This is a genomic window from Flavobacterium sp. (genome assembly GCF_027533505.1).
Classification (GTDB): Bacteria; Bacteroidota; Bacteroidia; order Flavobacteriales; family Flavobacteriaceae; genus Flavobacterium.
In genome coordinates this window covers 1-57,671 of sequence record NZ_JAPZUB010000027.1, presented here as the reverse complement: position 1 = coordinate 57,671, position 57,671 = coordinate 1, and the positions used below count along the sequence as shown (strand labels likewise).

The window sequence follows — 57,671 nt, the reverse complement described above, 5'->3', positions numbered from 1 at the left end:
TTTTGAACAAGCCAAACAGTTTACCGCGGCTACAGAAGTGAGTTGTCTAGCAGTCACCAAATTGGACGGAACTGCCAAAGGAGGCGTTGTTATTGGGATCTCCGATCAGTTTCAAATTCCGGTTAAGTATATCGGAGTAGGTGAGGGAATCAATGATTTACAAGTGTTCAATAAATACGAATTTGTAGATAGTTTTTTCGCGTAATATGAAGAAAGTCATTTATTGGTATCGTAATGTACCTTTTCTAATTCTGATCCTCTTGAGCTTTGGTATTGGACTCATGTCCAAACTCGTGGAAGGACATTTTACCGATATTGCTATGGGCATGCAGCTTATCGCTTTCTTTTTCCTGCTATCCGGTTTGATTCGTTTTTTCGATCGCGTTCTCTTTAAAACCAAATAAAAAATGCGCCTAAAAAAGCGCATTTATTTTTGTCCATAACGTATCATCAAAATCCGATAAAGCCATATTCACCGCATCTGCAGCCTCTCCCATTCGTATCACCACCATCTTCTTACTCGGAACCACATAGATCTTTTGATCGTTTTTCCCCAAAGCACAATACATATCTGCAGGGCCGTTGGGAATGATTGGACCGTTAAATTGAAATTGAGTTTGCGGCAATCGATAGGTCGATTTTCCATTTAACCACCACATATACCCATAGGCTTGGTTTAAATTTTGGGACGTATTGACGGCCTCATTAAAAAATGCCTCATTGATAACCTGTACGCCATTCCATTTTCCTTTATTCAAAGCCAAAAGTCCAAACCGAGCCATATTTCGCGTCGTACTCCAATACACACTTAAATCATCACCACTGGCTATCCAAGCGCCACCGGTCATTCCAATACGATCCCGAAGTTTGGTGTTAAAATACGTACTCCACGATTGACCACTCGCAGCAGCAACCACATCTTGCAATTTTACATACACATTGTGATAGGCCCAACGCGTTCCTGCATCGGCAACATACACCAAATTAGACGGATTTACACTGTCGCCCATGCTGTCATCCAAGCCCGAATTCATCGACAACAAGTTTTTGCACGTAATCAAGTTCTCTTTGGCCAAAGGAGCGCTCGTCCAACCGGTTCCCAAATAATCAGATACTTTATTATTAATGTTGATCAGCCCCTCTTGCTGCGCAATTCCAGTTACGGCTGCCGTCAATGTTTTTCCCGCACTCGCCCAATACCAAGGTGTTGTAGCACTATGTCCGTTCAAATAGTACTCCATGACAATGCGACCATTGACCAAAATCATAAACGATTTGGTGTTTTTTAACGTCAAATAATCGACCAAAGGTTGTACTGCGGCTTGATTCCAACCCAAAGCAGCTACCGATTGCGTTTCCCAGGTAGTACTTCCATCGCTTGGGGGAAAATACATGGTTTCCTCGGGTGGCGTTTGCGTGGGATTGTCCGAATCCGAGCACGAAACGGTAAATAACAAACTGCTTAAAAGCAACGAAATGTAGGCTATTTTTGTCATGATCAACGATTTTTTAGGTTAGAGTATTTTTGGCGAAAAAGGTTTAATCAAAGGTATTAGAAAATGGTATAAAATCGATACCTTTAGATTTTTAGAATAACTATGAAAAAAAGCTTACTATTAGGGATTATTGGCGTGTTTATGGCTGCATGTTCCGCTCCCATTCCCGAAAAAGATTTGGTTAAATTAAATGGCTATTGGGAAATTACCAAAGCCGAACATCCCGAAGGAGAACCGATTGACTACAAAGCGAGCACCACAGTCGATTACCTTCAAATCAAAGGCAAATCGGGTTTTCGTCAAAAAGTGATGCCGCAACTCGACGGAACATTTCGCACCAATACGTTGCAAGAAAAAATTACACTTAAGGACTCCAATGCCACTTGGTACCTGCATTATCAAACCGATTATGGGCGTTGGAAAGAGGCCTTAGTCAAACTCACCGACTCGGTGCTTGTGCTTAAAAACGACGAAAATATCGAATACCGTTACAAAAAATTCAAACCCTTTTCGCGAAAGTAACCATGAAACGTCAAAGTAATGAAAATTCACTTGCCGAAGTGTTAAAAGCCTTCGTACAAACGCATAAGCTGGAGGCGGGACTCGATCGCGTCGATGCCGAGCATGTATGGCGCACCCTTTTGGGCAACGGAGTGAATAGCTACACTCGCGAGGTCGTTCTCAAAGGCAGTACGCTCTATGTTACACTTTCCTCCGCCGTATTACGCGAAGAATTAAGCCACGGCAAGCAAAAAATTATCACCATGCTCAACGAAGCCTTAGGCAAAGAATGTATCAAAGAATTGGTGCTTCGCTAAGATAAGGAGCATCAACCGCATCGACATATCAACCCCTTTCCTGCTATCCGCTTTATCTCCCGTAAGGTCGGGAGGATGCCGTGTTACCTGACCGCCAATAGGTAGTTCTGGGCTAAAACGAACCCAAGTATTTTAAAACAAAAAAGCCGATGATTGTTCATCGGCTTTGTTTTGTAAGGTATTTTGAATTAAAACTGCTCTCTTCCTGCGAAGTGGAAAGCCCCTTCAATAGCTGCATTCTCATCCGAGTCCGAACCGTGAACGGCGTTCTCCCCGATAGAGGTAGCATATTTTTTACGGATCGTTCCCTCAGCAGCCTCCGCTGGATTGGTTGCTCCAATCAAAGTTCGGAAATCTTCCACCGCATTGTCTTTTTCTAAAATTGCTGCCACAATCGGACCGCGTGTCATGAATTCTACCAATTCCCCAAAGAACGGACGCTCTTTGTGAATGGCATAGAATTGTTGCGCATCGGCTACCGTCAATTGCGTTAACTTCATCGCTACGATTCTGAATCCACCTTCAGTAATCATATTTAAAATCCCACCGATGTGGCCTTTTTCAACCGCATCCGGCTTAATCATGGTAAATGTTCTCGTACCTGCCATTGTGTAAGTATTAATTTTCGGGTGCAAAAGTAGTGTTTTGATTCAGAAATCGGAAATCATTTCACCATAAAATAAAAAATCCCCAACAGTTGCCCATTGGAGATTTTTCTAACGTAACTCACTATTTAATTTTTGATTGCTTTCAATGTTTGTGTTCCTTGTGCGCTTACCATTTTAAGTACATACATTCCCGGAGCCAAATGAGCGGCTTCCACCGAAAAAGAGGGAGCATTCGGACGGTATTGCCCCACTTGTTTACCGCTTAAATCCAGTATTTCCACTACGTCCACTACTGTATTGCCTTCCACATGCCAAGCCGTTGCAGTAGGATTGGACGATAATAGAAAACGAGGCGTTGCAAACGTCGGTTGACTCAATAGGTCGGTAAAACTATAGGCTCCCGTCAACGGTTCAAACTGAACCAAATACGTACTAGCTGTCGAAATATTGATGTCGTTTCCATTATTGGTCGCGGTACCAATTGGGAAATCATTACCTCCCCAATTGACATCCCAAGTATTATTTTTACGGAATTTTACTGCGCCAGTCGTTAAGGCCACTTGCAAGGAATAATTAAATCCATCGGTAGTATTCATAGCAACATCCGTTGTCCATCCGTTCAGGGCCGAACCCAAAATTCCAATTAGAGGAAATTCGAAATTGTATTGCCCCGTGGTGCGGTTAAATGTAACATACCATTCTCTTCCCGTTACCGGAATAGTTGGTCCCGAAGCTACCGCCACCCCCGAAGGAAAAGCAGTGCTACCGAAGGTTAGGTTGTTATTGCCATTCAAACGGAAATAGGCATTACCCGAGGTAAAGACAAAGTTAGATAAGGTATAGTTCACTTCGTCATTTGTAGCCATAGCAACTCCCGGACCTCCAAAGCCCAATTGCGCATCAACAGCCGGTCCCCACAACTCCACCAAAGGAGCCGTTGTATTGCCTGCAAACGAATAAGCTCCAGTTAATCGGTTGAAGGTAACATTATACGTTCCTGCTAGGGTAGGAATATCTTGTCCGTTGGGCGCCCCGTTTCCATTCGGAAAAGTTGAACCACCCCAGTTATTAGCCCAGCTAAAATCTTGACGAAACTTGACCGCTCCCGTGCTAACCACCAAATCATTGATCGTATAAATAATATTGTCGGTACTTGACAACGTAATTTCGGGTCCATTGGTTGGAGGCCATCCGTTGACTCCCGTTCCCACTATTGAAATGGTTTGTGCAGAAGCACTCATTGCAGTTAAAAGCAACGTTGAAAAAAGTAGTTTTAGTTTCATCTAGGTTTTGTTAAAATTTTTAACAAAACTAAAGTAAAATGCTGATTTACAAAATCTAAAAGTTGGACTTTACCAACGATAACGTTGTAGTGTTTATAAATTAATCCCAAACCATCACACTAAAGTAGGGATGGAGTGGATCGAGTTCTGCATATAACCGAGTCATCCATTCGGGACCGAACGATAGATAGAAGGAACTAAAATTGACGGTGCGTTCTTGCAATCCTCGATGGGGGAACAATTCCAATTGCAAAGCCTCAACAGCATTGAGGTGAACTTCATGTTTCTTTTTTTCGGCGCGTAATAATTTTTTTTCAAGATGTTCCAAGCCTTTGAGTTGCTTGTGGGTTTGTGCTTTTACTGCGCCCAAAAAGGAAGGGTCGGTTTGAACGGCCAGTTTCTCTAATGCCGCAAACTGTTCCTGCAACACGTTTTTTTGTGCCGTAAAGTCGTAATGTACGGTTTGAATTTTTTGGACCATACGGGTGCGGAGATCCGAAGCGCTGAGAAACAAATCGGCAAAAGCAACATCCAGTTTCGCTGCTTTTTTGGCTTGTTTCGCCGTGGCATGAAGCACGGAATTACGTAAAATCAACATGGGAAAGGGAACCTCAAATTGCTGGAATTGCTTTTTTAATTGCAACCAATACGCAATTTCACCCCCGCCGCCTATATACGCCAAATTAGGCAATACAATTTCTTGATAAAGCGGACGGAGCAATACATTCGGACTCAAACAATCGGGTTGCTCTTGGCAGTGACGTTTGAAATCGTCGAGTGCATACCGAATACCGCTGTCGTGACGAACAATCCAATCTCCCTCACGCGTAAGTCGCTCTCGAATGCCCGTTTCTAAATAAAACAAATTGAGTTCCCTCGGATTTACTTGTGCTTTGTATGAGGACATTTGCTCGCGTGTTTCCTGGGTGGCTTGATGCGTGATTTGTTCTTGGATTTCACGCAAAGCAAAGGGTAAAAAGGCTGTTTTCCCCCAGGTTTGATCGCCATCAAAAATGAGCAATCCCTCCTGATCAAAGAGTTGATGAACCAAATAACGTGTCGCTTCAGCCAAAGTGCGACCCTCAGCATACGAGGTATGAAATAGTGTTTTCAAAAATTGTCCACGCTCACCCTCGGGAAAGGAGGTGTTAATTCTATTTCGAACCTCTTCAAAAGAGGCGTCAAGTACAAAACGCCCCACGGCGCCTTGTTGCGTAGAATTCCAAGTTATTTTTTCATCGCCCCATCGAAACGATTGAATTTCCTCAAAATCATGGTCTTCAGTAGCCATCCAATAGACAGGCACAAACCGATAGTGGGGATATGTTTTTTGTAAGCTTTTACAAAGATTAATGACGGAAATGATTTTATACCAAAAGAATACGGGACCTGTAAACAAGTTCAATTGGTGTCCTGTGGTAATGGTAAATGTTGTCGGTTCATGCAGGGCATTCAAATGCGCTTCTGAAGCTTCCGAAAGTTTAAATCCTTTGTATTGCCGACGCCATTCGGTGACTAAACCTTCACGCTGCGCTGTACTGTAATGTGCGGCTTTTTCTTGGCATTGTGCTTCAAAATGCGAAAGGCTTGGAAAGCGATGGTATAACGGTTGTACCGATGCCTTTTGATCCAAATAATCCCGAATAAGTTCAGAAAATTGGGGCAATTCACGGTAGTCGATACAATCGGTGGGCATGAGTTAATTTTTGTCAAATGTAAAGAATTTTAAAAATAGCCTTCTTTTCAAATTCCTAATTGTGCGTTAAATTCTATTTTTGTAGAAAATCCGAATCCTTGGCTACACTGCTTTTAATCACTCCTCCCTTCACACAACTCAATACGCCCTATCCTGCGACGGCGTACTTGAAAGGGTTTTTGAATACCCGTTCGATTCCCTCGTTTCAAATGGATTTGGGACTTGAAGTGGTGTTGGATTTGTTTTCCCCCAAGGGATTAGAAGCCATTTTTGAAGCCTCAAAGGGGCAAGAAACAAAGTCTGAAAATGCGCAACGGATTTTCCAGATGCGCTCAGTGTATGTACAAACCATCGCCGCTGTAGTTGGTTTTTTGCAAGGCAAGCAACCCAATTTAGCACGCCAGATTTGTTCCGGAAATTTTTTGCCCGAAGCTTCCCGTTTTTCGCAATTAGACGATTTAGAATGGGCCTTTGGTGCCATGGGATTGCAGGATAAGGCCAAACATTTGGCGACCCTATATCTGGAAGATTTATCCGATTTTATTGTGGAATGCGTCGATTCCAATTTTGGTTTTTCACGTTATGCAGAACGTTTGGGGCGTAGTGCCAACAGTTTTGATTTACTCTACCAAGCGCTGCAACAAGCACCAACCTTTGTTGATCAATTTACGTTACAACGCTTAGCTGCGGCCATGCACCGAGAGCAACCTGCATTGGTCTGTTTTTCGGTACCATTTCCTGGCAATTTGTATAGTGCCTTTCGCTGTGCCCAATGGATAAAGTCCAATTTCCCCAACACGAAAGTTGCTATGGGGGGTGGCTTTCCCAACACGGAGTTACGCCAACTGACCGATTCGCGTGTTTTCGATTTTTTTGATTTCATTACCCTCGACGATGGTGAGCGTCCGATTGAACTTTTATACGCTAATCTTCAGCTTCCCGAGGCACAACAAGTGTGGAAACGAACCTACCTTCGTGAAGCTGGTGAAGTGGTGTATAAAAATGAGGCAAAAATTCCGGACTACAGACAAACAGCAGTGGGAACTCCTGACTATTCCGATCTATTGTTGACGGAGTATCTTTCGGTGATTGAAATTGCCAATCCTATGCATAGTTTGTGGAGTGATGGACGATGGAATAAACTAACCATGGCGCACGGTTGCTATTGGGGCAAATGTACTTTTTGCGATATTTCACTCGATTATATCAAAGTCTACGAACCCATTCATGCCCGAATGTTGGTCGATCGAATGGAAACGTTAATTGCACAAACGGGCGAATCGGGGTTTCATTTTGTAGACGAAGCCGCGCCTCCTGCGTTGATGCGCGAAGTGGCACTTGAGATTTTACGCCGCAATTTGGTGGTGACCTGGTGGACCAATATTCGGTTTGAAAAGAGTTTTACCCGCGACCTCTGTTTGTTGCTTAAAGCATCAGGCTGTATTGCGGTTTCTGGGGGTCTCGAAGTCGCCTCCGATCGGTTGTTGGCGCTCATTCAAAAAGGCGTCACGGTAGCGCAAGTGGCACGAGTGACCCGAAATTTTACCGAAAGTGGCATCATGGTTCATGCGTATTTGATGTATGGATATCCGACGCAAACGGTGCAAGAAACTATTGATAGTCTCGAAATGGTACGTCAATTATTTTCTTTAGGGATTGTACAATCGGGGTTTTGGCATCAATTTGCACTAACAGCTCATAGTCCCATTGGATTAGACCCCGAGGCTTATGGTATCATTCCTGAAAAGCAACCCATATCTTTTGCGCACAACGATATCGAATTTACCGATCAAACGGGTATAAAACACGATCGTTTTAGCTATGGATTGCGAAAATCGTTGTTCAACTATATGCACGGACTTTGTCTCGACGATCCGTTGCAAAATTGGTTTGATTTTAAAATTCCACACCCCAAAGTGGCCCCCGATTTTATTGTATCGGCGCTTGATGACGAGCGAATTCTCTTACCTAAAGCATCGGCTAAAATAATTTGGGGGGGACTTCAACCGGAATGTTCATTTTTTCAAAAACAAAAAAAAGGAAAAACGTGGTCCATGATGCATGTTCGTGTTCACGCACTTCATGGAGTTGTCGAAACCGTCTTGCCCGAAGCAGAAGGGCGGTGGTTGATCGACCAAATCACACGACTAACACCAAGCCATCCGCAACAAACCTGGGGAGTATTGAAAGAATCGTTTGAAATGGAATTTGAAGATTTTGCCCTGTTTTGGACTTCCAAAGCAGTTTTACCCTTACGAGAAATGTTGTGGGTATTGTAGAATTTTTACCGTTATTTACAGTAGGGAAAAAACCTTTTCACATGTTTTACGTAAATAGTAGTAGTCGAACATTTGTTTTGTTCGAACATTTTTACTTATCTTTAAACAAAAAATAAAACTATGAAAAAAATTACTCTTTTACTGTTTTGCCTTGGCGCTTTTCATGCCTTTGGGCAACAAAAAGCTACCGGTGTAGTGAATCTCTCGACCAATGTGCGCGCCAATTTTTTATTGGACAATAACACATCCACAGTAACGTTAACAATGATTGGGCCTAACGATCGTTGGTTTGGATTGCAATTTGGATCCTTTACCAGCACTCAAGGAATGGCCGTGGGACAAGATTTGGTGTACTGGAACAATACTTCAAATGTGGTTGACGCGCGATTCAATGGGGAAGGTTTTTCGCCCATAACAGATATTACCAACAATTGGACTTTGGTTTCGAATACCAACAATACACCCGCTGCAGGTTTACGTACCATTGTATGTACCCGTCCCTTGAGCACAGGGGATAGCAGTGACTTTACCTTTAATTTTAACGATACAACCCTTGACATCGCTTGGGCTAGAAGCAGTACTGCCAACTATACAATGAATAATCATGGTGGAGCCAACCGCGGGTATGCGATCGACACCCCATTTACCAACTTAAGTACACAAGAAATCGCTCCAGTGGCCGTGAGTGTATATCCTAACCCATCACGCGGAATGGTAACTGTTAGTGCTACTTGGGGAATTGAAACGGTAAGTGTATACGCGCTTTCAGGGCAGTTAATTCGTACGCTTTCGTATTCCAATGCTGAAAATGCAAAAGAAGTCAAGGTAGAGTGACTAGCTGTTGGTTCCTATCTCTTGGAAATCCAAGGGGAAGGCCAAAAAGCTTGGAAAAAAATTATTGTCGAGTAAATGAAAAAATCCCTAAAAATAGGACTAATAGGCTTACTTTTAGTAGGTGTCGCGGGTTACTTCGGATATCGTTATGTTTATCACTCTGAACGAAGGGATGTTCAAAAAGAAACCGCTGTATTTACACTAAAAGCGCTAGACTTGCATCAAGCTTTTGTGGCTAATACCGAAAAAGCGAATGCCACCTATTTGGAAAAAGCCACTGAAGTTTCGGGGACTGTAACTGCAGTAGAGGGTACTCAACTTTTATTGGATAAAAAGGTAGTTTGTATTAGTCAAGCGCCATTATCAGTCCAAGTGGGGGCCATAATTACCGTAAAAGGACGTGTCATCGGATATGATGATTTTCTCGATGAAATAAAAATGGATCAATGTACTTTAATTCCTTAACTATGAAAAAAATAGTAGCCTTAGCGTGGATTGCAATGGGTTGTTACACGACAACGGTGCAGGCGCAAGACGATTTACTAAACGAACTCAATCAAGATCAAAATAAGAAAGAAACCGTTAGCGCAGCATTTAAGGGGCAACAAATTTGTACCATGCAGTCGACCAAAATGGCGGCAAAAGGGGAATGGTATTTTTTGGTAGCCCACCGGTTTGGGGATTTGACCAATGGTTTTGATAACTTTTTTGGATTGGATAACGCCCTTACAAAATTAGGTGGTTTGTATGGTGCAACGGAGTGGCTTACCTTAGGTTTTTCGCGTCATACCCTTGGAAAAACCTATGAACTGTCGGGCAAATACCGACTCATGGCCCAAGAGGTAGATGGTTTTCCAGTGACTATAGTTGGATACCATACCATGGATATTAATTCGCAGTTGGAAAAGGAAGAGTATCCTGAATTAACAGGAACGGATCGTTTTGCTTTTTCCAATCAGCTATTGATTTCTCGCAAGTTTTCAGAGAATTTTTCCTTACAACTTACTCCAATGTACATTCATAAAAACTTATACGACCCGCTATTGGAAGAAAAAAGTCAGTTTTTAATGGCTTTGGGCGGACGTTACAAGTTTTCAAAACGCTGTAGCTTTAACTGGGAATATGCCCAACGTTTCAATACCGTTTCCAATGACCCATATCAAAATCCGCTTACCGTAGGCGTTGATATCGAAACGGGTGGACACGTATTTCAGCTGGTGCTTTCCAACAGCCAAGCGATGAATGATGTGAGCTATTTTACCACAGCGACTGGAGATTTTAATCGAGGAATTTTCTTCGGATTCAACTTATACCGTGTATTTTAATTGCATTTGCTATGAAAACGAATTATTTTAAATTGTCCCTAATCGGATTGTTGTTTCTGGGACTGATAGGGTTACAATATGCTTGCGAATCGTCTACATTTGAGGAGGCCTCAGGTATCGTTGCCAACCCTTCTTACAACAAAAATGTCAAACCAATTATGGAAAATAATTGTACGGGTTGCCATAACGGAGTAGACGAGTTTTCGTTGTTGACCTATGAAGAAGTTAAGGACAATACCCAAAATGGTACATTATTGTGCCGAATTAAAGGTACAGCTTGTGGCGAAATCATGCCTCCTACGGGAAAAATGAATACCACACGAATCGCAATTATCGAAAACTGGGCGGCCAACAACTACCCGTTGGATTAATATAAATGGATATGAAAAAGAATTTATTGTGTTTGATATTCATGCTCAGCGGGATGCTTCACGCCCAAAAAATGATCACACGAACGGGGGTTGTTAAGTTTGATGCCACCGTACCAGGCGCTACCGATCAAGTGGCGGCTACCAACAATGCCGTATCGGCGCTCTTGGATAAAAATAGCGGTGATTTAGCGATTCAAGTGATGATTAAGTCTTTTCGTTTTAAAATTCCGTTGATGGAAGAACATTTCAACGAGAATTATATGGACAGCGATAAGTTGCCCAAAGCCACTTTTAAAGGAAAAATCGTAGGTTTTCAACCTCAAAACGGCACCTATGATGTAGAAGGTGATTTAACCATTCATGGGGTGACACAGAAAGTGAAAACCAAAATGACATTGAAAGTCGAAGGTGGAAAAATTCATTTGGACGGTACGTTTATGGTAAAGCTCAAGGATTACGATTTAACGGTTCCCGCTTTGGCCAAGAAAACCTTGGCAGAAACGGCCAAACTTACCGTTGATTTAACCCTAGAAAACAAAGCTTAATAAAGCTAAATTACAGTAGTGAGACGAACTTCGGTTCGTCTTTTTTTTTGACCTATATGTAATTACCAAATTAATTGATTTTTGTCATGGCGCAATCGATTTCGATTCCCTAAATTTACAATCCTAAAACAACAGCGCTATGCAAAAATCCTATACCCTTTCTGTGCACACTGGGGCAACATTTGACTTTGACGAAAATGCGTTGCAGCACCTCGATGCCGTGGCTACAGGACCCCACTCGTTTCATGTTTTAAAAGACAATCAATCCTACAAGGCTGAAATCATAGCAGCCGATTTTGTCGCCAAAAAATATACGATTAAGGTCAATAACAATACCTATGAAGTATCCATTGCCGATGGATTAGATCAATTGATTAGCCGCATGGGGATTGAGCGGGGACGCCATAAAGTGGTCAATGCCATCAAAGCCCCGATGCCCGGTTTGATTTTGGAAATCAATGTAGCGGTTGGCGATGAAGTTCAAGAAAACGACCCGTTGTTGATTTTGGAAGCCATGAAAATGGAAAACAGCTTTCTATCCCCACGAGAGGGTAAAATTAAATCTATTGCGGTGGTCAAAGGACAAGCGGTGGATAAAGGGCAACTTTTAATTGAATTTGAATCATGAAAAAAATAACCAAACTCTTAGTAGCTAACCGAGGAGAAATTGCCATTCGGGTCATGAAAACGGCCAAAAAAATGGGGATAAAAACAGTAGCTGTGTTTTCTGAAGCCGATCGCAATGCCCTCCATGTAAAGTTTGCGGATGAAGCGGTCTGTATCGGACCCGCACCCTCTGCACAATCGTATTTGAAAGGCGATAAAATTATAGAAGTAGCGCAATCCTTGGGTGTAGATGCGATTCACCCGGGTTACGGATTTTTGAGTGAAAATGCTTCGTTTTCATCCTTATGTGCAAAACACGGAATTATTTTCATTGGTCCTGAACCCAAAGCTATCGAAATGATGGGAAGTAAGTTGGCCGCCAAAGAAGCGGTAATGCACTATGATATTCCGATGGTTCCTGGCGTCGACCATGCTATTATCGATGTGGAAGAAGCAAAAAAAACCGCTAAGGAAGTGGGCTTTCCGATTTTAATAAAAGCCTCTGCCGGTGGTGGAGGTAAAGGAATGCGTATTGTAGAACGCGAGGAGGATTTTGAGTCCCAAATGGAACGCGCCATCAGTGAGGCCACTTCAGCCTTTGGTGACGGATCCGTTTTTATTGAAAAATATGTGTCCAAACCCCGTCATATCGAAATCCAAGTGATGGCCGATAGCCACGGTAATGTGGTGTATGTGTTCGAACGGGAATGCTCGGTGCAACGCCGCCATCAAAAAGTGGTAGAAGAAGCACCATCCGCCATACTCACTCCCGAAAAACGCAAAGAGATGGGAGAGGCCGCTGTAAAAGTGGCCAAAGCCTGTGACTATTTAGGAGCGGGAACCGTTGAGTTTTTGATGGACGAACATCTGAATTTCTATTTCTTGGAAATGAATACCCGCTTGCAAGTGGAGCATCCCGTCACGGAGATGATTTCGGGATTGGATTTGGTCGAATGGCAAATTCGTGTGGCGCGCGGTGAAGCTTTACCCATGAAGCAAGAAGACTTGCAAATTCACGGACATGCGATGGAATTGCGTGTCTATGCCGAAGATCCGATGAATGATTTCTTACCTAATGTGGGGAATCTCGAGGTGTATCGCTTACCCGAAGGCGAAGGAATTCGTGTAGATAACGGTATAGCCGAAGGAATGGATGTGCCCATTTATTACGATCCGATGTTGTCCAAGTTGGTAACTTATGGTAAAACCCGTGAGGAATCCATTGAAAAAATGATCGAAGCGATTGATAATTATATCGTAAAAGGAGTAGCCACAACTTTGCCTTTTGGAAAATTTGTAATGCAACACGAAGCGTTCCGTTCGGGTGAGTTTGATACGGGCTTTGTGAAAAAGTATTACGATGCTGAAAAGTTGAAAGCGCAATTGGATACCGAAGCCGAAATTGCAGCTTCTTTGGCCTTGCAAAATTATTTAAACGATAAAAAAATCCTACGCGTACCCAACGCTTAGCAACGAAATCATGGAAGATAAAATACAACTATTAAATGAGAAAATCGCCTTGGCCAAACTGGGTGGAGGTGCAAATCGAATTGCCAAACAACACGAAAAGAAACGGTTAACCGCTCGTGAGCGCGTGGAGTATTTGTTGGACGAAGGTTCGTTTGAAGAAATCGGAATGTTGGTGACTCACCGTACCACCGAATTTGGTATGGACAAAGAGGTCTATTATGGCGATGGTGTAGTTACCGGTTATGGAACCATCAACGGCCGGTTGGTATATGTGTTTGCTCAAGATTTCACTGTTTTCGGGGGATCACTTTCTGAGACCCATGCAGAAAAAATCTGTAAAGTCATGGATTTAGCCATGCGTAACGGTGCTCCCATGATTGGACTAAATGATTCTGGGGGTGCCCGTATTCAAGAAGGTGTACGCTCCTTAGGGGGTTATGCCGATATTTTTCACCGTAATGTACAAGCCAGTGGGGTGATTCCACAAATCTCTGCGATTATGGGACCTTGTGCAGGCGGTGCCGTATATTCACCAGCGATTACCGATTTTACCATTATGGTCGAAAACAACAGTTATATGTTTGTGACGGGTCCGAATGTGGTGAAAACGGTAACCAATGAAGAAGTAACTTCAGAAGAGTTGGGGGGAGCAAGTACGCATTCCACCAAATCAGGGGTAGCGCATTTAACCTCTCCCAATGGGGTGGAATGTTTGGAAGATATTAAACGTCTTTTGAGTTATATTCCCCAGAATAATAAGGAGAAAACACCAAAGTTGCCCTATACATTGGGCGAGGAGTTGCGCGAAAAATTGGATACTATTGTTCCTGAAAATGCCAACAAACCGTATGATATGCATGAGGTAATCGATGGACTTATTGATGAGGATTCCTTTTTTGAAATCCACAAAGACTATGCAGAGAATATCGTGGTCGGATTTGCGCGTTTGGCAGGACGTAGTATCGGAATTGTGGCCAATAACCCCATGTATTTAGCCGGTTGTTTGGACGTGAAGAGTTCGATCAAAGCGGCTCGTTTCACCCGTTTTTGCGATTGTTTCAACATACCTTTATTGGTGTTGGTTGATGTTCCCGGATTCTTACCTGGAACGGACCAAGAGTGGAATGGGATCATTGTCCATGGCGCTAAATTATTGTATGCTTTGAGTGAGGCGACGGTACCCAAAGTGACTGTCATTACTCGAAAAGCCTATGGAGGTGCTTATGATGTGATGAACTCCAAACACATTGGTGCCGATATGAATTTTGCATGGCCGGGCGCAGAAATTGCGGTTATGGGTGCCAAAGGAGCGTCGGAAATTATTTTCAAAAAAGAAATTAGTGAAGCCGCCGATCCCGCAGCAAAGTTGTTGGAAAAAGAAGCGGAATATGCCGAATTGTTTGCCAACCCTTATACGGCTGCGCAACGCGGCTTTGTGGATGAGGTGATTCTGCCCCGCGACACCCGCCGAAAACTGATCAAAGCGTTTGCGATGCTGGAAAACAAAGAAGTTCCAGTTCCGAACCGAAAACATGGAAACATCCCGTTATAAAAGAAAAACCTGCCCGTAGCGCAGGTTTTTTTTGCAATGGTTATTGATAATAAAGTGAAATCGATAATATAAATTCCATGTTATAGGTGTGAATTAAAGGTTATCATTGATTCCTTATTTCTTTTTTAACTCTCTCATCCAAAAATCAATTAAGAATCACGCAATACTTTTGATAAACTTATCTTTACTCATTTACTCAATTAGTTACTATTACTTTTTGTAATTTAGTGAAAAATAGTAACCATGAAAACTTTTGCTTGTTTTTTTAGCCTCATTTTTAATTCACTGCTATGGGGTCAGTTTCCAAATCCTGGTCGAGAGAGTTTTGAGTCGTTCTCAATATCCCCTGCGGGATTGGCGAGTCAGTGGACCTTGATGACGGGTTCGTTAACTAATCCTTGGTTAAGTTTTAATACCAATCAATCCACTACAGCCGATTGGACAGTATCGGGTATACCTTCTACATTTGGTGTTATGAGTCTGGGCAGTCGGTGTGCATCAATAGATTCCCATCCTTTGACAGTCGGGTTCTCAGAGGCTTCCTATTTAATCACGCCGTATGCTCTTATTCCCAATAATGCGCAGTTGCAGTTTAAGTTGGGCGCCAAATTATTGGGAACCCATGCGTCATCAATTAAGGTGAAAATTAGCCTAACGAGTGCCCCCAATGGTGGATCTACCTCTGATCCTACCGCCTATACAACTACATTAGCTACCTATGATGATAGTACATTACAAGCTATGGGAGCTATGAATTTTTATGATTTTCAAGTCGATTTAAGCATGTATGCGGGACAGTCGATTAGTATTGCTTTCGTACGTGAATTTACCCAGTCTTCCCCCACCACAACAGGAAATGGATATTGCCTTGATGATGTTCGCATTACAACCAATACGTGCCAAGAGCCTACATTGATGTATTTTTCACAAATTACGGGTAACACAATGATGGTTAATTGGTCTGAAATTGGCAATGCGATGCAGTGGGAAATTCATGCGGCACCTTGTGGTACACCTCCTCCTGCCGCAAGTACAGCAGGAGTAGTCACTAATTCACAATCTTATGTTTTATCAGGTTTAACACCTTCAGCTTGTTATGATGTCTATGTTCGTTCGCTTTGTCCCAACGGGGGTACAACCGCATGGGTAGGGTTGCCTAGTATTGTGACACCCCTAACTCCAGGCATTTCGTTTTGTGGAAGTTTGTTTACGGATAATGGCGGTGTAAATGGAAATTATGCTAACAATACCGATCAAACATTTACCATTTGTCCTCCCGTAGGGGGTCAGATAGTCGGTATATCATTTTCCCAGTTTAATACAGAAGCGGGGCAAGATATTTTTTCTGTTTTTAACGGTCTTGGCATAACGTCCCCTTTAATCGGCCAATTCTCTGGAAACACGTTACCTCCCACCATTTTTTCAACCGATATTTCGGGATGTTTGACCATTCGCTTTCAATCCAATGGAATTGTGAATAGCGAAGGTTATGTTATCACGTTACTTTGTGCACAAGGAGCAAGTTTTAAGTTGGTTCCCTTCGTAGATACCAATGCCGATGGGATCAAAAACGCTTCTGAAATTAATTTTGAAAGTGGGAATTTTATGTATTCACGCAACAATGGCAGTCCATTACCCGTGATTTTTAATTATGGTAATTTCAATTTTTATGATTTTAATACTGCCAATACCTATTCGTTTAGCCATCAGGTTAATCCAGAATACGCTTCATTTTTGAGTTCTACTACAACGTACACCAATCAAACAGCAAGTACTCCCACCAATACCTTATTTTTTCCGATAACAATTACACAGCCTTTCAGTGATGTCAGCGTAACTTTACATCCAATAACCCTTCCGAGGCCCGGATTTGCGTACAAGCTCATGCTCACCCTCACTAATCATGGGCTCAATCCTCTTTCAGGAATGCTGGTTTTTACCAAGCCATCGGGTGTTGTGTCGCTCTCTACGAACAGCTTAACTTCTTGGATAACTTCGCAAGGTTTTACAGAGTCGTTTACGAATCTCGCTCCTAATTCACAAATGGAAATTGAGATAACTATGATCATGGATGTTTTACCCAATGTCACACTGGGACAAATCGTATCGAGTTTTACTACTTTAAATGTTAATGGGGTTGATGATGTTTTGCAAAACAACACAGCTGAATTTAGTACTTCATTGGTAGGAGCTTACGATCCTAATTATGTGGTAGAGCATCATGGTCCAGAAATCCTCTATAGCTCATTTGCCCCAGATGATTATCTAGAATATACCCTTCATTTTCAGAATGAGGGGAACTTTTATGCCGAAAATGTTCGCGTTGTCGACGAGTTGAGTCCGTTGTTAAATGCTCAATCCGTTCAATTTCTTCAATCGAGCCACCCTTGTCAATTGAAACGTAATGGTTCACGGTTAGAATTTGAATTCAATCAGATATTTTTACAAGCTAAATCAGTCAATGAAGAGGCTAGTAAAGGGTATGTCGTTTTTAAGGTAAAACCACAGCCAGGTTATCAAGTGGGCACTCAAATTCCCAATGGAGCGGCTATATATTTTGATTTTAATCCACCCATTTATACCAATGTTTTTCAAACCTTGTTTGTAAATGCGTTAAATACAAATACGTTTTCTATGGCTTCCCTGGTGCTTTACCCGAATCCAACAAGTGATGTACTTTACATAGAAGTACCTTCTGGAGCCGCTATTAAGGCAAAAGTTGAATTGTGTGATTCCCTCGGAAAAGTGGTCTATCAGACCAATATGGAGGGTGCCCAAATGGCACTTCCTATACAATCCTTGGCCAAGGGAGTCTATTTTATTCGCATTCAATCGGCAGCGGGTAGTTTGATGAAAAAAGTGATAAAATGGTAGGAAAAAGTGTGAAGAAGCATATAGAAAAAGCAGTATAAAAAGAAAAGAGCAAAGTTCAAATTAACAGACTGTGCTCTTTTTTTATTTTACATCTTTGGCGTAAACCATAATTGCTCCAGCTAATTTATCATGGATCATACGACCCTCTTTATTGGTAAAATTTGTGATAACAGAAATCCAACCCAAAATTACTTTAAGTGTAAAACGACAAAGTGCCGTTAAAAAGTTGATTTTTTCGGTGGTATAATCGAATCCAAGAATGGATATCCCAACAAGTGCTTGTCCGATAGTTCCGCCGCGTATACTGACAAAAATTGGCTCATAAAGTATACAATAAATAAACAAGCTTTCAGTTCGGAACTTGGATTCGGAAGCAATTGAAGTAAGTCACCAGTAATAATAAGTAAACTAATAAGGATTACTCCATCGATCATGGCTGCTTTAGTGCGTTCTTGTGATTGCGGATACATGGTTATGAAGTATAGTTAAATTTAAATCCGATACCATGTAAGTTTTCAATTGTAATTCCCTCTTGTCGCGCAAAGATTTTGCGTAAGCGGGAAATGAAAACATCTAAACTCCGTCCCATAAAGTAATCGTCTTCGCCCCACAAGGCTTTTAGGATTTCTTCACGTTTAAGGACTTGATTTTTATGGTCTAAAAAAAGTTTGAGCAAATCCGATTCCCGTTGCGTCAGTGAGATGGTTTCTGTATCATTAAATATGCGATAATTGGCGGCATCAAATTGATAGGTTCCTACGGTGTAAAATGGACTCGGAGGGGGTGCCACTTTTTTATGAGAACGACGTAAAAAAATATCGATTTTCAACATTAATTCCTCAATACTAAAGGGTTTTACCAAATAGTCATCGGCACCAATTTTAAGTCCCCGAATGCGATCTTCCTTTAACGTTTTGGCAGAAAGAAAAATAATGGGAATTTCTTGATTCTTTTTTCGAATGGCCGCTGCCAATTCAAAACCATCCATTTTGGGCATCATGATGTCTAAGATGCACAAATCGTATTCGTTCGAATAAAAACCCTCTAATGCTGAAGTCCCGTCGGCAAAATGGTCTACAGCATAGAAATTTTCAAGATGATCTTTTGTTAGAAACGCAATGGTTTCATCATCTTCCGCATAGAGAATTTTGAAGTTATGCATAGTGTTTTTTTGGAATTTGAATCGTTATCGTCAGTCCGTGTTCTTTGTTGTTTTGAGCGCTAATCTTCCATTGGTGTTGGATGCAAATTTTTTTTACATAAAACAATCCCAAACCAAATCCATTTACTTCATTGCTTTTTTGGTCTGCAACGCGATAAAATTTATCAAAGATTAAATTTAAATTTTTGGGCGCTACACCAATGCCATTATCCCTAAATTGCAAACGTAATCCGTGACGGTTTTCGTCAACTTGAATTTGTATTGTCGGGTGTAAGTTGCAGTATTTAACAGAATTATCCAACAAATTATAAATGATGTTGGAAAAATGAAACCGATCAGCTTCAAGCGTGTAATCATGTTCGGCTTCAATTGTCACAGTGACCTTTTCGTTTTTTAATTTAATGGTTTCAGCGGCTTCTTGTAACAATGGGAGTAAGGCCAATTTCTCGGGTTGGAGGGCTAGAGGGGATTCATCGCTTTTGGCAATATTCAACACCTTTTCGATATGGTGATTTAGTTTTTTACTTTGATTGATGATGATTTCGGTGTAGTCGTGTAATTTTTTTTGCTCGCGAATCACCTCTTGTTTATTGAGGTAACTGGAAGCTAATAGGATAGAGGAGAGGGGGGTTTTGAATTCGTGGGTCATGTTGTTGATGAAGTCCCGTTGCAATTCGGAATATTTTTTTTGTTGGATAATGGTGTAAATGGAGTACACATAGACCAAGAGTACAATCATTAAGGCGAAGGATAATACAAACCAAAACCGTAGCGAGCTTAATAAATACGACGTTTCGTTGGGAAACCGCACGGCAAAATAATAAACGAGATTTTTGTGTTTTGGAAAATACACATTATGGGTACTCGGTTTTTTATCGCTCATCGCTACGTAATTGCCATACACCATTTCATCGCTATTGCAGTTGTACATGGCATATTCAAAGTCGGTTGTGATGTTCATTTTGGCGAACTCTGTTTTCAGATAATATTCCAAAATATCGGGCTGAAAATCATTTTCAACATTCACTATGTAGTAGTCATTGGCTACTTTCTCTACGGGATTGTTGGGCGGTAATTCGCTGTCTTTACCTTCATAGAGTTTTTTGACTACTTCCAATAGCGCAATGTGGGTTTTTTGGGTGAATTTTTTTTCCTCCAAGCTAAAGGCTTCCCGTGTCCAAAGCAACTGAGCAATCAGAATGCCTAAGGTAGCAATCATGCCTAGAACAATGACGATATTGAGTTTTTTGGTCTTCAAAAGCGAAATATTGAATCTCAAAATTACTTAAAAAATGGGTGGATAGCGACTGTTAACAAGTCATTAACAAAGATTCGATAGCGGTTAACAACCCACAATCGGAATTGGATTTACATTTGTAGCATAGAAATTAGAAAACTTACTTTAATTATAAAACCAAAAATTCATTTCGTATGAAAACAGTAAAAATTACTTTAGCGGCTTTAGCCTTCGGATTGATGTCATTCACGACAGCAACCGTAATTGATCAACCCACTACCGTTTCGGCCAAAGAGGCTTCTCCAGTTGTATGGAAATCAGAAACTGTTGATGTAGGTGAGATACCTCAAGGAACTCCCAAGACTATCGAGTTCTCATTTAAAAATACGGGGACAAAGTCGGTGTTGATTACCAATGTAAAACCTTCTTGTGGATGTACAGCAGCCGATTATACTAAAGAGGCCGTAGCACCTGGGAAAACAGGGTATGTAAAAGCGACTTACAATGCTGCAGCAGCAGGAGCATTTGCGAAAACCATCACGGTAACTACCAATGCTGAAGAAACGCCAAAAGTGTTGACTTTTAAAGGAACTGTGGTTGCAAAATCATAAGTTTTCGATATAAAGGTGATTAAGAAGAACGAAAAACTCCTGAGGGGACTCAGGAGTTTTTTATTTTAAGAGCGGGTTTTCATAGCTTCCATCCTTTTCTGACGGTCTGCTATGATTTCTTTAAACTTTTTCTTTTGTTCTTCATTCAGAAAGTTCATCACATTACGTTCAGCCGTTTCATTAATAGCGCTAATTTCGCTCAGCTTTTCATCCTGTGCCATGTTTTCTTTTTTCATGATGGCATTGATTTTTTTGGAGCTGGCATCAAATTCTTTTTGAACAATAATCACTTGTAATTCGTCCAGTTTTAAATCAGTTTTCAATTTATCTACTGTTTTTTGTACCGATTCTAACCGTTCTTTTTCAAGTTGTTCCGGCGTCTTTTCACGGGCCATAGGTGGTTGCATTCCCATACCAGAACGCCCCATGCCGCCCATACCGTTATTCATCATACCCATTTGTGCCCAACCCGTAAGCGACAAGGTGCAGCAAAATAGCAAAGCGATTTTTTTCATAATAACTTCGTTTTCGTAAAGATACAAATTATATCGGTTCTCCGTAAAGGTCAAATTCACTGGCATCAAAAATACGTACCATAGCAAATTCACCTGTTTTTAAATAGTGTTGTGAGGCGTCTATTAATACTTCATTGTCTACATCGGGACTATCAAATTCTGTGCGTCCAACGAAATAGTTGCCTTCTTTTCGATCGATAACACAACGAAATGTTTGACCGATTTTTTCTTGATTTAACTCAAAAGATACTTGCGATTGAATATCCATGATTTCTTGTTGCCGCGCTAATTTAATAGCTTCAGGAACATCATCCTCAAGCGCATACGCTCCTGTATTTTCTTCGTGGGAATAGGTAAAACAACCCAAACGCTCAAAGCGCATTTCGCGAACCCAATCTTTCAATATTTGAAAATCATCCTCCGTTTCACCGGGATAACCCACAATCAAAGTGGTACGAATAGCGATACCGGGAACGGCCTTCCGAAATTCTTTTAATAATTTTGTCGTTTTTTCTTGCGTAGTCCCGCGTTTCATCGACTTTAAGATGGCGTCGGAAATATGTTGCAAAGGAATATCGATGTAATTGCAAATTTTTGGTTCCCGACGCATGACTTCCAATACATCCATGGGAAATCCTGAGGGAAAGGCATAATGCAAGCGAATCCATTCAATACCTTCAACATTCACTAAGGCTTCCAAAAGTTCGGCTAAGTTTCTTTTCTTGTATAAATCCAATCCGTAATAGGTGAGGTCTTGGGCAATTAAAATCAATTCTTTCACGCCATTTTTAGCCAATCCTTCAGCCTCTTTTACCAATTTTTCAATCGGTTGTGACACATGTTTTCCGCGCATTAATGGAATGGCACAAAAACTACAAGGCCGGTCACAACCTTCGGCGATTTTTAAATAGGCATAATTTTTAGGAGTCGTGGTGAGTCGTTCTCCCAAAAGTTCGTGTTTATAATCGGCACCCAAAGCTTTTAATAAAAGAGGCAACTCCGTGGTACCAAAGTATTGGTCAATGTTTGGAATTTCTTTTTCCAAATCGGGTCGGTATCTTTCAGAAAGGCAGCCTGTGACAAAAACTTTATCAACCACGCCGCGTTCTTTTTTGTCAGCGTATTCCAATATAGTATTTACCGATTCTTCTTTAGCATTATCAATAAATCCGCAAGTGTTGATAACCACAATATTGCCTTCTTGCTCATGGACCACTTCTTTACCGTTGGCACGCAATTGTCCCATTAAGACTTCACTATCATACGTGTTTTTCGAACACCCTAAGGTGATTACGTTGATCTTATTTTTTTTGACCGATTTGGTTCTCATAGTTTTTGAAAATGGACTGCAAAATTAGGCTATTTATTTCAGTCTCAAAAAGGAAACCGCATAAAAAAAGCCATCGATAACCGACGGCTTTTGTGAGGTATAGTGGAATTACAATTCAAAAAGAAGGGTTACAGAAATGTTGTCAAACACGGCACGACTACGCGCTGTATCGGTCAATCCGCGGTTAAACATTTGCTGGTTAAAATTACGCCATCCGTGACTGTAAGAAACATCCAAGCGTGTATCGCCAAAATTGTACCCTAATCCACCCGAATAGGTTGTTAAGTTGCCCATTGTATAGTGGTTTTTATAGGGACTTTCAGACCAACGGTACCCGCCGCGAAGGCTCCATTGTTTGTATTTGTATTCCGTTCCTAAGCGAATTTCTGTGGCCGCCTGTAATTGATTATCGATGGTTGCATTCTCGGCACTAAAATCGCGTTGCGGCGTAAAGGTGTTGCCTTGGTAAAACTGTTGCGAGATATCTGCACTGATTAGCCCGCGTTTGCCAAACAAAAAGACACCCGATGCTGTAACTCGATCGGCGGTTCGCAAACGATAGGGTTCGAAAATCATGGTTACATTGGGATCTACAACAACCGAATTATACTGTGAGTTGTTGGCATCTGCATTGAGACCAAAGCCAGAGGTAGCGATGTACTGACGTAATTCATCATTCAAGCGAAACCAAGTAGGGGATTGATAGGCAAGTCCCAAACGAGCATTTTTGTGTACTTTAAAAATGGCACCCAATTGTACTGAGAATCCATTCCCGTAAGTGTATAAATCATTGTTAAAACGTACCCGGTCTACCGTAGAGCCGATAGTGTAACGGGGATTCGAATTGGCTTCAAAAAACGATGTGCTTTGACGATAATCAACAAAATGAAAGTTCAAATTGATTCCGAGCATCAACCAATCCTGGTATTGTGCTGATCCATTTACCGATAATTTGCTTGAATAACCCGAGGAGTTCAACAAAAAGCTTTGCGCATAATTTCCTCCGGGAGCAATATTGGTAAAATAGGAAGTATTATTCGGATTGTTACTAACTGGATCAATAATATATGCGTTGTATCCTAAATAGGCTTGTTGTTCGTTAAAAAACAATTCGTCGTAAAAGAAATCGTTTAGCACTCCAAAAGGAACTGCCTCCGAGGGATTTCTACCGTTGGCATAACTAAGGAAGTATTGGTCAATGGAGTTATTGGGATTTACCCCGCTTAGAAAAACAGAATTGTTCAAATTTTGCGTATTCTCATAATTTAAAGCTACCGCAAATTTATTCCAATCGGATTTTTTTAAAGGGTCTACAAAAACCAACACACCTCCTGCTTGATTGATGTCAAAATGGTTGTTGTTCTCGCGTTGTTGGGTGCCAAAATAATTAGTACGATTGGTGGTATTGAAATTAGTGAGTGTGGCTCCAGCTTGATTATTACTGAAAATCACAGAACCTGCTGGATTAACGGAAATAGCACTTAAATCACCCCCTACAGCACCAAAAGCACCTCCCATAGCACGAAATCGGGCCGTACCATTAAGGTCTTGTACCGAATATCGTAAGGCATCCTGTATGTCTTGACTCCAACCGGTGGTCATCACCAATCCCGTGAAGTATAAGGCAAATATCTTTTTCATAGTAAACTAGTCTTTGTGAGTAAATGGTACAAATTAACGACGACCACCGCCACCGCCTCCAGAACGACCGCCACCGCCAAAGCCGCCACCGCCGCCATAGCTTCCACCTCCACCGTAGCTTGAACGGGATGGTGTATAGCTACGCGTGTTGGATTCACTGCGTGTAGGTGTACTGTTTTGAATACTGTTATTACGAACTGTTCCCGTGTTAGAAGCACTGTTGGGTCGCGTGTTGTTGGTTGAGTAATTTTGGCGTACGCCACTATTGCCTCGCGTGATATTTACGGGTCGCACCCCATTGGTGTAATCTGCACGTCCACTGCGAACAGTGTTGCCGCGCGTGAAATTATTTCCTCTAGTGAAGCCATTGTTAGTACGTCCGATACCGCTATTACGTCCGTTTAGCGCTGTAGGATTTCGGTAAATCGTGTTACGACGTCCTCCATTGTAGGCAAAGTTGTTATTCCAACCGCCACCCCAGCCCCATCCGGGTCCGTACCAAGAATTCCAACCCCAGCCCCAACCGGGTCCGTACCAAGAGTTCCAACCCCAGCCGCCCCAGCCGCCCCAGCCCCAGCCGGCATTCCAACCAAGACCCCAGCCGCCGTTCCAACCCCAGTTGTTCCAGCCCCAGCCGCCCCAGCCAGCATTCCAGCCCAGACCCCAGCCGCCCCAGCCGCCGTTCCAGCCCCAGCCATCATTCCAAGAATCATAGTAGTTGACGGTGACATTGCTAGCATTATTTCCCCAACCATTATAGTTGGAAGAAGCCGTGCGTGCCGCAGTGGTTTGGGTGCTGTCTTGTGGTGTAGTATAATTTTCAACATCTGTAATTAACTCTTGGCTCTCCTCATTTAAAGAGCTAAAGTAATTGCGGTAATATTCGCTGTTGCTATTGTCCTGTCTAGGAGCACTAGCTCGAGAGGTTCCAGTGCTGCCATATACGCCATCATTATCGTAATAGGAAGAATTTTGATAGGAGCCGCAAGAAGTGACCAAAATTCCCAAAGTGACTACAGGGAGCCAACGGAAATTACGGATTTGGGAAAGGAAATTTGTTTTCATAACTATAGCATTTTTATTGTTGGTCAATACAAAAATAGTTAGTTTTGCCAAACTAATTAGTTAAAATTTGATTAAACAATTTTTGTGCCAAACTGTTCATTATGAGTAAGAACTTAACAAAGCGAGAAGAGGATTATTCCAAGTGGTATAACGAGCTGGTGGTAAAAGCCGATTTGGCTGAAAATTCGGGGGTGCGTGGCTGTATGGTCATCAAACCTTATGGATATGCCATTTGGGAAAAAATGCAGGCCGAGTTGGATCGGATGTTCAAAGAAACCGGTCACAGCAATGCGTATTTTCCTTTGTTTGTTCCTAAAAGTATGTTCGAAGCCGAAGAAAAAAATGCAGAAGGATTTGCGAAAGAATGCGCTGTAGTCACGCATTACCGCCTGAAAGCGGATGAAACCCAAAAAGGAAAACTTATCGTTGATCCACAAGCCAAACTGGAGGAAGAATTAGTCGTTCGACCTACGAGTGAGGCTATTATTTGGTCTACGTACAAGAATTGGATTCAATCGTACCGCGATTTACCCTTGCTTATTAACCAATGGGCCAATGTAGTGCGTTGGGAAATGCGTACCCGTTTGTTTTTACGCACGGCTGAGTTTTTATGGCAGGAAGGCCATACGGCTCATGCTACCCGTGAGGAAGCGATAGCGGAGACTGAACAAATGATGCAAGTATATGCTGATTTTGTCGAAAATTTCATGGCTATTCCTGTTATCAAAGGAGTAAAAACAGCCAATGAACGATTTGCAGGAGCAGAAGAAACCTATTGTATTGAAGCCTTAATGCAAGATGGGAAAGCGTTACAGGCTGGAACATCCCACTTTTTAGGGCAAAATTTTGCGCAGGCCTTTGATGTGAAGTTTGCCAATAAAGAAGGGAAGCAAGAGTATGTATGGGGAACTTCTTGGGGGGTTTCAACGCGCTTGATGGGTGCGTTAGTCATGACGCATTCTGATGATAATGGGTTGGTTTTACCACCCAATTTAGCTCCAATTCAAGTGGTAATTGTACCTATCTATAAGAGTGAAGAAGAGTTGGCGGCGATCAGTGCGGTGGCTCATGAAATCACAGCGGCTTTACGTAAGTTACGCATTTCGGTCAAGTTTGACGATCGCACGACTCAAAAACCAGGTTTTAAATTTGCCGAATGGGAACTCAAAGGAGTCCCTGTACGCATGGCGATTGGTCCCAAAGATTTAGAGCAAGGAACTGTGGAATTGGCCCGTAGAGATACGTTAACCAAAGAGGTGGTTCGTCGCGATGGGGTAGAAGCCTATCTTGTTGATTTAATGGAAACAATCCAGCAAAGCATGTATCAAAAAGCATTTACGTATCGCGATAGTCATATTACTAAGGTAGATAATTTTGACGAATTCAAAACACTTTTGGAAATGAAAGGAGGTTTTTTGGCTGCCCATTGGGATGGAACACCAGAAACCGAAGAAAAGATTAAAGAATTGACCAAAGCAACCATACGTTGCATTCCTTTAGACCAAGAAAAAGAGGAGGGAAAATGCGTGTTTTCTGGAGCGCCATCCCGTGGTCGTGTCTTGTTTGCAAAGGCCTATTAAAAAAAATAAAAAAGTTTAAAAGCGGACTTGCACGTGTAAAAAATAGTTGTATTTTTGCATCCGCATTTGAGCAGTAGGCCCGTTCGTCTATCGGTTAGGACTCAAGATTTTCATTCTTGCAAGAGGGGTTCGATTCCCCTACGGGCTACAAAAAAACATCAAATTCGTAGTAACATTTTTGTGACTACCACTCAAATGGCCCGTTCGTCTATCGGTTAGGACTCAAGATTTTCATTCTTGCAAGAGGGGTTCGATTCCCCTACGGGCTACAAATTAGTTGTAAATTAGTTTTGTAAAACAAAGGTTTTGTGTCTCAAATCGTTGTTTTATTAGTTAAAACCAAAGTGATTACCGAGTAATTGTGGGAGGTTTTTCTTTTTTAACTAATAGTTATAAATAATTATTACAATTAAATTACAAAACAATGGCAAATCACAAGTCAGCGCTAAAAAGAATTAGAAGTAACGAGAAACGAAGAGTTTTAAACCGTTATCAACACAAAACAACACGTAATGCAGTAAAAGCGTTACGTATGTCAACGGACAAAGCAGATGCAGCAGCCAAATTGGCAAGTGTTATTTCTATGATAGATAAGTTAGCAAAAAAGAACATCATTCACGATAACAAAGCTTCCAACTTGAAGTCGAAGTTAACGAAACACGTCAACAAACTGTAATCTATTTATAGTATAGTATGAAAAAAGCCTCCGACTTAGGAGGCTTTTTTGTTAAGCTTTATTTTTTTAATTCTTCAAGCATTTCGCGGGTAATAGGTTTCGATAAAAAGTCCAAAACCATAGGGTATGATTTTGATTTTTCAATATCTTTCGGATCAATGGTCGAAGAGAGTACAATCACTTTTAGCTCTGGGAATATTTCGTCATAGCGTCGTTCGGTAATGATGTCCAAAAATTCCCAACCTCCCATTACAGGCATATTCAAATCCAAAAAAAGAAGTTCGGGTAAATCGGTTGTTGGAGTAATTCCTTCTTGAGAAAACGACTCTAAATAGGCTAACGTATCTTCCCCATTGTTGGCAATCTCAATGGTTTCGGAAAACTCACACTTTTGAATGACTTTTTTACATAGCATTAATGTGATGGGGTCATCGTCTACACAGAGTATTTTTTTGTACATTTTAACTATTTTTAAAGGTAATCGTGAATGTTGTTCCTACGCCTACCTCGCTATCAATTGTGATGCTTCCCCCCATGGACTCTACTTGTGATTTGACCAAATATAAGCCCAAACCTTTGCTGTCTGGATTGTCATGAAAACGTTGGTATAGTCCAAATACTTTGTCGCGATGGCGTTTGAGGTCAATCCCCAAACCGTTGTCTTTGAAGGTGATTTGTGTTTCAGTGCCTAAATTTTTAGCAGCAACTAAAATTTTCAATTGACGGGAAGGATCGCTGTAGCGGAGTGCATTCGTTGTCAAATTTAATAAAATACTTTCAAAATACGAACGATTTAAGAATAAGGTGTTTACTTTATCGACATCCAATTTTATAATTGGATTTAAGTTACTGATTAAAAAACTAAGTTGATTAAAGATGTTCTCAAATACATCTCGTATCACAATCGGCTCTTTATCAATGGCTAAACTATCTTTGATGATGATGATATTCACCAAATCATTGACGGTATCGTTCAATTGTTGGGTTGATTTGCTAAATCCTTGTAGGATTTCTTTTAATTCATAATCCTCAATTTCAATATCCTCCAACAAATTCAATAGCCCCGTCAAATTGGAAAGTGGTGCTCGTAAGTTGTGTGAAGTGATATAAGAGAATTGTTTTAAGTCGGAGTTGTTTTGTGTTAATTCTTTAATCAACTGTTCGCGTTCTTTTTCTTGCTCTTTTTCCTCGGTGATGTCACGCTGAATGGAAATCCAATGCGTGTGTTGATTTTCATGATTGGTAATGGGAATCAAACTTAAATTCACCCAATAGTTGGTGTTGTCTTTGCGTTTGGTGAGGGTTTCCAAGGTAAAGGCTTCTTTCTTTTTTAGGGCATCGGCAATTTTTTTGACATCCCTTTTGTTTTGAATCCGCTTGAAAAAGAAGGTAGCGGATTGGTGTAAAACTTCCGCCTGGTCGTATCCTGTCATTTTCTCAAAAGCTGGATTGACATATACGATTTGATCTTCGGCATTTTCAGAAGCTCCAACAGCAGTAATTAATACAGTATCTCGGTTTTGGATAATCACAGTTTCCAATAAACGCAACCGTTGTTCCTCCTCTTTTTGTCGGGTGACGTCCTGCATGGCACCAATCATTCGGACTACATTGCCTTCTTCATCTTTTACTAAAAAACCACGATCATATACATAGCGGTATTGTCCATTGGCATCCATAAATCGGTATTCATCTTGCCATTTATCTGAACGTTGAGCGATGTATGAATATAATTTTACAGAAATCTTCAAACTGTCTTCGGGATGAATTTTATCAAACCACCACTGTAAATTATCACCAACCTGATCTTTTTTATAACCAAAAACACCTTGAATCCCTTTGTTCCATATAAAACTATTGGTTTTAACATCCCAGTCCCAAATCGTATCGCTCGTAGCTTTGGAAACAATTTCAAATCGTTCGTTGGAAACCGATAATTCTGAAAATTCCGATTCAAATTGGGCCATGTAGCGCTCTGTAGTTCCAATCTTTTGCGCTAAAAAATAGGTCGTAAAAAGAGCAATTCCCAACGCCAAACCCAATCCGATTCCCAGTTGCCATGTTGGATTGTCCCATTGGGAGACCACGACCATGCCAGCAAATATCAAGGCAAATAGGGTGAGGAATACCGGAAGAAAAAAACGAAGGTTTGTGTGTTTCATTATTTCAAAAATAACAAAAAAAACAGGATAAAAAACATCTTGTAGTATTAATTCACTTTTCGATATCGTAAAACTATTGCGTTGAAGATGCCTGATTTCAGAAAATAAAAGCTACCTTTGCGCCTTCAAAAAAATCACATGGAATCAATACGAAATATTGCCATTATTGCCCACGTTGACCACGGAAAAACAACCTTGGTTGACAAGATTATGTACCATTGCCAGTTGTTTCGCGAAAACGAAAATACCGGCGATTTGATTTTGGATAATAATGATTTAGAACGCGAACGCGGCATTACCATTACTTCCAAAAACGTTTCGGTGGTATACAAAGGAACCAAAATTAATATTATCGATACTCCAGGCCACGCCGATTTTGGTGGGGAAGTTGAACGGGTATTGAATATGGCAGATGGTGTTTGTTTGTTAGTTGATGCCTTTGAAGGACCGATGCCCCAAACACGATTCGTATTGCAAAAAGCCATCGACTTAGGGTTGAAACCTTGTGTGGTGATTAACAAAGTGGATAAGGAAAATTGTACTCCTGAAGAAGTGCATGAAAAAGTTTTCGACTTAATGTTTGAATTGGGTGCCGAAGAGTGGCAGTTGGACTTCCCTACCGTTTATGGTTCGGCCAAAAACAATTGGATGTCCGAAGACTGGCAAAACGTTACGACGTCTATCGAACCTTTATTGGATATGGTGGTGAATCATGTTCCAGCTCCCAAAGTTTCAGAAGGAACACCTCAAATGTTGGTTACTTCGTTGGATTTTTCTTCGTTTACAGGGCGTATTGCCATCGGACGATTGGAACGCGGAACTTTGCGTGAAAATATGCCTGTTTCTTTGGTAAAAAGAGACGGTTCTATTACCAAATCCAAAATCAAAGAACTACACACCTTTGAAGGGTTAGGCCGTAAAAAAGTAGCCGAAGTACACGCGGGTGATATTTGTGCTTTAGTGGGTATTGAAGGGTTTGAAATCGGGGATACTATTGCTGATTTTGAAAATCCAGAAGCCTTAAAAAGTATTGCGATTGACGAGCCTACCATGAGTATGTTGTTTACCATCAATGATTCTCCTTTCTTTGGAAAAGAAGGCAAATTCGTCACCTCGCGCCATATCAAAGATCGTTTGACCAAAGAATTAGAGAAAAACTTGGCCTTGCGCGTTAGCGAAACCGATTCGGCCGATAAATTTATGGTTTTTGGACGTGGGGTATTGCACTTGTCCGTTTTAATTGAAACCATGCGTCGCGAAGGTTATGAATTGCAAATCGGTCAACCCCAAGTCATTATTAAAGAAATTGATGGGCAAAAATGTGAGCCTATTGAAGAATTAACCATCGACTTACCCGAGCATGTGTCTGGGAAAGCAGTTGAATTTGTAACCGTTCGTAAAGGCGAAATGCTGAGTATGGAACCCCGTGGCGAACGTATGATTATCAAATTTAATATTCCCTCGCGCGGCATCATCGGGTTGCGTAATCAATTATTGACGGCAACCGCGGGAGAAGCAATTATGGCGCACCGCTTTATTGGGTATGAGCCTTTGAAAGGTGATATTTCGGGTCGTATCAACGGTTCCTTGATTTCTATGGAAAATGGTAAAGCCATCCCGTATTCGATCAATAAATTGCAAGACCGGGGTAAGTTTTTTGTCGATCCCAACGAAGATATTTACGAAGGACAAGTAGTAGGTGAAAACTCACGTGCGGATGATTTGGTCATTAATATTACCAAAACCAAACAGTTAACTAACTTCCGTTCCGCAGGTGCTGATGATAAAACGCGTATCGTTCCCGCTATTAAGTTTACCCTTGAAGAAGCATTGGAATACATTCAAAAAGATGAATATGTAGAAGTAACACCAAAGTCTATTCGTTTGCGAAAAATATTATTGAGTGAAAACGACCGTAAGCGTTTTAAAAATGCAATGGTATAATATTTTTAACTCTCATAAAAAAAGCCATCAATTGTTTAGTTGATGGCTTTTTTATTTTAGCGTAATACGATTAACGTTTTAATGAAAAATTCCCTTTAAAAAGGCGTCCATCTTCAAGTTGAATCACATACCAGTAATCATCTCCTGGCATTGCCGCTCCATTATACGTTCCGTCCCAACCTGCACCCAAGGCGCCAATTTGTTTCAATAGTTTTCCATAACGGTCGTAAATGAAAATTTGAGTATTAGGATAGAAAGTGTTCGTCACGCCACGAATATTCCACGTATCATTAAATCCATCACCATTCGGGGTGAAATACGCTGGAATCCCCAATACCGTCACCAAATAGGAAGCTATTCCACATCCATTTAAGTCTTTTACATATACCGTATGTACGCCCATGGGGACTTGTGTAAAAACATTTGAAGTTTGATACGGGCCATACGATTCATCAATACTGTACACATAATCGCCATTGCCAGAGACATTAACAGTGATGGTATTGTTATCTACCAAATCTACCACGGTTACCGAATCTATAGTTGCAATAACAGAGGTGTTTACTTCAACTACACGAATAGCAGTACACCCTTGTGGATTGGTCACCTCTACACTGTAAGTGCCCTCCTGATTCACAGTAAGGCTATATTGGGTGGCACCCGGAATTAAAGTTCCTTCAATATACCACTGATACGTGTATGTAGGAATCAAATTGCTTTGCGCGACATCGGCTGTAAGTGTCGCTGTGAAAAAAGGCAAATTGGAACAAATCAACGTGTCATCCCATCCTTGGGCATTGATATCGATTAAAGGTCTTGGATGCACCACAAACGATAGGGGATAGGTTGCCGAACAGCTTGTGTTAATCGGATTGGTTAAGGTAACCAAAACAGTCTGTGTCCCGCTTACAAACGGATTTGGTAGTTGATTAGCGTATACCGTACCATTGGCCAAGGTATAGGTTAATGTAAATCCGGTTTGCCCCTGAATTAAATCTTGCGTGAGCGAAGTAGTGTCAAACGCTACTGTACCGTTTTGAAGCGCGGGATCGGTTTCATCATCACAAACCTCAAAACGATTGGGAGCCACCGCAAACAATTCAGGCAAATCATCCACAATAAAGGTTACCGTAGCAGTTCGGAAACAAGGCCCATCAACAGGAATACTATTGGCATTGGAAACCTTAATTTGAATCGTTTCGGTACCGGTTACCGTATACGTCGGTGGGAACGGAGCAGGAATTGGCGATCCATTTCCAGCAATATATTCAATAACAACACCTGTTTGCCCTTGTAAAAGGCTACTTTCTAAGGTAGCGGTATTGAAAGTAAAACTACCATCTTGGTCATCATCACAGGAGCGAATTACATTGCCATTGCCCAAGGGGAAAATGGACGGTAACGCTTGTACCGTTAGCGTGATGTAAGGACCCAATCCAAAACAAGCATTGTCTACGTTACTGTCGACGCGAACCCAAATCTGTTGTGTGTTGGGATACCCAACATTGGCATAGTTGGCAGGATTTGCTATCGCTAAGGAATTCCCATTGCTATCATTTTCGGCCAAAGCGTCGGCTTCGTTTTTGTAATACGAAATCGTATATGTTGCCGTATTGGGTAATAATGCTTGAATCTGTCCAGTAACACTACTAAAATTGAAAGTTGCAATACCATCGGTGTCGGTATCTTGGGGACTTACATAAAAATCACATTGGGTAAATTCCCAACGCGTGCCTGCAGGAATTTGGGTGGCCGAAACAATGAGATTCAAACGGGCGATGCGGAAACATTGGTTGACATTTTCGACGCGAACCCAAACCGAAGTATTGGTCGTTGTATAAGCGGTAACGTTTGAAATTTGTTGCAATACATTGTTGGTTTCGGCTCCAATTTGCGAGGTGAAATAGGTAAACGTCTCGTTGGCAGCATTGGCCGAAATTTGATTGTTTTTCTGCGTTAAATTGAAACTCGAAATACCGTCCGTGTCGTTGTCACATTGAACCAGCGTTAGCGGTGTGGTAACCACAGGCAGTGCATAGGTTGTCAACACCGCACTTGGCGAATTAAGGCCACAGCTGTTGCCATTTCGGTTGAGCACCACACGATAGCGATAGCCCACCATTGCCGGCGTTACAGCAAGAGCGGTCAGCGAATTAGTAGTCACTCCCGTGTAATTCGGACCGTTGGTTAACGCTGTCCATGTAGTGCCGTTATTTGTTGAAACTTGCCATTGATAACTATCGACGGGTGTCGCGGGAACCACAGTAAAGACGGCGTTTTGCAATTCACACACCGTAACATCTTGGGGTGCGGTAGTGATACTGATTGGCGCACTAATACTGTAATTCGGATTCGGGGGCGTATATCCTCCCGCGCCTGTAACCACTCCATTGGCATTCACGGGGACACTGCCTGCTCCCAAAACACCATTGGCATCTGGATCCGTAAAACCTGCTTCAATCACATCGGCGCACAAATCGTTATCCGCATCCAAAGCAACATAGTTAAAAATGCCATCACCATCCGAATCGGCTAAGGTGTAATTCAATGTTCCTGAATCAAGAGGATTTTCTAAACCGTTATGCAACCCGTTGGTACCCGCTTGAATTGCATCGATAATTCCATCCAAATTGGTGTCCAAAGCCCCACTTTGCGCTTCCGTGATATCGTAAATTCCATCATTATCCGAATCCAAATCCAAATAATTGGGAACGCCATCCCCGTCAAAGTCGTTGGGGACATAAGCGGGACCGAAAATGTCATCCAAACCGTCATCGTTGGCGTCATTTCCAGAAAGTGCCACAAATGTGGGCCCTTGCGACTCCACGACATCTAAAATTCCATCATTATCCGAATCGATGTCTAATGCATCAGCAACCCCATCGGCATCACTGTCTTTGGGGACGCATACGGCATAAAAGCGAAATGTGGCGCGATTGGGCGCATCATCAACCAAATTTTTATGTTGGATGGCCAATGAAGTCGTCAAATAGGTTTGAAACTTAAACGTACCACTGCCAGCGGCCAAAGGAACAGCGCTATTCAATCGGAAACGAATTTCAAAAGAAGAAAATCGGGTCACGCCGCTTTCAAAAAAACCGTCGTAATTGGTATCAATCAACAGCTGATCATCAGGATTGTCTACTGTGACGGTCTGGTTGATGGGACAGGTGATAATATACTCTCCTTTGTCATTGATTAAATCGGCAGTATTGGCAACGGCAGCGTATTCCAATCCCAAACTGATGGGTTGTGAGAAGTTGACTTGATATTTCACCCAATTCGTTTTTCCAGGCGGAACATCCGTTACAATCGTTCCATCATTGGTCGATGCAAACGGAAGCGTACTGGCCGTGGTAGAAGTACTTACAGTTCCGGTAAAGGGTCGGCTAAAAGCGCCTACAGTCAGCGTTCCTGTGCTTGGATTTTGTAAATTCAAATATTGGTTCCCATATGATTCTGTACAATTGGCAATCCCGTCGTTGTCCATGTCCACATCAATGTTGTCATTGACCAAATCCCCATCCAAATCATTGGGACAGGTGCTGACAGGAAATTCATCCGAGAAAATTTCAATTCCACAAGCAGCCAAAGCAGCATTCACTTTGTAATATCCGGGTTGTGTCGGTGTATAACTATTGGTCGTTGCGCCGGGAATGGGCACATTGTTGAAATACCATTGGTAGGTATCAAATCCACTCTGTGCATTGACATTCAACGACACATTGGGAATACAGTTGGTAAGATTAACATCAAGTTCTTGAAAAACTACCTCAGGTTTGAACACAAATCCCGAATAATAACCTCCAAAGGTAGCGGCTCCATTGTTTCCATAAGCTGCTAAATACAATTCAGTAGTTGAAAAAACAGATACATTCCCCGTTAATCCTGTTATAATGTAACATTCATAGTCTGGATTTCCTACAACCGCCAGAGGACCACTTACGCCATAGATAGCTGCCAATCCCGCAAGCGTGTAAGGAACTCCATCAATGATAAAATTGAGCGTTGATCCCGTTTTGGTGGTAATGGTTACACGTCCGTTAAAATTTCGATTGCCAACTTTTTCAATGAAAGGAATGTTGTCTAAAGATTTCGGAGTTTGACAACTCAAAGGCGGAACAAAAAACATTTCTTGATTCGCTTGGTTGTTCTGAGAACCGTCACCTACCGCTTGGTAGGCAAAAATATTTTTATCTGAACGAACATATAAATTGCCATTCACATTGTAATCGGCTCCGGTAAGTTGCACATAGTCCCCAGCATTCAATTGATAGCTGGGCGTTGTATTCCCATTGAGAAAAATGGACGTGTTGTTTTCGTGCGCAATCAACAAAACACGCTCCACATTGTCCATCCCCGTACTTTTGATAAAAATATAGTCTTTTCCGGTTCGCTCTACCGATACAATTTGGTCAAACCCCGTATCGATATTCGACAATTGGCCATTGGTTCCACCCACCGATCCACAATTCACCGCGATGGGTTTATCAGCCGTTACCAGTGACCCAATGAGGGCATCGCGATTGGCCGCCAACGGGCCTTGAACGGCAATAATAAAGGTTTCGCCACTGTTGAGTAAAACAGGAGGCGGTGTATTTCCCGTGGTATTGACAAGTTGAGCACCGGGGCCTATGTCGCTAAAAGTAACGGTAGTATTATTCTCGGTGGCCATCACACTCACAAAAGTGTAATGCAATTCAAAGTAGTTATTCACCAACAAATTGGTCATCCCACCAATGCGAAATTGCGTGCCCAATGCCGCCATCCCTTTCGAAACCACACAACCTGCTTGGTTACCGGAGACATCGACAATACGACCCGAAACCGAAATTAAATCCTCGGCTTCGATAACATAACCCGCATCTTGTAAAATGGTATATGCCCCCGACTGATCCACAACAAACTGAGATGGACTCCCACTACTATCCATATCAAAGACATAAGGAATATCACGAGAAACTATTCCGCTTATATTAGCTCCCCCCAATTGTTTGATGGTGAATTGAATGGGCGTGATACTCGGGGTTGAAATATATAAAAACTTTGATCCAATAGGCATGTTTTGCGAATTGGAGATTGGAGGGATGTAATGCGTTTTACTAAATTGAGCGAAACAAATCGCTGAAAATAATAGGGTTAATAGGTTCGATAAAAATTTTGCATTCATAGCCCAAAAATAAACAATACCCCGCTATTAGGTGTGCATACTATTTATTTTTTGACGATTTTAACACACGTTGGTTATAAATCTCTTTTTTGAATTAAGGCATACGAACCCCACACGAAAAGTGCCGTCCATACCAGTACAACCGCTACCAAACCGTAATCTACTGCGTAGTCTTTGGCTTCAAGCACACCTACCTGATTACCAACGGCTTGAATCATGTCCAATTTGGTGAACGGTTCAATCAATACCCCCGACATGGCTTCCAAAGGCATGTATCGGAAAATACTACGCGCCAATTCAAAGTCATTGACTATCAATTTTCCAAAAATCAAGAAACCAATATTTTCAATCAAATACCAAACAAACAAAAACCCAATCGCAAAAGCCGACCGTTTGATCAATACGCCCAAGAACAAACAGAAACTAAAGAACCCTGTTAACTTGACAAAAAAGGCCAGCAAGTAATCCATTTCCGAGAAAATAATGCCTACCTCATCATAGGTCGAATACATCAATCCCAAAAGCAAGGAAATCACAAAAATAAACAGCGTCGAAAGGCCTGAAAACACCAAGACCGTCAAGAACTTTGACAATACAAATTCTTTCTTACTCATCCCGTCAATCAAGTTCTGTTTTAAGGTGCCGTAAGTATATTCATTGGCCATCATCGAAACAATCACCAAAGCCAAAAAAATCTTTGGTAAAGCCCCAATGTAGCTGTTCAAATGCCAAATGTACGGGAAGTTAAAAATGCCTTGCTCGGCTGCATCAAAGTGAAACGGCCCCAAATCAAACTCAATCGAGGCAATCAGAGCAATCAAACTCAAAATTCCAAAATAGGTCAGGGTCAAGATGCGACTCGCGCGATTCAACCAAATTTTCTGTAATTCTATGGCTAATAAACGTTTCATGTCTTAGGATTTTGTTTCGGTTAGGGTTAAAAATTGCTGTTCCAACGAGCGTTTGCGTTCCATCAAGTGATGCACATAAATCCCGCGCTCACTCAAAAATTTATTCAACAAACCTGCATCCAAGCCACTTTTTGCCTGAACCACTACGGTGTCTTGTTCTAGGGTAATCGAACTCAAATCGGGATACTGTGCCAAGGCCGTTTGCAAGGCCTCCAGCGATCCTGATCGTAATTCCCAGTAACTCTGTTGCGATCCCATGCCCGCAACAGTACCCGAATACAACACTTTTCCATATTGCAAAACCAAAACGTGCGAACACACTTTTTCTACTTCATCCAACAAGTGGGAAGCCAATAATATCGTGGTTCCTTGCGAAGCGATCAACTGAATAATTTCGCGAATCTGACGAATGCCCTGCGGGTCCAAACCATTCGTCGGTTCGTCCAAAATCAAAATTTCAGGATCATTCAACAAGGCCGAAGCAATCGCCAACCGTTGTTTCATTCCCAACGAAAAAGTGCGAAATTTACTGTCTTTGCGCTCCCACAAGCCCACTAGTTCCAATTTCTCTTGTACCTTGTGGTACCCGATGCCTTTGATTTTACACACCAATTCCAAGTTTTGCTGTGCCGACATGTAGGGATAAAAATTGGGACGCTCAATGATGGCGCCCACTTTCTTTAAAGCGTCGTGCGTAGGCAATTTTCCATCAAACCAAGCATAGTCACCCGAGGTGCGGTTCACTACATTCAACACGATACCCAACGTGGTTGATTTTCCAGAGCCGTTTGGCCCAAGTATTCCGTATACGTTGCCCTTTTGAATGTCCAACGACAAATCGTTTACCGCATGCACGCGGCCATACCGTTTGTTTAAATTCCGAATCGATAGTATTGTTTCCAAGCGTATAAAAAGTTAGGTTTATGTTTTAGACGACACAACAAACGGTTTGTTACCGAGGATTTTTATTTTTTTGGGCACTCCCCCGAATCCAGTCCCTTTTTCAAAAGGACCTTTCCGGTCGGGGTCCGGCTTTCGGCCGTCGCTGGCCTTAGGCTCACGCCCCGGCCGAGCTCCCCAAGGCCTCTATCCGTAGTGCAAAAAAAAACTCCCGATTAAAAAAATCGGGAGTTTCGTTCGTATTTTAATTGCTTAGTTCAGAAGCTCAGAAGCTCAGCCTCTCAGAAGCTTTAATCACCCAGAAGCTGAAACCTTAAACCTGAGAAAACTGCAACGTCAGGAGGCTGTTGCGGAGGCGGGCTTTATTTTTTTCCACGCGATAGGATTGACGTGGTCGAATTTTATTTCACGCCGAGTAGAGCTTGTAGCGGCTTTCAAATGTGCTTACACCTTTGCGATGGCTATTTGAGTATGATTTTCTCAATTTCTCTTTCATATTTATAGTTTACGATTTGTTCATTTAGTATTAATTCAATTGCCCTTTCTATTTCTTCAAAAGGAACTACAAACCATTCTCTTGGAGTAATTCTTTTTCCTTGAATTATTTCTATGTCAACATTCAGACATGCTTCCGCAAAAAATCTGTGAAGCAGTTGTTCAAGTTTGTCTGCATTACGGTTATAGCAAGCATAGCTTGAAACTTTTGTTACATCTGCATATAGGTAAGTAGCTTCATTTTTAGCGTTCTTAATTCGATCGTCTAAAGGTGTGGACGAAAATCCAATTTTGAATAAATTCTTAATGCCTGATATTGAAGGATGATTTGACTTAGATTTTAGTACATAAATCCAACCCGTCTTTATATCCTCTTCCATTACCATTCCTGTATTTACATACAGTTCATTGTTGATTCCTTCATGTGCATTTGTAATTAATTTCCCATTTTTTTGAATTTGTTTCCCAAGTGAACGATAAAGCATGTTGCTGTAAGTTCCGTTTTCAAAAATGGTGAACGTTCGCCCTTCAATGCGTTCACGGTCACCCGATTTTAACTCTCGAACTGCCTTCTCCAGTTTGGCTTCTTTCAGGTAGAGCATTACGCCATCAATTAAATAGAAGTTGCCAACGTGCAGGTTTTTTTCAATGTTGTGAAACGGTTTGATTTGCCGTTTTCCTTCTTTGATTTCCTGATGCACCTTTTGAAACATAGCTTCAAAAGGTTTAAATTCTTCTTCTTTTAACGGTTTTCTCTGTGCAACAAAGTCTGCTTTTTCTCTCTCATCATCTTTGGAAATATGCTTGTATTTGAAGATGGACAAATCGCTGTCTGTTTCCAATAAACCAAATTCATCATCATTTAAAATATCATCAATCGAAGCTTTTGGAATTTCTACTTCGCCTAAAAGATTATGTCTGTCGAATGGCTTTAATGATATTTTTTGCTGTTCATTTTCTCTTATGTTTTTCAAACGGGCTAACAATCCGTATTCCGACATGCTTGATGTATTTGGCTCTCTGCCATTTTTATCAACGAATGCATTTATTTCTTCAAACGAATCAATCAGCCTTTGGTCTGCTGTTTTTACGTTTGAAGCTTTTGCAGTTGAATCCAACAAGCCAAACTCATCATCATTGAAGATGTCGTCTAATGATATTTTTTTCTTATTGCTCATTCAATGCTCTTTGTCTTTTTAGTTCTCGTAAAAAAATAACTGCCTCTGCCATTCTTTTCTCTTTCGGGTCATACGATTGAAGATTAGGGGCTTCTCCTGTGCGTCCAATCCATTCTTTTATTTTAGGCCATAGCATGATAGCTTCTTCTTCGGTCATTTCAATTTTGATGGATTGAATATGTTCATCAATCAGTTTCAAAACTTGGGTTGTTACCGATTTCGATAAAATTTCAAATGCTTTTTGAAATGGATTTACTTGGTCAATCAAATCAATGTGAATGTCGTCTATGTTTACAAAGCTGTTTGCCATTCGCACAAATTTCTTTCCGCCTTGTTCTTCAATAACGCTGTTCTTTATCACTGAATCTACTACAACATGTTGACGAACGGCTTCTACATCTTCTTCACTCAAATCAGGATAAACTTCACGAATAATTTTTGGGATTAAGACCGTGTTGATTATTTCGGGCTCTACATTGCCAGGCATAGCTTTCAGCATTTGGTCGTCTTGCAGAATCCTTGCTTTTAAATCGTTCAAATCGCTTTCAATAATGTCTTTGGCACGCTGTGACGTGGGCAGCTTGAACCCTCTGATTCTTATGGTGTTTTGATCATCATTTTTTTCCTCTTCTTCGTTGTCATCTTCTTTCAATTTGAATTTGAAGTTGGGAGCCAACACTTGTTCCATCAATAAAGAAGCGGTAATGGCTTTCAACATATTGTTAACCGCCACTTTCACTTCGTCTGTTTCTGCTTCGGGTTGTGCAATTAGGTTGGTAAATTGAGCATGTGTTTTGTTGTTGCTGTCTCTTGTTGCCCGACCGATGATTTGAATAATTTCTGTTAATGAACCTCTGTAACCTATGGTTAAAGCATGTTCGCAATTCGGCCAATCAAAACCTTCTTTTGCCATGCCTAATGCAATAATGATGTCTATGGCGTCAGCAGTATTTGAATCTCGCAAATAAGCGGAAATTTTATCCCGTTCTTTTTGATTGTCGTTTACCAAATCGGCTACTTTCAGCACTTTGCCCGAACGCTTGCTTTTTACATACAACACTCCCGTATTTTCATCTTGCGATTCTAAATCACCCAACGCATCAATGATATGTCCTACTTCCTCATATTTTTCTCTTGAAGATTCGGCAGAGTTTACACTTGGTATATGGATAATGGTCTTTTTGCTTTCATCTAAAATTTCTTCGAGTGCCGACATAGGTTTGTCGGGTTGTTTTTTAAAATAACGACCTGTGTAAAAATGATAGCCGATTCCCAATGATTTTAAATACTCATAGCCATTCAATTGCTCGTAATAGTTGTAAGTAACTTTTGTGAACTTGGCTTCATCTTCTGGAAGTAATACCGGAACATTGTCGCCTCTGAAATACGAACCTGTCATGGCTACAACATGAGCATTTGATTTTGCCATGATGTTTTTCATTACTTCACCCAAACGATTGTCACCATCTGCTGAAACGTGGTGAAATTCATCAATAGCAATCAAAGTATCGTTCAGTTTCTTTTCATCCAAACCATCAAAGGCAAATCGTAATGTGGCATGTGTGCAAATCAATATTTGTTCGTCACTTTCCAAAAACTCTAAGAATGATTTTACCTTACTTTTATCTGAACCTGCTGTGCAAAGGTTGTATTTTGGATTCACTGTCCAATCGGCAAAAAAGCCCTGTTCGGTCAATTTGGTTGAACTGAACGATGCACCAATTGATTTTTCAGGAACGGCTACAATGGCTTTTTTAATGCCCTGATTTTTGAGTTTATCTAATGCAATAAACATCAAAGCCCTTGACTTGCCAGATGCTGGCGGTGCTTTTATCAAAAGATATTGAGCCGTTCGGGCATTGTATGCCCGTTCCTGCATTTCACGCATTCCCAAAGCATTGGTCTTTTTGCTTTTGCCTGTTTGTCCGTATTCTACTTTTATTAAATCTGGCATACTTACTTTTTCGCTTTTGCTGTTGATTTTCTTGTTTTCTTCTGCTTCTCAAACAAAGTTCCGCTTTTGGTCATTTCTTCATATAGTTTAAACAAATACTCCAATCGTTCTGTATCGGAAGTAAACGGCTGCAAGCGGTAACATTGTTCTACGGCACGGTCCAGTTCTTCGTGGGCTTGCCTTAAACCCTTTGGCATTTTCTCGGGGTCGTAAAGTTGTGCCATTGTTTTTTCGGGATGCTTGGCCCGTTCATCCAATATGGCAAATACATACAAGTTCAGATTTTCCTTTTGCTTGAGAGTAATGTCAGGAAAAGGAAAAGTGTTGTAGCATAATGTATTTGAATATTGCATGTCCGTTTTCAATCTACCAGCAACTGCTTTAACCCAAACGATATGCATTTTTGAAGAAATGATTCCAAACAACCAAGGTTGAACGTTGTAAATAACTCTTGTTCCGTTTGATGGAACATAAGAACTATCAAAGTAACCTATTGGAACATACTCTCGTTTTTCTGATCCAGTTTGTGGAACTAGAAGGAATTCCTTTTTTTGATATTTGTCTTCATCAAAGAAATATGGTGTTCCCGCCTTCTTTATGGTTGCATCTTTTTTACTTTTTAATCTGAAGACTTTTACTTTCTCGAAACGTTCTTTCAATGCTCTTATATTAGATGCTTCATGAACCTGTTTTTCATCTTCTACATGAATACAATACCTGTAAGTATTGCTCATGAATTCTTGTGCTCCAATAAACTTTTTAATAAATTTTTCAGATGTAGGAAATTGAGTAATCAATTTTTCTTTCTCGTTAGCTTCTAACAATAAATTTCCATTATCGCTTATTTTGCTACCAATTATCATTTCCGGGAAACCTGAAATTGATTTACTACGTGATTGAATAATAACATTACTATAGTTTATCAGATAAGGATTTATGTTTTTTACAGACTTCTTTACATTCTTTTCGTAAATAAATTTGTCTGCCTCGCTAACATTTCTGATTCCAATAATTACAACAGCAACTCCTGCGTTTCCTTTGGCATTATTAGTCCATTTGAATGATAGATGTGCAAATGAAATTTCTTGATTCTTACCGAAAATGAGCGGCCACAATAGTGATACTTGTTCGCCTTGAGTTATAGAATTTGTTGTAACAAAAGCGTATTTAGCAGAAGTATTTTGAATGTAAGATGAGGCAATATAAAACCAACAGGCAATGTAGTCTAACTTTTTGTAGTCTCTTACACCTACAAAAGTTAAATCCATATCTATTTTCTGTTCTGCATCTTGCCTTGCATATCCTAAATAAGGCGGATTCCCAATAATATAGATTTCATCATCTTTTCCAATCGGGCATACTGTTTTCCAATCTTTCCTTGTGGCATTTGCTTGAACAATTTTCCCCGCCTGTTTTAGTGGCAGTATTGGTTTGGAACGTCCATAATCAAACAGCATTTCTTCAAATACTTTGTTCATTTGGTGTTCAGCCAACCACAAAGAAAGAATTGCCATTTCGTGGGCAAAATCATCTAACTCAATGCCATAAAACTGTGAAAGCTGGATGGAAGTAAATTCCATAGCAGGCGCTGGGCTTAGGTCAATAATGCGTTGCAAGATTTTTATTTCCAACAAACGAATTTCCTTGTATGTGATAATCAAAAAATTCCCGCTTCCGCAAGCCGGGTCAAAGAATTTGATTTTGGCAATGCGGTTAATCAGTTTACGCAGTTGCGGAATGGTTTTGCAGTTTTCAAACTCCTCATATAACGCATCTAAAAACAAAGGTTTAATAAGTTTCTGAATGTTGGGCACGCTAGTGTAGTGCATACCTAAATCACTTCTGTATTCAGGAATAACCACCGCCTGAATCATGGAGCCAAAAATATCGGGGTTGATGTCCCGCCAATTCAATTCACCCAACTCCACCAATATTTTTCGGGCTTTGGGAGTAAATACTGGTGAAGCGATTTTATCTCTAAACAATCCTCCATTTACGTAAGGAAATTGAGCTAGATGAGCAGGATAACCTTTTGCATTTTCTGTATTCAGTCGGTCAAATAAACGGTCGAGAAACAAGTGCGTATCGCTGCCGTTCTCGTTGGTGTGCTGATAAAGCGTATTCGTGAAAATGCTGTCACCATCAAAAATTTCTGTGTCTTCCGCAAAAAAGCAAAACAACAAACGAGATAGAAATATATTCAGGTTGTGAATGCTCTCTTTTGAATTGTAAACATTAGGGTTTTGAGTTATGAGCAAGTCATAAAGCTGTGCCATTTTGTAGGCTGCATTACGGTCGGCTTCATTGTCATTTGTGGAATGATATACTTCGCTTCCAGCAAGCGGCAAAAAGAATGCATAATGATTGGGCAAATCTTTAATTGCTATGTCCAGGTTTTTACCCAGTTTCAAATCCTTTGCCACCAAATTTTTGTAATCGGTAACTACTGCAAAGCGTGGCGAGTGTTTTAAAATTCTTTCTTCTTTTGCAAGGCTTTCAATGGAACTCAACAACTTATCGGTTGGAAGTTGCTTGAAGAAGATTTTCTTTTTGTAAAGTATTTCGCTATCAACTTTAGAAAGATTAAAATCTCCACTTTTCAATCTTGTAATGGAAGTTTTAGAAATGCCATAAGACAGCAACAAGTCATAGAGAAAATTCTCTTCCGAGAAATTCTCTATCATTCGTTTTACGTTCTGTTCTATTTCGTGACTGTTCATTGCTAGAATTTCAATTTTTTAAGGTGTCGTTGCACTTCACGTTCTACTTGGTCAAAGTCGGGCAGGTCTTTTATTTGTTCGCTCATAGAGCTTTTCCATCTGCCTTTGTATTGTGGTAATCTTTCATCTAATTTTTTCAGGAAATCGGTGTGTCGTAAATCTTTGCTTTTGCATTTGGTTTCAAATTCACTTAGATAAAAATCTGCATCCATTTCATGTTCTTCCAACAAATACCAGATATCGTAAAAATCTCTTGCTTGCATTCGCTGCATTACCGAACGCATTTTTTCAACTAAAACCTCTTCTAATGGATAACACAACAATTGGTGCTCTTCCAAATCGGAATAGCCGATTAATACATCATTCATTACTGGTTCAAAAACCAGTTGTTCACTGCGTGAAATATCAACTTTTACTCGTTTGTTGGTCCCTTGTCCGCCAAGTGGACCAATATAGCTGATATAAAAATTGATACCGCCATCTTCATGCTCGTTGTTGTCAATGATGTCTAGAGGAATATTGGCTTCATCTTTAATGAATTCAAATACTTCTTTAAACCATGCGAAAATTTGCTCATTCGATATTTCTGCATTCAGCAATGTAAAATCCAAGTCCTCTGAAAAACGGTAATCTTCGAAATAGACTTTCTTTAAAACTGTTCCACCTTTAAAAACGATTGTCTTTGAAAGGTGCTCATGGCTAGCAATGCCAAACAGAATCCATGAAAGAATGTAATCCTTTTCAAGCTGCTGGTCACGAACGCCAACTGCATTTGCTTTTTGCTGTATTTCTCCCGGCTTAATCATGTGTAAATAGCGGATTTAATAGTTTCGGTCTCCAAATTTTGCTGAATACTCCAACGACTAATTCGTTTTCCCACTTTAGGCAATTCGGTATCAAGCACTACATACGAAGCGGTTTTCATTTGTTGCAGTTCCTGAATAACATGTGTGTTGATGTCCAATATTTCTAAAAGAAAACCCAATCGTTTGATTACCGCTTGTGAATCAAATTTCTTGGTGTATTCAAGAAGTGTATCGTATTTTATCTTGTCTTTAGAAGTGTAGATTGCTCTTGCCACTTCTACAATGCCACCAGCATAATCGGGTTTGAAAAGGCAATCAATAAAAGTTTTTTCCAAGTCGGAACACAGCACTTTGTGAAAGCTATCAATCCACATTTTCTTAGCTCCGAAAAAATGTTTGTCGTTGTGATAGATGAATTGAAAAGGAACTTCTTTGATTTTAATTTCCGATGGTCGTATTTGTTTTGATACAACGATTTGTTCTTTAAGTGATGGTTGCGTGATGAGGTTATGTATCTGCAATGCAGAATAATACCCGATGTAATGTTTAGCATCATTCACCAAATGTTCTCCAATCAAATGCCAGTCGGGCATAAAGGTTTCTGCATTTTGTTCATAGGGTATAATGTAATAAACACCTTCTTTCAAACGCATCAACAAACCTCTCTTTGTCATGTCGCTTAGTAGCTCTCGGACTGCACTTGCTTTAGAGTCAGGCAGGGCTTTGTATGCCAAAGGATAGTCAAAGCAATTCCTGTTCTGTCCGTTGAAATAGGACAGAAGCTCGTTTGATTGCGTTGAAATGTATTTATTCTTCATAGTAGCAATGTCAGGATAAACCTGACAGCAATGATACGAAAGATAATCGAGTAAATTGTCTCAATCTGTCAAAATAATTATTGTTTATAGTGAAACAGTCAGGACAAACCTGACAAAATAGATATAAAACATCATTTATAAGCAATGCGTTGGCAGAAACGACTCTTTTACTTTTGCCGATGGGTCGGCTTGTGGGTAGGGCAAAACCAAATGTAATAGATTTGCGGTTGGCTTTTATGTCGTTTTTCTGTCTGTTCGTATTAAGCATTGTCGTCTTTTAGGGTTACTGGTAATACCTGAATAAGCCTCATCAAAATTTATCCCAGTAAATTAAACATTCTCTCCCAATTCTCCTCAGGATTTTTCCCCGCAGGAACAGGTATTTTTCCGGAGAGTAGTCGGTATTTTTCCCCAAGTCATAAAATTACAGCAAAAAAAAGTGGGGACGGTACGGTTTTCCGTAAAGGGGCATAAAAAGGAGTTTTTTTTGGGGAGGTATAGTGCTTTTCAAAAAAAGCAACGTAGGGGGGTGTTTCGGTCAGCGGGAGTGTACATAAAACAGCGTTGCGGTAGTTTTCATGTATACCAAATTCCGAACATGCACCCTAGTTTTACCCCAAAGTAAGGGGTGGAATAGGTGTACGCCTTAGATACTCCATAGATACTCCATAGATACTCCATAGATAGTCCATGAAAAAGCCATGAAATCGATAACCCAAAATCATAGTCGAAAACCAACGAAAACCAGCGAAAAGGATAAAAAAGGAATCCCCCCGTTTCGGGTAGCAAGCCTCAAGAAACAAGCTATACTTTTTTAGCAAACTCGAGCCCAACGTTATGGGATTTCTCCTAACGTCGAAATGACAATTGGTATCTGAGAGGTAATGTGCTCATGAAACGAAACCATATTCCGTTAGCATCCAAACTAAGGAGCGATTATATCTTTCCTTCAAACCCAGAAAAATAATCCGTAAACAGTAGCAGATTTAAGATGTTTAGGAGGTGTTTTCTCAGGAGCTTAGCGGCTCAGCCTCTCAGAAGTTCAGCCTCTCAGAAGCTCAGCCTCTTAGCGGCTCAAAAACTCAGCCTCTCAGGAGCTTTAAACGTCCTTTCGATGCAAGGAGAAATCCCATCCCTATCTTCACGAAACGATTGCTCAGGAACTCAGAGGCTCAGCATCTCAGAAGCTTAGCCTCTCAGCCTCTCAGCGTCTCAGCAGCTCTTTCCCCCTTCGGGGGTTAGGGGGCTAAATCGCCTCCGCAATCGCTACAAAATCGGCTACTTTCAAAGCCGCTCCACCAATCAAACCTCCATCCACATCGGGTTTGGAGAAAATTTCACGGGCATTGTCGGGTTTTACACTGCCGCCATACAAAATCGAAACGTCTTCGGCCACTTGGGGATAGCGTGAACGTAGGGTGTTGCGAATGAATGCATGCATTTCTTGTGCTTGGTCTGGGGTAGCCGTTTCTCCTGTGCCAATCGCCCAAACGGGTTCGTAAGCCAAAACAATCTGTGCCCAGTCTTTATCCTCAATATGGAACAATCCATCGCGTAACTGATTTTCAACGACGTTAAAATGCTGTCCGTTTTGACGGTCTTTCAATTCTTCTCCAAAACAAAAAATCACGGTCATATCGTGTTTCAAAGCCGTATCTACTTTGTTGGCCAAAGCGGCATCGGTTTCGTTAAAGTAGGCACGACGCTCAGAGTGCCCTAGAATCACTGTATTTACCCCAATGCTTTTTAACATTCCTGCCGAAATTTCTCCGGTAAAGGCGCCGCTTTCCGCTTGGTGCATATTTTGTGCAGCTACTGTAATCGGTGTAAATTCAACATGATCGGCCGCCGAAGCTAAATTCACAAAGGGAGGCGCCACAATTACTTCGGCCTCAATATCGTCGGGAAGCGCGGCAATTAATTCATTTAGGAAATCTTCTGTTTCTTCGGCATTTTTGTGCATTTTCCAGTTACCGGCAACAATTTTTCTTCTCATTATTTCAACGTTTTTAAAGTAGCATTAAGTTGTTCAAAGTCGGTTTCAATCGCCCGATAGGTCACAATATTTCCTTGCGCATCCAAAACAATGTAGCGCGGAATCCAGTCCAAATCAATGGATTTTCCAAAACTTCCTTTCATGCCTTTTTCATCGTTCACCCAATACTGATCGCCCGTGAGTTGGTGTTTTTCAATACCGGCTTTCCATTTGTCAAACCCTTTATCCATCGAGATAAACACATAATCTACCTCCGGATGTGCTGCTTGCATTTCTTTGACTTTGGGCATGGCTTTAACACAGTCGCCGCACCAAGACGCCCAAATTTCAATGACCGTAACTTTGCCACGGTGACGTTTGAGTAAGTCCCCAAACGATAATTCTTGACCTTGTAAATCGGTTACTTTTTCTTGTTTTGTAGCCTCCGAAAATTGGGTAGGAGGGGTGCTTTGTGCACACGAGACGAGGGAGAGTAATAGCACCGTGAGCGGGATTATTTTTTTCATACGTTATAATTTAGGATTCGATTTTTTTAATTCTTCATAGCTTTTTTTCAACACGGTTTGCAATTCGGCCGGTTTAAATTGTTGACTGTCAATGCCCCACCAATATTTCACTTCGTTCCCATTCCAAAGGTATTTCACTCCAGGCGTATCTTTGCCACGGCCCAATTGATTCCAAAACGGAATAACCTCGATGATTTGATAGGGATAGGTAGCGCCTGTTTCTTCAAAAAACTTCGGAATCAAATCGGCTTCTTCATTCATAAAGACAATCGATATTGGGGGCATGTTCGGATTCGTTTTCCGCATTTGGGTTAATTCTTTGGCGGCATCCCGACAATGATCGCAGCCCGGAACAAAATAGCAGAGTATTTTTTTTCCCTGATCGATGGTAGGAAACAAAGTGGCATACCCAGAGCTTATTTTTTTAGGTTCTTTAGGCGCTTCGACTGCTTTTGTTTTTACATTTAGCGTATCTTTTTGAGGTTCGGCAACTTTGGTAGTAATCGTATCGGGGGTATCCACAGGCAGTGCGGTGGTGTCTTGTGGTAGTGCAGTGGGCTGACTCACCGTGATTTCAGGGGCTGGCGGTTGTATGGGAGCCATCATAAAAATACCGAGAATGGAGGCAAATAGCATCGTTGTTAACACCCAAAAGTTAGGCGCATCCGACCCTTTCGGAAGCAATCGGTTGAGGTAGAATAGCAGTCCAACAGCAATAATGTTTTTTATAATCGCCTCTACAGGGGTCATCGGAATCAATTCGCCAAAACAACCACAGTTGCCCGAATTTCCACTGATAAAGGTTTCATAACTCAAATGACCAATGAATACCACCAAGAGGGCTATCGTAGCTGGAATAATAAAGCGTTTTAACCAATGGTTTTGCAATAACAAAATGCCCAATGCCATTTCAATTCCGATTAAAATACGGGAAAAGAAGGGAGCTACACCGTCACTAAAGCCCATAGGATACAATTGTTTTACCTCAAAAGTTGAAATTGCAAAATAGGGGGAAGGGTATAATTTGGCAATGGCCGAAACGATAAACAATACGGCGACAACAATGCGCAAGCCCCACGCGAGGGTGGTAGTGTTATTTTTCATACAAATTACTTTTTTGACAAAGGTAATACCCCAAACGTATAGGGGATGTTAACGATTTGTTATTGCCCGAATCCCATCAATATCAGGGCAAAAACCGAGTAGTTGATCATGTCTTGGTAATTGGCATCAATGCCTTCTGAAACCAGTGTTTTTCCTTGATTGTCTTCGATTTGTTTGACACGCAATAACTTTTGCAAAATCAAATCCGTCAAACTGCTTACGCGCATGTCGCGCCACGCCTCGCCGTAGTCATGGTTTTTGGCTTCCATTAAGGCTTTGGTGAGGGCCACTTTTTCATCGTAGTAGCGTGCCGCGGTAGCCGTATCCATATCGGGTTGGTCGACTACGCCCAATTCCAACTGAATCAAGGCCATCAAACAGTAATTGATGATACCGATAAATTCTCCAGTTTCGTCTTCATCGACTTTACGCACGTCATTTTCTTGTAAACTTCGAATGCGTTGCGCTTTGATAAAGATTTGATCGGTGAGTGAGGGCAATCGTAAAATACGCCAGGCACTGCCATAATCGGTCATTTTTTTGACAAACAAATCACGGCAGATGCCGATGACCTTATCGTATTCTTGAGCTGTATTTCGCATTAACTCGTATCTTTGTTTGAAATTTTTTCAAATGTAACGAATTCGACCAAAACAACCCAAGGTACACTTTGTTTTTCACCGAAATCGTTTTCCTATTTTACCACGTATGATGCTACAATGCCGAGGCCAATTGCTTGATCTATCAACGCCCAAAGTTATGGGAATTGTCAATCTTACTCCCGATTCGTTTTACGACGGTGGAAAGTTGCAACACCCTGACCAAGTGGTGGCGCAAGTACAACAAATGCTGGCGGAAGGCGCTACCTTTATCGATGTTGGAGGATATTCCAGTCGCCCTAATGCTTCACCTGTAACCGAAGAAGAGGAATGCCAGCGGGTCCTACCCATTATTGAAAACTTGGTGCACCATTTTCCCGATATTCTCATTTCCATCGATACCTTTCGCAGCAGTGTAGCCGAAGCAGCTGTCCAGGCCGGCGCGTGCATGATTAATGATATTTCTGCCGGGATGTTGGACGATCAAATGTTACCTACTGTAGCGCGTTTGCAAGTGCCTTACATTATGATGCATATGCGCGGAACCCCGCAAACCATGACCACTTTGACCGATTACCAAGACATTGTCAAAGAAATACAGTATTATTTTTCAGAGCGTATAGCCGTAGCGCGCGCTTTGGGTATTAATGATGTGATCATCGATCCCGGTTTCGGATTTGCCAAAACGTTGGAACAGAATTATACGGTATTGCAACGGTTAGAATTATTTCAGTTTCATAAGGTTCCTGTACTCGTGGGTGTTTCCCGAAAATCCATGATTTATAACGTCTTAAAAACCACGCCGCAAGAGGCACTCAACGGCACCACCGTGTTGAATACCATTGCCTTGCAAAAAGGAGCCCAGCTATTACGGGTTCATGATGTGAAGGAAGCGGTGGAATGCGTTCAACTTTTACAACAATTTCAATGAAAAAAACGATTATCCTTTGGGGACTTTTGGTCTTTTTAACCGCCTGCGCAAATAAAGAAGTTCTTTTGCCTGAAGCCAATGTTACAGTAGTAGAGAAAGTTGATAATTGGTCGCCTGTTTACCTTTTTTTTGTTCAAAAAGGGAAAGATACCCTAGCCGATTTAAACCGGAAGAACACGATCACCTCCACCAATTACATTTTCAATATTGACAAACGTTTACCGATGCGTTTGGTAGTGCCTGAAGTTACTTTGGTTTTGCAAAAGAAAGAAGCGAGTCCGCACAAAAGTGAAGTGGCCCAGAATTACTTTTCCTATTCTGATACTACAGCCCGTCGGTTGGCTTTTTTAAATGTACAACGGGTAAAATTTGTAAAGGGGAAATGTCCCAAGGGTCTGGTCGTTAATGTCTCTAAAGCGGGCAGCGTTCGCATCCTTGAGCAATCGGTAGCAATGGAAGATGTTCCAACTTTCTTAGCGCAACTTCCTTCGGATAAACCAATTCAACCGCAGTTTCAATTTGATGGCGATATGACGTATGGCGCTTATATGAAGTTTCGCATTGCGGTACAGCAGTGGGCGATTCCTTCCATGGGAGTGCATTGGTTTTCAGAGGATTGGTTTGAATAGGATTTAAAAAATTACTGATGATGATACGGCTCTCCTTTCAAAATCGTAAAGCCACGATACAATTGCTCAATAAAGAACAAGCGCACCATTTGATGGGAAAACGTCATGGATGAAAGCGACACTTTGCCCTGGGCTTTTTGGTAGACTGTTTCACTAAAACCATACGGTCCGCCAATTACAAAAACGAGTGTTTTGAGTCCGGCATTCATTTTCTTTTGTAAAAAATCTGAAAAACCGACACTGCTATACGTTTTGCCATTTTCATCCAAAAGGATTAAGGCTTCACCGGGTCCAACTTTAGACAAAATCAATTCGCCTTCTTTCTCTTTTTGTTGGGCTTCGGATAGGCTTTTGGCATTTTTGATATCGGGTAGAATTTCCAATTCAAACTTAATGCAAAACGATAACCGCTTTTGATAGTCCTCCATCAATTGCAGCAATTGCTTGTTGTCGGTTTTTCCTACGGCCAAAAGTTTGATGTTCATCCCCTTTATTTTTCAATACAAAAATAGGGAAAATTCTAAGGGTGCCTGAAAAGTTCAAATCGAATTGTATCTTTGTGCCACACAACACTACCACCATGTACCGCATTCTTATTCGTCCGATTCTTTTCCGTTTCGACCCCGAAAACGTTCACCATTTTACCTTTAAATGGATAAAAATACTCGCGACGCTCCCCGGTTTTTCCCGACTTTGCCGAGCGTTTTATCAAGTTAATGATCCCCGCCTTGAACGCGAAGTGTTTGGGCTGAAGTTTAAAAATCCTGTCGGACTCGCAGCGGGTTTTGATAAAGATGCAAAGTTGTTTAATGAATTGTCCGACTTTGGTTTTGGGTTTATCGAAATTGGAACATTGACGCCTGTGGGACAAGAGGGAAATCCCAAAAAACGATTGTTTCGCTTAAAGGAAGATGAAGCCATTATCAATCGTATGGGATTCAATAACGGCGGAGTGCAGGAAGCCGTAACACGTTTGAAAAAAAATAAAGGGGTGCTCATCGGAGGCAATATTGGCAAAAATAAAGTGACCCCTAATGAAGAGGCGGTTTCCGATTATAAAATTTGTTTCGAGGCCTTGTTTCCTTACGTGGATTACTTTGTGGTAAATGTGAGTTCACCCAATACACCCAACCTGCGCGAACTTCAAGATAAAAAGCCGTTGACCGAACTTCTAGCAACCTTACAAGCGGAAAATCATAAACGTTCGTTGCCTAAACCGATTCTTTTAAAAATTGCACCCGATTTGACCAATGAGCAGTTGTTGGATATTATCGAAATTGTTCAAGATACCCATATTGCTGGGGTGATTGCTACCAATACGACTTTGTCTCGTGAGGGTTTGTATTCGCCGAATAAGTCGGAAATGGGCGGACTTTCAGGCAAACCCTTAACCCAACGCACTACTGAAGTGATTCGTTTTTTACATGAAAATAGCAATGGATCCTTCCCGATTATAGGGGTTGGAGGAATTCATTCGGCTCAAGATGCCTTGGACAAATTGGATGCGGGAGCACGTTTGGTTCAATTGTACACGGGTTTTATTTACGAAGGACCAGCTCTTGTTAAGGCGATCAATCAAGCCTTGTTAGCTCGGATGCGTTAATTTCCTGTACGAAAACGTTTTCTTTACTATATTTGGCCTCGGATGGAAACAGTAAAACTTATCGAATGTCCAAGGGATGCCATGCAAGGTATCAAAACGTTTATTCCTACTGAATTGAAGGTCAATTATTTACAAGCTTTGCTTCGTGTGGGATTCGATACGTTGGACTTTGGTAGTTTCGTTTCTCCCAAAGCCATACCCCAAATGCAAGATACGGCTGAGGTTTTGGCCCGATTGGATTTGAGTCAGACGCGTAGTAAACTTCTCGCCATTATCGCCAATACACAAGGGGCCCTGAATGCGGCGGCGCATCAAGAAATTCAGTACCTCGGATTCCCTTTTTCGATTTCGGAAAATTTTCAAATGCGCAATACCCACAAAACGATTGCGGAAAGTTTAGTCACGTTGCAAGAAATCTTGGAAATTGCACAGGGCTCCCATAAAGAAGTCGTCGCTTATTTATCGATGGGCTTCGGGAATCCCTATGGCGACCCATGGAATGTGGAGATTGTAGGGGAGTGGACCGAACGCTTGGCGCAAATGGGCGTGACGATTTTGTCTTTGTCGGATACCATTGGGAGTTCGACCCCTGAAGTCATCGACTACTTATTTGGAAATCTTATTCCAAAATACCCCAATGTAGAATTTGGAGCCCACTTACATACCACACCCGATAAGTGGTTTGAAAAAGTGGATGCTGCTTACAAAGCGGGATGCCGTCGTTTTGATGGCGCCATTCAAGGTTTTGGCGGATGCCCCATGGCCAAAGACGACCTTACGGGTAATATGCCTACCGAGAAAATGCTTTCTTATTTCACCTCCGTAAAAGCCCCTACCGGATTGAGTCCGATGAGCTTTGAAAGCGCGTATAATGTGGCTTCACGTTTGTTTGGGGAGTTTCATTAATCGTAGTCTTCAGTCACAGTCGCAGTCGCAGATTAAGTTTTGAGAATTTTGTTTTTTAGTTATAAAATTAATTTACTTCCAAATTTTTCTGGATGTTGAATCATGTATTGTATTAATTTACCAATTTCTAGAGTCTCATTTTTAAAACTTACATATTGGTTTTCAGAGATGTATTCACATTCGAAAGCAAAGGTAATCCAGACAAAGGTTTCAGAATTTTCAGCATCACAATCCGTTAATTTACTAACAAAATGAAGTGGGTACTTTCGTTTTCGATAAGCTTCTGCAAGGTTAGCACATACACTTCTTGAGGATCTTCTCATTTGATTGGTTAGGGCATAAGATTCTTCTTTAGGGAATGTTTTTGAAACTAAAAAAAGTTTCATGGCAAGTTGGTATGCTTTTTTGTAAGCAAATAATTCTGTAAAATCCATTTCTATTCTAATTGGCGTTTATTTTATAAAATTAAAAAAATTACAATGCTAAATTTTATTTTATTTTTTTGATTGGCTAAATGGATTAAAATTCCTGACAACTGCGACTGTGACTGCAAACTATTTCATAAAATCATTTTTTCCTCAAATAAAAGCCCTAAATTTGCATGCAATTTAACTACAACAACTAAATTGCAACATGAAAGCACACGCTACCAAAATCGTTGGTGAGGGATTAACTTACGACGATGTTCTACTCATACCCGGATACTCTGAAGTGCTTCCCCGTGAGGTCAATATTCAATCCAAATTCACCCGAAATATTACCCTAAATGTTCCCGTAGTTTCCGCGGCGATGGATACCGTTACCGAAAGTGCGATGGCGATTGCTATGGCACAAGAGGGTGGAATTGGAGTTTTGCATAAAAACATGACCATCGAACAACAAGCGGCCAAGGTGCGTAGAGTAAAACGTGCCGAAAGTGGGATGATTATTGATCCGGTGACGTTGCCCCTTTCTGCTACGGTGGGTGATGCCAAAATGGCGATGAAAGAGTATGGTATTGGTGGGATTCCCGTGGTCGATGAACAAGGTTTGTTGAAAGGAATTGTGACCAATCGTGATTTGCGTTTTGAAAAAGTCAATAGCCGATCAATTTTGGAAGTGATGACGTCGGAAAACTTAGTGACGGCGGCACAAGGAACTACCTTACTGGAAGCGGAAAGCATTTTACAAGAAAATAAAATCGAAAAATTACCGGTTGTCGATGCGCACCATAAGCTGATTGGTTTGATAACTTTTCGTGATATTACCAAATTAATTCAAAAACCCAATGCTAATAAAGACGCTTTAGGTCGTTTACGCGTAGCTGCTGCGATTGGTGTGACAGGCGATGCCTTAGAACGAGCTACCGCTTTGGTCAATGCAGGCGTGGATGCCATTGTGATTGATACCGCCCACGGTCATTCACAAGGAGTGATTCACATTTTAAAAGAAGTTAAAAGTAAATTTCCCACATTGGATGTTGTGGTAGGTAATATAGCAACGCCAGAAGCGGCTTTGTTTTTGGTTGAAAATGGCGCCGATGCGGTAAAAGTGGGCATCGGTCCAGGTTCTATTTGTACAACCCGTGTGGTTGCAGGCGTGGGATTTCCTCAGTTTTCTGCCGTATTGGAAGTGGCGGCAGCCCTGCGCGGAACAGGTGTTCCCGTAATTGCCGACGGTGGGGTGCGATACACTGGAGATATTCCCAAAGCGATTGCTGCAGGAGCCGATTGTGTGATGCTTGGTTCGTTATTGGCGGGAACGAAAGAATCTCCCGGAGAAACCATTATTTTTGAGGGCCGTAAATTCAAATCCTACCGCGGTATGGGTTCGGTTGAAGCCATGCAAGAAGGTTCGAAAGACCGTTATTTCCAAGACGTGGAAGACGATGTAAAAAAACTAGTTCCCGAAGGCATTGTGGGTCGCGTTCCCTACAAAGGAGAATTAAATGAAAGTATGCAGCAATTCATTGGCGGTCTCCGTGCCGGAATGGGGTATTGTGGCGCCAAAGACATCCCAACCCTACAAGAAACCGGCCGATTTGTTCGTATTACCGCAAGTGGTATAGGCGAAAGTCATCCGCATAACGTGACCATTACCAAAGAGGCACCGAATTATTCCCGATAACCCAGAGACGCGCAGTAGCACGTCTTTCCTTTAGCCATTTAATAGAATTGTTTACGATTTAATGGCTTACAGCATTTCGTCTTTTTTCATTTCGTAAGATACGATCATGAAAGGGAGTTTGTCATTCAAACTCGATGCTTTTTTCATTTGCAAATCGTTTCGTTGTTGATTTAAATCCTCGGATGACCGCCCCTAAATTATTGGATTGTGGGCCAAATCTATTGGGTGTCCAATCTTTTTTATCGGGGTTATTGAAATTAATATTCCATGCATAGGATTGGGCATAACCACTAAGGTAACTACGGTGACAAATGAATAATGATTTGCTATTTCCGCTCAATATTTTTGGGCGATTTTTCCGATTTCCGTTACCTGCAGAGACGAACAATAGTGCTCCTCTGCAGTGATTTTTCCAAAAAAATATTTTCTGTTTTTGGGACAAATGGTGACAAAATGCATTCCATTGGATCCATAATCATGTCTATGTAACCGGGAAGAGGGAATTCGGTGTTTATTTTTTTTGGCTATGGTCTAATTAATATACGGTAAATTTATTATGTTTTTAAATTCATACCATGCGGAGAATGATGTAGCTATTAACAACACGGTTTTCTTTAGCGGACTTTGACTTTCATTTATGATTGATTTTAGCGCATACC

The 57,671-nt window shown here is 41.2% G+C and carries 52 protein-coding genes and 2 tRNA genes (1 of these 54 running past the window's edge); 25 read left to right on the top strand and 29 right to left on the bottom strand.

The features are described 5' to 3' along the window. Together ftsY and O9316_RS05820 are read left to right on the top strand one after the other, a co-directional pair. Positions 1-205: the 3' end of a signal recognition particle-docking protein FtsY gene (ftsY, locus tag O9316_RS05825; RefSeq protein WP_298204644.1), read on the top strand. The gene continues 749 nt to the left of window position 1, outside the view; 205 of the gene's 954 nt are visible here — the last part of the coding sequence; its start codon lies beyond the left edge, outside the window; its stop codon occupies positions 203-205. A gap of 1 nt (position 206) precedes the next feature. Then, positions 207-404, top strand: a complete 198-nt coding sequence (locus tag O9316_RS05820) for a hypothetical protein (RefSeq protein ID WP_298204643.1) — start codon at positions 207-209, stop codon at positions 402-404. 9 nt (positions 405-413) lie between these two features. Here O9316_RS05820 and O9316_RS05815 read toward each other — a convergent pair whose 3' ends face one another. Beyond that, entirely contained in the window at positions 414-1,496 is a 1,083-nt protein-coding gene (locus O9316_RS05815) for a serine hydrolase (protein ID WP_298204642.1), read from the bottom strand. 102 nt (positions 1,497-1,598) lie between these two features. Here O9316_RS05815 and O9316_RS05810 point away from each other — a divergent pair, with 102 nt between their 5' ends. Both O9316_RS05810 and O9316_RS05805 read left to right on the top strand, forming a co-directional pair. Beyond that, positions 1,599-2,018, top strand: coding sequence for a lipocalin family protein (locus O9316_RS05810; RefSeq protein WP_298204641.1), 420 nt, complete (start codon positions 1,599-1,601; stop codon positions 2,016-2,018). A 2-nt stretch (positions 2,019-2,020) separates the two neighbouring features. Next, positions 2,021-2,314 carry a DUF721 domain-containing protein gene (locus O9316_RS05805; RefSeq protein WP_298204640.1) on the top strand — a complete coding sequence of 98 codons (294 nt, stop codon included), beginning with the start codon at positions 2,021-2,023 and terminating at the stop codon, positions 2,312-2,314. Positions 2,315-2,502: 188 nt separating this feature from the next. Here the strand turns inward: O9316_RS05805 and O9316_RS05800 are convergent, their stop codons facing one another. The 3 genes from O9316_RS05800 to bshC form a co-directional block, all read right to left on the bottom strand. After that, positions 2,503-2,922, bottom strand: coding sequence for a nucleoside-diphosphate kinase (locus O9316_RS05800; protein WP_297517277.1), 420 nt, complete (start codon positions 2,920-2,922; stop codon positions 2,503-2,505). Positions 2,923-3,047: 125 nt separating this feature from the next. Continuing rightward, entirely contained in the window at positions 3,048-4,205 is a 1,158-nt protein-coding gene (locus O9316_RS05795; protein WP_298204639.1) for a T9SS type A sorting domain-containing protein, read from the bottom strand. Positions 4,206-4,305: 100 nt separating this feature from the next. Further along, positions 4,306-5,901, bottom strand: a complete 1,596-nt coding sequence (gene bshC, locus O9316_RS05790) for a bacillithiol biosynthesis cysteine-adding enzyme BshC (RefSeq protein ID WP_298204638.1) — start codon at positions 5,899-5,901, stop codon at positions 4,306-4,308. 98 nt (positions 5,902-5,999) lie between these two features. Between bshC and O9316_RS05785 the strand changes: the two genes are divergently transcribed. From O9316_RS05785 to O9316_RS05740, 10 genes are all read left to right on the top strand, one after another. Next, a complete protein-coding gene (locus O9316_RS05785) occupies positions 6,000-8,180 on the top strand; it encodes a radical SAM protein (RefSeq protein WP_298204637.1) in 2,181 nt (726 codons plus the stop codon). A gap of 120 nt (positions 8,181-8,300) precedes the next feature. Next, positions 8,301-9,014, top strand: a complete 714-nt coding sequence (locus O9316_RS05780) for a hypothetical protein (RefSeq protein WP_298347060.1) — start codon at positions 8,301-8,303, stop codon at positions 9,012-9,014. A gap of 75 nt (positions 9,015-9,089) precedes the next feature. Beyond that, a complete protein-coding gene (locus O9316_RS05775; RefSeq protein ID WP_298204635.1) occupies positions 9,090-9,479 on the top strand; it encodes a hypothetical protein in 390 nt (129 codons plus the stop codon). A 2-nt stretch (positions 9,480-9,481) separates the two neighbouring features. Continuing rightward, the gene (locus tag O9316_RS05770; protein WP_298204634.1) at positions 9,482-10,339 is read left to right on the top strand and encodes a DUF5777 family beta-barrel protein; all 858 of its coding nucleotides are present in this window, start codon (positions 9,482-9,484) and stop codon (positions 10,337-10,339) included. An 11-nt stretch (positions 10,340-10,350) separates the two neighbouring features. Continuing rightward, positions 10,351-10,710 (top strand): hypothetical protein, encoded by a 360-nt coding sequence (locus tag O9316_RS05765; RefSeq protein ID WP_298204633.1) that lies wholly within the window; start codon positions 10,351-10,353, stop codon positions 10,708-10,710. A gap of 11 nt (positions 10,711-10,721) precedes the next feature. Further along, entirely contained in the window at positions 10,722-11,255 is a 534-nt protein-coding gene (locus tag O9316_RS05760) for a YceI family protein (RefSeq protein WP_298204632.1), read from the top strand. A 139-nt stretch (positions 11,256-11,394) separates the two neighbouring features. Then, positions 11,395-11,883, top strand: a complete 489-nt coding sequence (locus O9316_RS05755; protein WP_298204631.1) for an acetyl-CoA carboxylase biotin carboxyl carrier protein subunit — start codon at positions 11,395-11,397, stop codon at positions 11,881-11,883. A gap of 5 nt (positions 11,884-11,888) precedes the next feature. Beyond that, positions 11,889-13,331, top strand: coding sequence for an acetyl-CoA carboxylase biotin carboxylase subunit (gene accC / locus O9316_RS05750; RefSeq protein ID WP_298204652.1), 1,443 nt, complete (start codon positions 11,889-11,891; stop codon positions 13,329-13,331). 10 nt (positions 13,332-13,341) lie between these two features. Next, a complete protein-coding gene (locus O9316_RS05745; protein ID WP_298204630.1) occupies positions 13,342-14,883 on the top strand; it encodes an acyl-CoA carboxylase subunit beta in 1,542 nt (513 codons plus the stop codon). 243 nt (positions 14,884-15,126) lie between these two features. After that, positions 15,127-17,757, top strand: a complete 2,631-nt coding sequence (locus tag O9316_RS05740) for a T9SS type A sorting domain-containing protein (RefSeq protein ID WP_298204629.1) — start codon at positions 15,127-15,129, stop codon at positions 17,755-17,757. Positions 17,758-17,838: 81 nt separating this feature from the next. Here O9316_RS05740 and O9316_RS13070 read toward each other — a convergent pair whose 3' ends face one another. Genes O9316_RS13070 through O9316_RS05725 form a run of 4 tightly spaced genes read right to left on the bottom strand, consistent with a single transcriptional unit; the run spans position 17,839 to position 20,177 of the window. Further along, entirely contained in the window at positions 17,839-18,045 is a 207-nt protein-coding gene (locus O9316_RS13070) for a hypothetical protein (RefSeq protein ID WP_366941519.1), read from the bottom strand. Continuing rightward, positions 17,976-18,227: a hypothetical protein gene (locus O9316_RS05735; RefSeq protein ID WP_298204628.1), complete on the bottom strand. Its 252-nt coding sequence runs from the start codon at positions 18,225-18,227 to the stop codon at positions 17,976-17,978. The genes O9316_RS13070 and O9316_RS05735 overlap by 70 nt, the downstream gene beginning before the upstream one ends. A 2-nt stretch (positions 18,228-18,229) precedes the next feature. Beyond that, entirely contained in the window at positions 18,230-18,919 is a 690-nt protein-coding gene (locus O9316_RS05730) for a response regulator transcription factor (protein WP_298204627.1), read from the bottom strand. Then, the gene (locus O9316_RS05725; RefSeq protein ID WP_298204626.1) at positions 18,912-20,177 is read right to left on the bottom strand and encodes a HAMP domain-containing sensor histidine kinase; all 1,266 of its coding nucleotides are present in this window, start codon (positions 20,175-20,177) and stop codon (positions 18,912-18,914) included. Before O9316_RS05725 ends, O9316_RS05730 begins: the two co-directional genes overlap by 8 nt. Positions 20,178-20,350: 173 nt before the next feature. Between O9316_RS05725 and O9316_RS05720 the strand changes: the two genes are divergently transcribed. Further along, the gene (locus O9316_RS05720; protein WP_298204625.1) at positions 20,351-20,767 is read left to right on the top strand and encodes a DUF1573 domain-containing protein; all 417 of its coding nucleotides are present in this window, start codon (positions 20,351-20,353) and stop codon (positions 20,765-20,767) included. A gap of 65 nt (positions 20,768-20,832) precedes the next feature. Here O9316_RS05720 and O9316_RS05715 read toward each other — a convergent pair whose 3' ends face one another. The 4 genes from O9316_RS05715 to O9316_RS05700 form a co-directional block, all read right to left on the bottom strand. Continuing rightward, positions 20,833-21,282 (bottom strand): hypothetical protein, encoded by a 450-nt coding sequence (locus O9316_RS05715; protein ID WP_298204624.1) that lies wholly within the window; start codon positions 21,280-21,282, stop codon positions 20,833-20,835. Positions 21,283-21,310: 28 nt separating this feature from the next. After that, complete coding sequence (gene rimO, locus O9316_RS05710; protein WP_298204623.1) at positions 21,311-22,612, bottom strand: 30S ribosomal protein S12 methylthiotransferase RimO; 1,302 nt, start codon at positions 22,610-22,612, stop codon at positions 21,311-21,313. Positions 22,613-22,720: 108 nt separating this feature from the next. Beyond that, the gene (locus O9316_RS05705; protein ID WP_298204622.1) at positions 22,721-24,253 is read right to left on the bottom strand and encodes an outer membrane protein transport protein; all 1,533 of its coding nucleotides are present in this window, start codon (positions 24,251-24,253) and stop codon (positions 22,721-22,723) included. A gap of 33 nt (positions 24,254-24,286) precedes the next feature. Continuing rightward, positions 24,287-25,318, bottom strand: a complete 1,032-nt coding sequence (locus O9316_RS05700; protein ID WP_298204621.1) for a hypothetical protein — start codon at positions 25,316-25,318, stop codon at positions 24,287-24,289. Between the two features lie 101 nt (positions 25,319-25,419). Between O9316_RS05700 and proS the strand changes: the two genes are divergently transcribed. The 4 genes from proS to rpsT all read left to right on the top strand — a co-directional run bounded on the left by proS (position 25,420) and on the right by rpsT (position 27,574). After that, positions 25,420-26,898 (top strand): proline--tRNA ligase, encoded by a 1,479-nt coding sequence (gene proS / locus O9316_RS05695; RefSeq protein ID WP_298204620.1) that lies wholly within the window; start codon positions 25,420-25,422, stop codon positions 26,896-26,898. Between the two features lie 76 nt (positions 26,899-26,974). Next, positions 26,975-27,046 (top strand) — tRNA-Glu (locus O9316_RS05690). Between the two features lie 49 nt (positions 27,047-27,095). Then, a tRNA-Glu gene (locus O9316_RS05685) sits at positions 27,096-27,167 on the top strand. 155 nt (positions 27,168-27,322) lie between these two features. Further along, the gene (rpsT, locus tag O9316_RS05680) at positions 27,323-27,574 is read left to right on the top strand and encodes a 30S ribosomal protein S20 (RefSeq protein ID WP_073362803.1); all 252 of its coding nucleotides are present in this window, start codon (positions 27,323-27,325) and stop codon (positions 27,572-27,574) included. Positions 27,575-27,632: 58 nt separating this feature from the next. Here rpsT and O9316_RS05675 read toward each other — a convergent pair whose 3' ends face one another. Further along, positions 27,633-28,034, bottom strand: a complete 402-nt coding sequence (locus tag O9316_RS05675) for a response regulator (RefSeq protein WP_287782477.1) — start codon at positions 28,032-28,034, stop codon at positions 27,633-27,635. 1 nt (position 28,035) lies between these two features. Beyond that, positions 28,036-29,736, bottom strand: a complete 1,701-nt coding sequence (locus O9316_RS05670; RefSeq protein WP_298204618.1) for a PAS domain-containing protein — start codon at positions 29,734-29,736, stop codon at positions 28,036-28,038. Positions 29,737-29,874: 138 nt separating this feature from the next. Here O9316_RS05670 and typA point away from each other — a divergent pair, with 138 nt between their 5' ends. After that, the gene (gene typA / locus O9316_RS05665; RefSeq protein WP_298204617.1) at positions 29,875-31,680 is read left to right on the top strand and encodes a translational GTPase TypA; all 1,806 of its coding nucleotides are present in this window, start codon (positions 29,875-29,877) and stop codon (positions 31,678-31,680) included. A gap of 70 nt (positions 31,681-31,750) precedes the next feature. Here typA and O9316_RS05660 read toward each other — a convergent pair whose 3' ends face one another. From O9316_RS05660 to O9316_RS05605, 12 genes are all read right to left on the bottom strand, one after another. Next, the gene (locus tag O9316_RS05660) at positions 31,751-36,742 is read right to left on the bottom strand and encodes a T9SS type B sorting domain-containing protein (RefSeq protein ID WP_298204616.1); all 4,992 of its coding nucleotides are present in this window, start codon (positions 36,740-36,742) and stop codon (positions 31,751-31,753) included. 182 nt (positions 36,743-36,924) lie between these two features. Then, positions 36,925-37,761 (bottom strand): ABC transporter permease, encoded by an 837-nt coding sequence (locus O9316_RS05655; protein WP_298204615.1) that lies wholly within the window; start codon positions 37,759-37,761, stop codon positions 36,925-36,927. Positions 37,762-37,764: 3 nt separating this feature from the next. After that, complete coding sequence (locus tag O9316_RS05650) at positions 37,765-38,664, bottom strand: ATP-binding cassette domain-containing protein (protein ID WP_298204614.1); 900 nt, start codon at positions 38,662-38,664, stop codon at positions 37,765-37,767. A gap of 458 nt (positions 38,665-39,122) precedes the next feature. Then, entirely contained in the window at positions 39,123-40,334 is a 1,212-nt protein-coding gene (locus O9316_RS05645) for a GIY-YIG nuclease family protein (RefSeq protein ID WP_298204613.1), read from the bottom strand. After that, a complete protein-coding gene (locus O9316_RS05640; protein ID WP_298204612.1) occupies positions 40,324-42,288 on the bottom strand; it encodes a DEAD/DEAH box helicase in 1,965 nt (654 codons plus the stop codon). Before O9316_RS05640 ends, O9316_RS05645 begins: the two co-directional genes overlap by 11 nt. A 2-nt stretch (positions 42,289-42,290) precedes the next feature. Beyond that, on the bottom strand, positions 42,291-45,008 hold the full coding sequence (locus O9316_RS05635) for a DNA methyltransferase (protein ID WP_298204611.1): 2,718 nt from the start codon (positions 45,006-45,008) through the stop codon (positions 42,291-42,293). A gap of 2 nt (positions 45,009-45,010) precedes the next feature. Further along, positions 45,011-45,814, bottom strand: a complete 804-nt coding sequence (locus O9316_RS05630; protein WP_298204610.1) for a nucleotidyl transferase AbiEii/AbiGii toxin family protein — start codon at positions 45,812-45,814, stop codon at positions 45,011-45,013. Continuing rightward, positions 45,811-46,488, bottom strand: a complete 678-nt coding sequence (locus O9316_RS05625; RefSeq protein ID WP_298204609.1) for a transcriptional regulator — start codon at positions 46,486-46,488, stop codon at positions 45,811-45,813. Before O9316_RS05625 ends, O9316_RS05630 begins: the two co-directional genes overlap by 4 nt. A 1,390-nt stretch (positions 46,489-47,878) precedes the next feature. Beyond that, complete coding sequence (gene tpiA / locus O9316_RS05620) at positions 47,879-48,628, bottom strand: triose-phosphate isomerase (protein WP_298204608.1); 750 nt, start codon at positions 48,626-48,628, stop codon at positions 47,879-47,881. Continuing rightward, the gene (locus tag O9316_RS05615; protein WP_298204607.1) at positions 48,628-49,134 is read right to left on the bottom strand and encodes a TlpA disulfide reductase family protein; all 507 of its coding nucleotides are present in this window, start codon (positions 49,132-49,134) and stop codon (positions 48,628-48,630) included. Before O9316_RS05615 ends, tpiA begins: the two co-directional genes overlap by 1 nt. Before the next feature lie 3 nt (positions 49,135-49,137). Further along, positions 49,138-50,238, bottom strand: a complete 1,101-nt coding sequence (locus tag O9316_RS05610; RefSeq protein ID WP_298204606.1) for a MauE/DoxX family redox-associated membrane protein — start codon at positions 50,236-50,238, stop codon at positions 49,138-49,140. Positions 50,239-50,297: 59 nt separating this feature from the next. After that, positions 50,298-50,840, bottom strand: a complete 543-nt coding sequence (locus O9316_RS05605; RefSeq protein ID WP_298204605.1) for a DUF1599 domain-containing protein — start codon at positions 50,838-50,840, stop codon at positions 50,298-50,300. A gap of 106 nt (positions 50,841-50,946) precedes the next feature. Here O9316_RS05605 and folP point away from each other — a divergent pair, with 106 nt between their 5' ends. Then, a complete protein-coding gene (gene folP / locus O9316_RS05600) occupies positions 50,947-51,768 on the top strand; it encodes a dihydropteroate synthase (protein WP_298204604.1) in 822 nt (273 codons plus the stop codon). Next, positions 51,765-52,397 (top strand): hypothetical protein, encoded by a 633-nt coding sequence (locus O9316_RS05595; RefSeq protein ID WP_298204603.1) that lies wholly within the window; start codon positions 51,765-51,767, stop codon positions 52,395-52,397. Before folP ends, O9316_RS05595 begins: the two co-directional genes overlap by 4 nt. An 11-nt stretch (positions 52,398-52,408) precedes the next feature. Here the strand turns inward: O9316_RS05595 and rlmH are convergent, their stop codons facing one another. After that, entirely contained in the window at positions 52,409-52,882 is a 474-nt protein-coding gene (gene rlmH / locus O9316_RS05590) for a 23S rRNA (pseudouridine(1915)-N(3))-methyltransferase RlmH (RefSeq protein ID WP_298204602.1), read from the bottom strand. Positions 52,883-52,977: 95 nt separating this feature from the next. Here rlmH and O9316_RS05585 point away from each other — a divergent pair, with 95 nt between their 5' ends. Beyond that, positions 52,978-54,000 carry a quinone-dependent dihydroorotate dehydrogenase gene (locus O9316_RS05585; protein WP_298347062.1) on the top strand — a complete coding sequence of 341 codons (1,023 nt, stop codon included), beginning with the start codon at positions 52,978-52,980 and terminating at the stop codon, positions 53,998-54,000. Positions 54,001-54,042: 42 nt separating this feature from the next. After that, on the top strand, positions 54,043-54,906 hold the full coding sequence (locus O9316_RS05580; protein ID WP_298204601.1) for a hydroxymethylglutaryl-CoA lyase: 864 nt from the start codon (positions 54,043-54,045) through the stop codon (positions 54,904-54,906). Between the two features lie 59 nt (positions 54,907-54,965). On the opposite strand, the gene O9316_RS05575 is transcribed toward O9316_RS05580, so the two are convergent. Then, positions 54,966-55,340, bottom strand: coding sequence for a four helix bundle protein (locus O9316_RS05575; RefSeq protein WP_298204600.1), 375 nt, complete (start codon positions 55,338-55,340; stop codon positions 54,966-54,968). A gap of 199 nt (positions 55,341-55,539) precedes the next feature. Here O9316_RS05575 and guaB point away from each other — a divergent pair, with 199 nt between their 5' ends. Further along, complete coding sequence (gene guaB, locus O9316_RS05570) at positions 55,540-57,012, top strand: IMP dehydrogenase (RefSeq protein WP_298204599.1); 1,473 nt, start codon at positions 55,540-55,542, stop codon at positions 57,010-57,012. Positions 57,013-57,133: 121 nt separating this feature from the next. Here guaB and O9316_RS05565 read toward each other — a convergent pair whose 3' ends face one another. After that, a complete protein-coding gene (locus tag O9316_RS05565) occupies positions 57,134-57,352 on the bottom strand; it encodes a hypothetical protein (protein WP_298204598.1) in 219 nt (72 codons plus the stop codon). Between the last annotated feature and the right edge of the window lie 319 nt (positions 57,353-57,671).

Coding starts and splice junctions, on each gene's coding strand:
- O9316_RS05800 (WP_297517277.1), bottom strand. CDS start 2,922: ATGGCAGGTACGAGAACATTTACCATGATTAAGCCGGATGCGGTTGAA.
- O9316_RS05595 (WP_298204603.1), top strand. CDS start 51,765: ATGAAAAAAACGATTATCCTTTGGGGACTTTTGGTCTTTTTAACCGCC.
- O9316_RS05705 (WP_298204622.1), bottom strand. CDS start 24,253: ATGAAAAAGATATTTGCCTTATACTTCACGGGATTGGTGATGACCACC.
- tpiA (WP_298204608.1), bottom strand. CDS start 48,628: ATGAGAAGAAAAATTGTTGCCGGTAACTGGAAAATGCACAAAAATGCC.
- O9316_RS05715 (WP_298204624.1), bottom strand. CDS start 21,282: ATGAAAAAAATCGCTTTGCTATTTTGCTGCACCTTGTCGCTTACGGGT.
- O9316_RS05780 (WP_298347060.1), top strand. CDS start 8,301: ATGAAAAAAATTACTCTTTTACTGTTTTGCCTTGGCGCTTTTCATGCC.
- O9316_RS05775 (WP_298204635.1), top strand. CDS start 9,090: ATGAAAAAATCCCTAAAAATAGGACTAATAGGCTTACTTTTAGTAGGT.
- O9316_RS05745 (WP_298204630.1), top strand. CDS start 13,342: ATGGAAGATAAAATACAACTATTAAATGAGAAAATCGCCTTGGCCAAA.
- O9316_RS05770 (WP_298204634.1), top strand. CDS start 9,482: ATGAAAAAAATAGTAGCCTTAGCGTGGATTGCAATGGGTTGTTACACG.
- O9316_RS05675 (WP_287782477.1), bottom strand. CDS start 28,034: ATGTACAAAAAAATACTCTGTGTAGACGATGACCCCATCACATTAATG.
- rimO (WP_298204623.1), bottom strand. CDS start 22,612: ATGAGAACCAAATCGGTCAAAAAAAATAAGATCAACGTAATCACCTTA.
- O9316_RS05740 (WP_298204629.1), top strand. CDS start 15,127: ATGAAAACTTTTGCTTGTTTTTTTAGCCTCATTTTTAATTCACTGCTA.
- O9316_RS05610 (WP_298204606.1), bottom strand. CDS start 50,238: ATGAAAAATAACACTACCACCCTCGCGTGGGGCTTGCGCATTGTTGTC.
- O9316_RS05755 (WP_298204631.1), top strand. CDS start 11,395: ATGCAAAAATCCTATACCCTTTCTGTGCACACTGGGGCAACATTTGAC.
- O9316_RS05660 (WP_298204616.1), bottom strand. CDS start 36,742: ATGCCTATTGGATCAAAGTTTTTATATATTTCAACCCCGAGTATCACG.
- O9316_RS05735 (WP_298204628.1), bottom strand. CDS start 18,227: ATGTATCCGCAATCACAAGAACGCACTAAAGCAGCCATGATCGATGGA.
- O9316_RS05730 (WP_298204627.1), bottom strand. CDS start 18,919: ATGCATAACTTCAAAATTCTCTATGCGGAAGATGATGAAACCATTGCG.
- rlmH (WP_298204602.1), bottom strand. CDS start 52,882: ATGAACATCAAACTTTTGGCCGTAGGAAAAACCGACAACAAGCAATTG.
- O9316_RS05700 (WP_298204621.1), bottom strand. CDS start 25,318: ATGAAAACAAATTTCCTTTCCCAAATCCGTAATTTCCGTTGGCTCCCT.
- O9316_RS05630 (WP_298204610.1), bottom strand. CDS start 45,814: ATGATTAAGCCGGGAGAAATACAGCAAAAAGCAAATGCAGTTGGCGTT.
- O9316_RS05635 (WP_298204611.1), bottom strand. CDS start 45,008: ATGAACAGTCACGAAATAGAACAGAACGTAAAACGAATGATAGAGAAT.
- O9316_RS05765 (WP_298204633.1), top strand. CDS start 10,351: ATGAAAACGAATTATTTTAAATTGTCCCTAATCGGATTGTTGTTTCTG.
- O9316_RS05585 (WP_298347062.1), top strand. CDS start 52,978: ATGTACCGCATTCTTATTCGTCCGATTCTTTTCCGTTTCGACCCCGAA.
- proS (WP_298204620.1), top strand. CDS start 25,420: ATGAGTAAGAACTTAACAAAGCGAGAAGAGGATTATTCCAAGTGGTAT.
- O9316_RS05760 (WP_298204632.1), top strand. CDS start 10,722: ATGAAAAAGAATTTATTGTGTTTGATATTCATGCTCAGCGGGATGCTT.
- O9316_RS05805 (WP_298204640.1), top strand. CDS start 2,021: ATGAAACGTCAAAGTAATGAAAATTCACTTGCCGAAGTGTTAAAAGCC.
- O9316_RS05615 (WP_298204607.1), bottom strand. CDS start 49,134: ATGAAAAAAATAATCCCGCTCACGGTGCTATTACTCTCCCTCGTCTCG.
- rpsT (WP_073362803.1), top strand. CDS start 27,323: ATGGCAAATCACAAGTCAGCGCTAAAAAGAATTAGAAGTAACGAGAAA.
- O9316_RS05670 (WP_298204618.1), bottom strand. CDS start 29,736: ATGAAACACACAAACCTTCGTTTTTTTCTTCCGGTATTCCTCACCCTA.
- bshC (WP_298204638.1), bottom strand. CDS start 5,901: ATGCCCACCGATTGTATCGACTACCGTGAATTGCCCCAATTTTCTGAA.
- O9316_RS05655 (WP_298204615.1), bottom strand. CDS start 37,761: ATGAAACGTTTATTAGCCATAGAATTACAGAAAATTTGGTTGAATCGC.
- folP (WP_298204604.1), top strand. CDS start 50,947: ATGATGCTACAATGCCGAGGCCAATTGCTTGATCTATCAACGCCCAAA.
- O9316_RS05605 (WP_298204605.1), bottom strand. CDS start 50,840: ATGCGAAATACAGCTCAAGAATACGATAAGGTCATCGGCATCTGCCGT.
- typA (WP_298204617.1), top strand. CDS start 29,875: ATGGAATCAATACGAAATATTGCCATTATTGCCCACGTTGACCACGGA.
- O9316_RS05795 (WP_298204639.1), bottom strand. CDS start 4,205: ATGAAACTAAAACTACTTTTTTCAACGTTGCTTTTAACTGCAATGAGT.
- O9316_RS05575 (WP_298204600.1), bottom strand. CDS start 55,340: ATGGATTTTACAGAATTATTTGCTTACAAAAAAGCATACCAACTTGCC.
- O9316_RS05580 (WP_298204601.1), top strand. CDS start 54,043: ATGGAAACAGTAAAACTTATCGAATGTCCAAGGGATGCCATGCAAGGT.
- O9316_RS05625 (WP_298204609.1), bottom strand. CDS start 46,488: ATGACAAAGAGAGGTTTGTTGATGCGTTTGAAAGAAGGTGTTTATTAC.
- O9316_RS05640 (WP_298204612.1), bottom strand. CDS start 42,288: ATGCCAGATTTAATAAAAGTAGAATACGGACAAACAGGCAAAAGCAAA.
- O9316_RS05645 (WP_298204613.1), bottom strand. CDS start 40,334: ATGAGCAATAAGAAAAAAATATCATTAGACGACATCTTCAATGATGAT.
- O9316_RS05815 (WP_298204642.1), bottom strand. CDS start 1,496: ATGACAAAAATAGCCTACATTTCGTTGCTTTTAAGCAGTTTGTTATTT.
- O9316_RS05810 (WP_298204641.1), top strand. CDS start 1,599: ATGAAAAAAAGCTTACTATTAGGGATTATTGGCGTGTTTATGGCTGCA.
- guaB (WP_298204599.1), top strand. CDS start 55,540: ATGAAAGCACACGCTACCAAAATCGTTGGTGAGGGATTAACTTACGAC.
- O9316_RS05820 (WP_298204643.1), top strand. CDS start 207: ATGAAGAAAGTCATTTATTGGTATCGTAATGTACCTTTTCTAATTCTG.
- O9316_RS05720 (WP_298204625.1), top strand. CDS start 20,351: ATGAAAACAGTAAAAATTACTTTAGCGGCTTTAGCCTTCGGATTGATG.